Below are 56,808 nucleotides of genomic sequence, written 5' to 3'. Positions count from 1 at the left end.
CCAAGCCCACGCTGTACGTCATGGAAGAACCGCAACGTCAGATCCGCGCGGCCCACACGGACTCCACGATCACCGTCTATCAGGCGTACCGCCCGGAGATCGGCGGACCCGCCGCCCGCGACGGCCGTTTCCCCGCCGCGTGGAAGCCCGACCGCATGACGTGGATCAAACCCAGCTTCATGTGGATGATGTACCGCTCCGGCTGGGGCACGAAGGAGGGTCAGGAGACCGTCCTCGCTGTCGAGATCACGCGTGACGGCTTCGACTGGGCGCTGCGTCATGCCTGCCTGTCGCACTACGTCCGCGGACTGCACGCCGATCGCAGCGCCTGGCAGCGCGACCTCAAGCGCGCGCCCGCCCGGGTCCAGTGGGATCCCGAACGCGATCTGCATCTGCGTCCCCTGCCGTACCGCTCGCTGCAACTGGGGCTCTCGGGCGAGGCGTCGACGCGGTACGCGGACGAGTGGATCGTGTCCATCAGCGACGTGACCCCGCTCGCCCACGAGATCCACGCACTCGTCAGGGACCGCGAACTGGACTCGGCCACCCGCCTGCTCCCCCATGAGGAGGAGTACCCCGCCGGCGAAGAACTCCTGGCCCACCTGTGTCACTGACCGGTGGCCCGGGCACTACCGCAGGCATCACCCACGGGCCGCATGGCGGCAGCAAAGGTCTGTGAAGGGCGACCGCGTGGTCACTGCGGGCCGGTACGGCCTGGAGGCTTCATATGGCCGGTCCGAACGCCGTCATGCGGAAGCCACCACCTCGCCGGCCATGACCTGGGGAGGGTTGGGGAGCAGGGACGCAAGGTTGTCCCGCACGAAGTCCGCAGCCCTCGAGATCGATTCCTCGGCACCGGCCCGGTCCTGGAAGACACTGGTCGAGACCATCACTCCGTCCCCGGCATCGATCCAGTAGTAGGCCACGAAGCCGGAGACCTGGCGCATGAGTGCCACGAACCCCTCGTTCACGAGACGTGCCGCCTCGGCCGAATCGGTCACCCCTTCGTACCGCCGGACTGCTGCGTACATCGCCAAGCTCCTCACGGCGTTCCGGGTTCGTTCTCTGCTGAGACGTCGTACCCCTGCGACGGCTGCCTGGCTCATGAGGCGTCCGGCAGTCACCTGAAGAGCCGCCTCGGGTGGTCCGAACGGCGGTTGCCCGGCAGGGCCGGCCGCGACGCGTGAGGGCGGGCCGCTCGCGCCGGGCCGGACCTGGAAGGGGAACGGGAGGCTGTGGTCCGGCCCGTCAGGGTTTCAGGCCCTGGAGGCCGTCGTAGGCGGACATCAGCAGTTCCAGGCCCCGCTGGTCGTTCGCCGGTTCGCGCATCTGGTGGGTCACGTAGGCGACCGCCATGCGGTGGTCGGGGTCGACCACGACCAGGGAGCCGCCCCAGCCGCCCCAGCCGATGCCGGTGTCGAACAGGCCGTAGCCCAGGCCCCAGCGGACGGGCATGCCCAGGCGGCGGTCCTCGCCCTTGAACTGTTCCTGTCGTGCGAGCTCGCAGACCGCCGGTGACAGGAGCCGGGTGCCGCCCAGTGCTCCTCCGCGGGCCATGACCGACTGCACGAGCGCGACCGAGCGGGCGTTGCCGAATCCGCTCGCCGCGGGGATCTCCGCCCGGCGCCAGGCCGCACTGTTGCCGTCACGGACCCTGAGGCGCGCGGTGCCGGCGGCCGGTGTGGTGCCGCCGGGCGCGCTCGCGGTGTAGTCCTCGTCCTGGCCGGGCGGCGGGATCGTGAGGGCCACCCGGTGGTCCTGTGCGGCCGGCAGCCCGATGTGGAAGTCGGCGCCCAGCGGGCCCGCCACCTCCCGTGCGAAGAACGCGCCCGGGCCGGCGCCCGTGATGCGGCGGATCACCTCGCCCACCAGGAAGCCCTGGGTCAGCGAGTGGTACCCGGCCGCGGAACCCGGCTCCCACTGCGGGGTCTGCGCCTCCAGACGCGCCGTGGCGGCCGTCCAGTCGTACAGGTCCTCGACCGGTCCGTCCCAGTCGGGCAGGCCCGCGGTGTGCGCGAGCAGGTGCCGTACCAGCACCTTCTCCTTGCCCGCCCGGGCGAACTCCGGCCAGTAGTGACCGGCCGGCGTGTCCAGGTCGAGCTCGCCCCGGTCGACCAGGATCAGCGCGCACAGGTTCGTCATCGTCTTGGTCACGGACCAGACGTTGGTGATCGTGTCCCGCTGCCACGGGGTCGTGCGGTCCGCGTCGGTGAAACCGCCCCAGACGTCCACCACCGGTTCGCCGTCCACGAAGACGGCCACCGAGGCACCGGCGTCACCCTCGTCCAGCATCACGGACAGCGCCTGGGGCACAGCGATGAAGAGATCGTCGTACGAGCCCTGGATGTCGGCCATGTGTGGTTTGTAGCCCGGGAACGTCCGAGGGGCAACCGAATTCCCGGGCGCCATGATCACCCGGCCCGGGGAAGAACCCCCGCCCCGCGGCTTCCCGGCCCCGGGAAGCACCGCCCCGCCCAGACCTCGGGGCGAGCCGCCCTCGCCCCGCGCGCCGCCGTCAGTGCGACAGGGTCGCCGGGCTGCCGCCGTTGGCCTCGTACCCGGCGACCGCCAGCGCGCGGTATATCGCGTAGTCCGCGGCCGGATCCTGGCTCAGGGTCCAGGGCAGGGCGCCGACGTGGCCGTCCACGTGCACCAACTGGTTCATCGCCTCGGACCAGCGCTCGCCGCGGACCAGGAAGCAGACCAGCAGATGGCGGACGTGGGCGAGCATCGGGTCGTCGGGGCGGGCCGCGTGGACCGCGTACAGCGCGCCGTGGACGGCCTTGGTCACGACCTCGCTCCGGTAGAAGCCGCGGACCAGGTTCACCTCGGGCAGGTGCTCGAAGACCGCGAACAGCGGCATCGCCGCGAGGAGGGAGCCCTCCGGCGCCCGTGCCGCCGCGGCCTCCGCGAAGGCGTACGCCGTCTCCCGCGAGCCGTGCCACTTCTCGCACCAGTAGTGCAGGGCCGCCAGGTGCGCGCCCATGTGGGACGGCGCGCGGTCCAGGATCTTCAGCCAGAGCTTCTCGAACTCCGGCTGGGTGTAGCCGAGTCCGCGCGCCACCGACAGTTCGATGATGTACGGGATCGGGTCACCGGGGGACAGCAGCGCCGCGTCGCCGCAGGCGGACCGCGCCTCCTCCATGATGATCCGGAAGTCGTCGGTGCCCGGCGTCGACGTCCGCCAGGCCTGCTGCACCAGGAACTCGGCGTGCACCGCGGCGCCGCCCGCGTCCTTGGGGGCCTCGGCACGCCACACCCGCAGCCACTGCCCGCCGGGCGTCTCGCTGACCCCGCCGGGCCGCTGCATGAGCTCGAGCGACGCGGCGCCCGCGAAGGCCTGCACCCGCTGCCAGCGGGTCTCGCCCTCGGTCTCGGTGCCGGCCAGGAGCTGCGAGGCCGCGCGGTAGTCCTGGGTCCGCTGCACCACGTCCAGGACGTTCAGCAGATCCGCGTCCGGTCCCGGCATGCGGATGTCCAGCTCCTCCTGGCGCAGGAAGCCGTAGTTCGCGGGGTCCGCGGCGTCCGGGTCACCGGGCGTGACGAGCTGTATACCGGTGCGCCTGCGCCGGAACACCGGCAGCAGGACCACGCTGAACATGGCCAGCGCCATCAGGACCCAGAGAATCTGCATGCCTCCAGCGAACCAGACGCGTCCGACAATTGGCCAACCCGGTCCGTCACGCTGTGGGCGAAGGCCCGCTCCGGCCTCTGGCGCGCGCAGCACGCTCCGCGTCCGGGCCCGCTCCGGTCCCGGGCGCACGCGTCACGCTCTCGGCGAAGGCCCGCTCCGCTGCCGGGTGTACGCCGTCACGAACGCGTAAGGAGCACTACGCTCGGGACTCATGAGCGACAGGCACATCAGTCAGCATTTCGAGACGCTCGCGATCCACGCGGGCAACACCGCCGATCCCCTCACCGGAGCGGTCGTCCCGCCGATCTACCAGGTCTCGACCTACAAGCAGGACGGCGTCGGCGGCCTGCGCGGCGGCTACGAGTACAGCCGGAGCGCCAACCCCACCAGGACCGCCCTGGAGGAGAACCTCGCAGCACTGGAGGGCGGCCGCCGCGGCCTCGCCTTCGCGTCGGGACTGGCGGCCGAGGACTGCCTGCTGCGTACGCTGCTCAGCCCCGGTGACCACGTGGTGATCCCCAACGACGCGTACGGCGGCACCTTCCGGCTCTTCGCCAAGGTCGTCTCCCGCTGGGGCGTCGAATGGTCGGTGGCCGACACCAGCGACCCCGAGTCGGTACGGGCCGCACTGACCCCGAAGACCAAGGCGATCTGGGTCGAGACGCCCTCCAACCCCCTCCTCGGCATCACCGACATCGCCGTGATCGCGCAGATCGCGCGCGAGGCGGGCGCCCGGCTCGTCGTCGACAACACCTTCGCGACCCCCTACCTCCAGCAGCCGCTCGCGCTCGGCGCGGACGTCGTCGTGCACTCCCTGACCAAGTACATGGGCGGTCACTCGGACGTCGTGGGCGGCGCCCTGATCACCGCCGACCAGGAACTCGGCGAGGAACTGGCGTACCACCAGAACGCGATGGGCGCCGTCGCCGGGCCCTTCGACTCCTGGCTGGTGCTGCGCGGCACCAAGACCCTCTCCGTGCGCATGGACCGGCACAGCGAGAACGCCGGCCGGATCGCCGACATGCTCACCCGGCACGCGCGCGTGACGCGGGTCCTGTACCCGGGTCTCCCGGAGCACCCCGGTCACGAGATCGCCGCCAAGCAGATGAGGTCGTTCGGCGGCATGGTCTCCTTCCAGGTCGAGGGCGGCGAGGAGGCGGCCGTCGAGGTCTGCAACCGTGCCAAGGTGTTCACGCTCGGTGAGTCGCTGGGCGGGGTCGAGTCCCTGATCGAGCACCCGGGACGCATGACGCACGCCTCGGTCGCCGGTTCGGCGCTGGAGGTCCCCGCCGACCTCGTCCGCATCTCCGTGGGCATCGAGAACATCGACGAACTGCTCCAGGACCTGCAGCAGGCCCTGGGCTAGAGCCGAGGGCGGCGGCCCTCGGTGGGCCCGCTCCGGCCCGCCGTCGCCGCCCGACCGGACCTCCACCACTGCCCGCGCGCCGGACCACCGGCCCGCGGGCAGTGGCGCACGGTCACCGGCCGTCAGCCACGGTCCGCGAACACCGGCCTTCAGCACGGCCCGAGATCACCGGCCCGTCCCCGGGAAGCGTTCGGTCACCAGCCCGTCAGCGGAGGAGTCGTGTCCGACGGCGGTTCCACCCACGGACGGGCCGTCGCCGCCCAGACGGCGAAGACGACGGCCGCGGCGAGCAGTGCCAGCCACAGCAGCCGCCGCACCGCCCGCGCACGGCGCTGCACGCGCCGTCCGCGGCGCACGACCTCGCCGTACAGGTCGGCCGGCACCACGGGCGCGGGTGTCAGCTCCAGCATCCGCCGCACGGCCGCCTCGCGCTCCGACAGGTTCATGACGGCGCCACCTCCAGGGCCGGTGCCGGGTCGCGGGGCGGGTGCAGCAGCGTCGCCATGGCGCGGGCGCAGATCGCCCGTACGCGTTCCGGGGGGAGCCCGAGCAGGGCCGCCGCCTGCTCCTCGGCGACCCCCTCGTACAGCCTGAGCACGAGGATCAGCCGTTCCTGGGGCGTGAGGGAGGCCAGGACGTGGTCCGGGGAGGTACGCCGGCGCCCGAAGCTCCCGTACTGGTGCCAGGCGGTGCGCTGGAAGCGCGCGGCCAGTTGCCTGCGGGCGCTGTCGTAGGGATCCTCGCCGTGGAGCCGGTCCCAGGAGGCGTACGTGTGGGCGAGGGCCTGTGTCAGCAGTCGCCGCGCGCGCGGGTTGGCGTCCCGGGGCTCCGCGGTGAGCAGGGTGGCGGTGTGCAGCAGCCGCCCCGCCGCGCCCGCCACGAAGGCCTCGAACTCCCTGGCCCGGCGAACGCCTTGGGAGGCACGCCGTTCTCGCACCATGCCTCCCGCCTGAGGGTGACCCTGAGAAGGCCCGCGGCCGCGTGCGACCCGTCGCACCCCGTACGACGAGGACCCGGTCTCATATGAGGCCAGGGGGCGCCTTCCGGTCAAGAGTTCGGAGCACATGCACGCACGCGTGCCGCGCGACGAACGCCCGGGGACACCGGGGCCCCGGCCTGCGCCCCGCCCCGGGCGCGGCTCACCAGCCAGCCCTTGGCGCGGTCGGCGCCCGGAACCAGGGCTCGGCGCGCCGGTCTGCCCCAGGTGCGGTCACCGGCAAGCTCCGGGCGCGCGGCCCGACGGCCGGAAAGGGCCCGGCCGACCGGCCGGCACCGGCTCCGTTCAGGAAGCCGGCTCGGTCTCCGTGGTCGGCAGGCCCTGGGCCGCCTGGCGGGCCGAGAGCGCGCCGTTGAAGCGGGTGAGGAGCGCGCAGAAGACCTCACGCTCCTCCGGTGCCCAATCGTGTGTCAGCTCGGCCATCAACTGACGCCGGGACGTGCGTACTTCGTCGAGCCGGGACTGGCCGCGCGGGGAGAGCTGAAGCACCACGGCGCGCCCGTCCTCGGGGTGCGAGGTGCGCTTGACGAGCCCGGTGTCGACCAGCGGGGCGACCTGCCGGGTGACCGTCGAGGAGTCGATCCCCATGCTCGCCGCGAGCGCCTTGACGCCCATCGGGCCTTCCTTGTCGAGGCGGTTGAGCAGGAGGTAGGCGGCACGGTCCATGGAGTTGCGCACCTGCCCCACCCCGCCGAGCCGGGTCTGTTCCGCACGGCGCGCGAAGACCGCGACCTCGTGCTGAAGGGCTTCGAGAAGACCGGTGTCACCGACGGTCGTCATGTCCATCGACATCTCTGGTGTAGTGGGCATGGCCGGGGGCTCAATTCATGCGTGGGGAGCTGGGTTGGGGGACAGGTTACGCGGCCGGGGCGCGGGCCGTACCGGCGCTGCGCAAACCGAGTCTCGGAGCGTGGTCACCACGGGAGTGCGCCCGCGTGAACTGCGAGACTGACGGTCATGAGCTACAGCAGTGCTGACTCCTTTCCCAGTGTGACTCTCGACGACGTGCGCGGCGCGCAGAAGATGCTGTCGGGGGTGGCGCGGGTGACCGCGATGGAGGGCAGCAGGTATCTGTCCCAGCTCGTCGGCGCGCCGGTGCAGTTCAAGTGCGAGAACCTCCAGCGGACGGGATCGTTCAAGCTGCGCGGCGCGTACGTGCGGATCGCGGGCCTGCTCCCGGAGGAGCGCGCGGCGGGCGTCGTCGCCGCGAGCGCGGGCAACCACGCGCAGGGCGTGGCGCTCGCCTCCTCGCTGCTCGGTGTGCGGTCCACCGTGTTCATGCCGAACGGCGCGCCGCTGCCCAAGGTCGCGGCCACCCGCGACTACGGCGCCGAGGTGAGGCTGCACGGGCAGGTGGTCGACGAGACCCTGGCCGCCGCGCAGGAGTACGCGCGGCGGACGGGCGCGGTGTTCATCCACCCCTTCGACCACCCCGACGTCATCGCGGGGCAGGGCACGGTCGGCCTGGAGATCCTGGAGCAGTGCCCGGAGGTGCGCACGATCGTCCTCGGGATCGGCGGCGGCGGGCTCGCGGCGGGCGTGGCCCTCGCCGTGAAGTCGCTGCGCCCGGACGTCCGGATCATCGGCGTGCAGGCGGAGGGCGCGGCGGCGTATCCGCCCTCGCTCGCGGCGGGGCGGCCGGTGTCGGTGGAGAACCCGGCGACGATGGCCGACGGCATCAAGGTCGGCCGCCCCGGCGACGTGCCGTTCCGCCTGGTCGAGGAGCTGGTCGACGAGGTCCGCACGGTCTCCGAGAACGATCTGTCCAGCGCGCTGCTGCTGTGCCTGGAGCGCGCCAAGCTGGTCGTCGAACCGGCCGGCGCGAGCTCCGTCGCGGCGCTGCTGCGCGACCCCGGCTCCTTCGAGGGCCCGGTCGTGGCGCTGCTGTCGGGCGGGAACGTGGATCCGCTGCTGATGCAGCGCATCCTGCGGCACGGCATGGCGGCGGGCGGCCGCTATCTGGCGGTCACGCTGCGGCTCACCGACCGGCCCGGCGCCCTGGCCACGCTTCTCGGGGTGTTGTCAGTGGCGGACGCTAACGTCCTCGATGTGAGCCACGTACGGACCGATCCGCGGCTCGGGCTCACGGAGGTGGAGGTCGAGCTGCACCTGGAGACGAAGGGGCACGAGCACTGCGCCGAGGTGAACGCGGCGCTGCGCGAGGCGGGGTACACGGTCATCGAGTGAGGGCGCGGCCGCCCGAAGGGGCCCGGCCGTCCCACTCGGGGAAAATCCATTGAGAGACGCGATACATCGCGTTACGGTGGGTCCGGATCGGCGCCGACGGGGCCGGGCCGATGACTTTCTCGTCGTGCACCAGTCCCCAGTACGCGCACATTCGCAAACACGCGCACATCCGAAAATCCCCAACGACGTGGAGAACACTCATGCCAGGCGCCATCTACGCCGAAGGCCTGGTGAAGACCTTCGGTGACGTAAGGGCTCTGGACGGCGTCGACCTCGATGTCCCGGAAGGCACCGTGCTCGGCCTGCTCGGGCCGAACGGCGCGGGCAAGACGACCGCGGTCCGCTGTCTGACGACCCTGCTGCGCCCCGACAGCGGCAAGGCCGTCGTCGCGGGCGTCGACGTGCTCAAGGACCCCGACGCGGTACGACGCAGGGTCGGCCTCTCCGGACAGTTCGCGGCGGTCGACGAATACCTGACCGGCCGCGAGAACCTCCAGATGGTCGGACAGCTCTACCAGATGCGGGCGAAGGCCGCGAAGGTCCGCGCGGACGAGCTCCTGGAGCAGTTCAACCTCGCCGACGCCGCCGACCGCACCGCGAAGACGTACTCGGGCGGCATGCGACGCCGTCTCGACCTCGCGGCGGCCCTGGTCGTGTCGCCCCCGGTGATGTTCATGGACGAGCCCACGACCGGCCTCGACCCGCGCAACCGCCAGCAGCTCTGGGACGTCATCAAGCAGCTCGTCTCCGGCGGTACGACGCTGCTGCTCACCACCCAGTACCTCGAAGAGGCCGACCACCTCGCGCACGACATCTGCGTCGTCGACCACGGCCGCGTCATCGCCCGCGGCACCGCCGACGAGCTCAAGGCGCAGACCGGCGGCGAGCGCGTCGAGGTCGTCGTGCACGACCGCGAGCACATCGCGACCGCCTCCGAGGTGCTGCGCGCCTTCGGCAAGGGCGAGACGACGGTCGAGGAGCACACTCGCAAGCTCACCGTGCCCGTCACCGGCGGCGCGAAGCTCCTCGCCGAGGTGATCCGCGAGCTGGACGGCCGCGGCATCGAGATCGACGACGTCGGCCTGCGCCGCCCCACCCTGGACGACGTCTTCCTCTCGCTCACCGGCCATGTGGCCGAGGAGAAGCCCGAGGAGGGCGACGGCCCGGCGGACGACCGGGGCGGCAAGGGCAAGGACGCCCGCACCGACGAGAGCGTGAAAGAGGCCGTGAAGTGAGTGCCCTCAGCGACGCCGTGCGGGTCACGGCACCCTCGAACCCGGTCTTCCAGTCCGTCCGGGACTCCCTGGTCATCGCCAAGCGGAACCTGATCAGAATGTCCAGGATCCCGGAGATGGTCATCTTCGGACTGATCCAGCCGATCATGTTCGTGGTCCTGTTCACGTACGTCTTCGGCGGGTCCATGAAGATCGGCGGCAGCACCAGCGCCACCGACTACACGAACTTCCTGATGGCCGGCATCTTCGCCCAGACGGTCACCTTCGCGACCGCGGGCGCCGGCGCGGGCATCGCCGACGACATGCACAAGGGCCTGATCGACCGCTTCCGGTCGCTGCCCATGGCGCGGGGCGCGGTGCTGACCGGCCGCACCCTGGCCGACCTCGTGCAGACCGCGCTGACCCTGCTGGTCCTCGCGGTGGTCGCGGTCATGGTCGGCTGGCGGGTCGGCTCGAACGGCAGCACCGACGCGTTCCGCGTCATCGGGGCCTTCGGTCTGCTGCTCCTGCTCGGGTACGCGTTCACCTGGATCGGCGCGCTCATCGGCCTGTCCGTGCGGACACCCGAGGCGGCCACGTCCGGCGGGCTGATCTGGCTCTTCCCGGTCACGTTCATCTCGAACGCGTTCGTGGACACCAGCAACATGACCCCCTGGCTGCGGCACGTCGCCGACTGGAACCCGTTCAGCGCCACCGTGCAGGCATGCCGGGTGCTGTTCGCCAACCCGGGCGTGTCGACGTCCGACGCCTGGCCCATGCAGCACCCCGTCTGGGCCTCGGTGATCTACTCGGTCCTGATCGTGGTGATCTTCCGGACGCTCGCCGTCCGCAAGTACCGCTCGGCGACGGCGTGACGCCGGTGTCCTGACGGTGCCGTTCAGGCTCCGATCGACGCGGACATGACGATGCCCCCGGCGTGCTGCCGGGGGCATCGTCGTCGCCGGTTCGGGGCTCAGCCCCGGTGCGGTTCGGCCTTGAGGATCTTCACCGAGGCGAGCTTGCCGTTCGGCAGCTCGTACTGGGCGTCCTCGCCGACCTTCTTGCCGTTCACTCCGGAGCCCAGGGGCGACTGCGGAGAGTACGTCTCCATGTCCGAGCTCGCGTATTCGCGGGAGCCGAGAAGGAAGTCCAGGGTGTCGTCCTCGTCGCCGTCGAAGGCGATGGTCACGATCATGCCCGGTGCCACCACGCCGTCCGCCGCGGGAGCCTCGCCGACCTTGGCGTTCTCCAGGAGCTGGGTCAGCTGGCGCACACGGAGCTCCTGCTTGCCCTGCTCTTCCTTGGCCGCGTGGTACCCGCCGTTCTCGCGCAGGTCCCCCTCCTCGCGCGCGGCCGCGATCTTGGCGGCGATCTCCGTGCGCGCAGGACCAGACAGGTACTCCAGCTCGGCCCTGAGCTGGTTGTACGCCTCCTGGGTCAGCCAGGTGACGTTCTCACTGGTCTGGGTCACAGGTGCTCCTCGTAGGTACTGGGAATACAAAGCATCGCCCTACCCTGAAGCATGTTCTCTCACGGGTGGGCGAAACCACGAGCCTAACAATTCAGCGGCTCCGAGGGGAGGACATAAGACATCAGAATTGCATCAACGCTGGTCAGCCGCAGGTCGGCGCCGGTCACCCCGAGTGATTCCGGCCCGCGCCGCTGCCGTCGGGACCCGATCGGCGGTGCCGCTCAGCCCGCGTGGCAGCCGAGGAGTTCCGCCGTGGTGCCCCGGCCCGTCGTACGCAGGGTGACCACCCTGTCGAGGCGGGAGGAGTCCTGGTCGAAACGGAAGTCCGCGCGGCCCACCTCCAGGCCGTCGGCGTCCTGGGAACGCAGGGTGCAGTAGCCCTTCGTACCGGCGTCCTTGTGCACCTCCAGGTGCACCTCGACCGCGCGGTCCGAGACCGCCTTGAAGGTGATCACCTGCGCGCTGATCTTGGAACCGGCGATGTAGTCGTAGCCGAACCAGCCGACCACGCCGATCAGGGCGACCCCCAGCACGCCGCCGATGATCCTGAGCTTCCGGTCGGCCCGCTCGTCCGCGGAGCGGCCGTACCGGCCCTCGGGCAGCCGCGTGCTCGACGTACTCATGATCGTCCTCTCGGCTGGGGTCACCGGGACGGACCCCGGAATTAATCGCCCCCCGATTCCGTCACTATAGAAGCCGCCCACAGCGCGGAATCACGCCGGGCGCCGACAGCCGACTCAGGCGACAGCCGACTGACCGAGGATTGAGTCTTGACTGACCAGCTGCGACTGATGGCCGTGCACGCCCACCCCGACGACGAGTCGAGCAAGGGTGCGGCCACCATGGCGAAGTACGTGTCCGAGGGGGTGGACGTGCTGGTCGTGACCTGCACGGGCGGGGAGCGCGGCTCCATCCTCAACCCCAAGCTTCAGGGCGACAAGTACATCGAGGAGAACATCCACGAGGTACGCAAGAAGGAGATGGACGAGGCCCGCGAGATCCTCGGCGTCAAGCAGGAGTGGCTCGGCTTCGTCGACTCGGGCCTTCCCGAGGGCGACCCGCTGCCGCCGCTGCCCGAGGGCTGCTTCGCCCTGGAGGACGTGGACAAGGCGGCCGGCGAGCTGGTCAAGCAGATCCGCTCGTTCCGCCCGCAGGTGATCACCACGTACGACGAGAACGGGGGCTACCCGCACCCCGACCACATCATGACCCACAAGATCTCGATGGTGGCCTTCGAAGGCGCCACGGACACCGAGAAGTACCCGGAGTCCGAGTTCGGCCCGGCCTACCGGCCGCAGAAGCTCTACTACAACCAGGGCTTCAACCGCCCGCGCACCGAGGCGCTGCACCACGCGCTCCTGGACCGCGGGATGGAGTCGCCGTACGGGGACTGGCTGAAGCGCTGGAGCGAGTTCGAGCGCGCCGAGCGCACGCTGACCACGCACGTTCCCTGCGCGGACTTCTTCGAGATCCGTGACAAGGCGCTGATCGCGCACGCCACGCAGATCGACCCCGACGGCGGCTGGTTCAAGGTCCCCATGGAGATCCAGCGGGAGGTCTGGCCGACCGAGGAGTACGAGCTCGCGAAGTCCCTCGTGGACACATCCCTCCCCGAGGACGACCTCTTTGCGGGCATCCGCGACAATGCCTGACATGAGCGCAAGCCTGGCACTGACGCACCTCGTCCCCCTCGCCAAGGAGGTCGACGAGAACAAGGTCACCCCCGGCGTCCTCGGCTTCATCGTCTTCGCGGTGATGGCCCTGGCCGTCTGGGGTCTGATGAAGTCCATGAGCAAGCACATGGGCAAGGTCTCCTTCGAGCAGGACCCCGAGAACGAGGCGGTGTCCGCCGACGGCTCCGGATCCGGCGGGACCGCTCCCGCGAAGGGCTGAGCGGACGCCCGCACCCGCGGGCTCCCCGGGCCCGGGCCCGGGCCCGACGGCAGAGACCGCAAGACCACCGCGACCGCCGGACGACGGCGACCGCTGGGCGACGGCGACCGGCCGACCCGGGTCACCGGCCCGCCCGCCTGATGGCCGCGACCCGGCCGGTCCGCGTGACCGACCCGACGGCGGCCGTCGGCCGTGACGGGGCCGCCCCCTCGCCATGACCGGGGCCGCCCCTGCCATGACCGGCACCCGGTGTGATCCCAGCGGGCGCACACCGGGCTCCGCCATGCGCCCACAGGGCGCCCGGCTCACCTCGCCGTGGCCGGCAGGCGCCCGGGCTCACGGTGCCGTGGTCGGCAGGCGCCCGGTTCACGTCGCCGTGGCCGGCAGGCGCCCGGGCTCACGGTGCCGTGGTCGGTCGGCGTCTGGCTCACGGTGCCGTGGTCGGCAGGCGCCTGGCTCACGGTGCCGTGATCGGCAGGCGTGTGGCTGACCTCGCCGTGGCCGGCAGGCGCCTGGTCACGTAGCCGCGGTCGGCAGGTCCTTGGTTCACGGTGCCGCGGCCGGCAGGCCCCCGGCTCATGTCGGCACCGGCACGCCCATCACGTCGCGGGCGTGGCGGCCCGGCACCATGCCCAGGCGCCAGGCCTGCCATCCGGCGTCCAGGTCCACTCCGCGCTCCAGCAGCAGCCGGTAGGCCTCGATGAAGTCGTCCAGCCGGCCGTCCCGGGTGGCGTGGCCGGCCCGGCCGAGCTGCGACAGCTCCTCCACGGCCACCGCGGCGCCCACCTCGTGGCCGCCGGGCGCGGCGTAGGGGAGCAGCGTGCAGCGCAGGAAGCGGGCCCAGTCCTCCCCGCGCCGGTCGCCGTACGAGGCGAAGAGGCCGACCGCCTCGTCGCACAGGGTCAGCGCCTGCTGGGTCCGGGCGTTGCCCGCGTCGACGACGGCGAGCTCCAGACAGGTCCACGCCTCGCCGTGGGCGACTCCGATGCGCTGGAAGTCCGCGCGGGCGTCGACCAGAAGCTGGCGGGCGAAGCCCGAGTTCCGCAGGGAGCCCGTCTGCGCGGCGCGCTGGTCGCGGGTCACGCGGGCCGAGTGGTGGCGGGCGCAGGCCAGCCCGTAGACGTCCCGCATGCGTGAGAACATCGTCCGGGAGCGCTCCAGCTCCCGCACCGCCTGGTCCAGGCTGCCGGTCTCCTCCAGGGACTGGCCCAGGTAGTAGACCGTCCAGGCCTCGCCGCGCGCGTCCTCGTTCTCGCGGTGCCGGGAGGCCGCCTGGCGCAGCCCGTCGACGGCGGCGGACGGGTCGCCCTCGACGAGCCGCGCCCGGGCGAGCTGGGTGAGCGCCCAGGCCTCGCCGCGGGCGTCGCGCGTACGGCCGTACAGATCGAGCGCCTCGCGCAGTTCACGCTCCGCGCGCGGGACGTCGCCCATCCGCAGGCCGAGCTGTCCGAGCTGGAAGTGGGCCCAGGCCTCGCCGTGCACCGAGCCGCTCTCGCGGTGCAGGACCAGTGCCTCGGTGAGCAGCCCGAGGGCCTGGCCGAGCCGGGACCTGTCGCGCTCGACCGCCGCGAGCGCGTGCATCGTCCAGGCGCGGTCGGCGGCCAGCTCGGGCGCGGCCTGGAGGTCCATGGCCTCCTGGAGCTTGGCCGCCGCCTCGACGAGGCCGCCCTGGTGGTGCAGCGTGATGCCGAGCGAGCACAGGGCTCTCGCGGCCCCCGCGTCGTGGTGGGCCTCGAAGTACAGGTCCACCACCGCGGCCAGGGTCGTCCGCGCCTTGTCCAGCTCGCCGAGCTGGCGGGCCGCGATACCGGTGCGCCACTGCACCGAGCGGACCAGGAGCCCCTGGTCGACGGCCTGGGTCAGCTCGCTGATCTCGCCCAGCCGGTACAGGTCGCCGCGCAGCAGGCAGTAGTCGCACAGGGCGCCCAGCAGATGGAGCACCGCCGCCTGGTCCACCCCTTCGGCGTGCCGGAGGGCCGCGGTGATGAAGCTCGACTCGTCGTCCAGCCAGCGCAGCGCGGCGTCCAGGGAGGTGAAGCCGTGCGGTCCGAACTGGTCGGCGCGTGTCGACGTCTTGCCGTCCACCAGCCGGATCACCGAGTCGGCGAGCTCCGCGTAGTTCACGATGAGACGCTCCTGGGCCGCCGTCCGCTCGGAGGCCTCCTCCTCGTCGAGGAGACGCGCCGCGGCGAAGGTCCGTACGAGATCGTGCAGGCGGTAGCGGCTGCCGCGCACATGGTCGATCAGGCCCGCCCGGGACAGCGCGGTCAGATGACGGAGCGCCTCGGGTTCGTCCGTCGCGAGCAGGGACGCGGCCGCCGCGGCGCCCAGCGAGGCCCGGCCGGCCAGGGCCAGCCGGCGCAGCAGCCGGCGCGCCGGTTCCGACTGGTCCGTGTACCGCAGCCACAGCACCCGTTCGACGGGCTCCACCGGGCCGTAGGCCGCGAGGTCGCCGGCGAGGGCGCGCGGGGTGCGCGGGCCGAGCGAGGAGCCCGCGATCCGCAGGGCCAGCGGCAGGCCGCCGCACAACTCCCTTATCCGGTCGGCTGATTCGGCGTCGTACGGACCGGAGGTGTCCTGGGCCGCGGCGGTCAGCAGTTCCTCGGATCCGGCCGCGTCCAGGGCGTCCACGGGGAGCTGGTGCACCCAGGCGGCGAGGCCGGCGGACAGGTCGAGGGGCTTGCGGGCGGTCACGAGCACCAGGCTGTCGGAGCGCTCGGGGACCAGGGTGCGCACCTGCTCGGCGTCGCTCGCGTCGTCCAGCACGATCGTGACGGGCAGGCCCGTCAGATGCTGGTGGTACAGCTCGCTCAGTCGTTTGACCTGCTGGTCCTGCGAGGAGCGCTCGCGGAAGAGGAGCTGTTCGCGCGGGGCGCCCAGCCGGTTCAGCAGGTGGAGCAGCGCGTCGCGGGTGGTGAGCGGCGGATCGTCCGGGCTGCCGCCCCGCAGGTCGACCACGCAGGCGCCGCGGAACTGGTCCTTGAGGGCGTGCGCGGCCCGGACCGCGAGGGTGCTGCGGCCGGAGCCGGGGGCGCCGTGCAGCACGACGACCGTCGGTCTCGTCTCCGTGCTCGCCCTGGCCGCGTGAACCCACTGCGCGATCCGTGACAGTTCGGCGCGGCGCCCGGTGAACGGGCCTTCCTGTTCGGGGAGCTGACCGAACGACTGCTCCAGCACGTTGCGGCGGCGGGCGGCCGCGCTCTTGTCGGTGCGGCGCAGTTGGGGCGCGCCCTTCTTGGCGCCGGTGGTGGCGCTGAGCACCCGCTGCTGGTCGAGGAAGGGGCGGACGCCCCGTACCTCCAGGGCCGTCAGCCACTGGAGGCGCAGTTGCTCGGGTCCGCCGGGCTGTCCGAGGGCTCCGGCGCGGCGGCTCGCGGCGGGCACGTGCGTGGCCGTCACCTTGAGGACGGTGGCGGTCGCGCCCGCGACGGCCACGGTCGCCCCGGTGCCCACCGCCGTGCCGGCGCCGGTGCCGAGGGCCAGGTCGGCGACGACGGCGGCGAGCGCGCCGACCGCGGCCACCAGCAGGGGAGTTCCGGACCCCTCGCGGGCGAACCGCTGCCCGAAGGTCTCCCGTCCGGCCTCGGACTCCTCCAGCGCCCGTTCGTACGCCGTGTACTCCTCGGCGGCCGTCTCCGTCATCGCGTCGAGCGAGGCCCGCGCCCGCGACAGCAGGGCGCTCCCGTCCGCGCGCCCCCCTGAGCGCCGCACCTCCTCCTCGACAGCCCGGACCAGCAGCCGCTCGGCCTCCGCCCGATGGCCGTCCCGCATGTCACGTCCCCCTCCGGCAGCAACTCCCTGGCCTATGAGTGTCCTTCGGCCGCGACGCGAGCGCGAGGGGGCGTCGATCATTCACCGCGATCGTGTGTGCCGGCTGTCGGAATCCGTTCCCCTGGACGCGGGCGACCCGGCTGTTCCTCGCGTGGGCCACGGTTTTTGGAGAGGGCGAGGAACACACAGGCGCAGGCGAGCCCCGCCTCCGCCACCGCGCAGGCCAGGGCCTGGAGCAGGGGGGCGCCCGGCTGCGCGGTGGTTATGTCGAACCAGGCGTCGAGCACCGCGACCGCCGCCGTCGCCGAGGCGGTCAGCCGGGCCCGCGGATCGCGGCGCAGCCCCAGCGCGGCGGTGGCCGCGCAGCCCGCGGCCATCAGCACGTCGAGCCCCGCCCAGGCCACCTGCCAGTTCCGCACCTCCGTGCTGGCCGGGAGCGTCCGCACGAGGAGCACCATCCAGGGCACGAGCGCCACGGCGGTGACGCCGAGCAGCACGAGGGCCCAGTCGCTTCGCATCATGGTGCGCTTCATCTGCATGCCTCAACGATAGGATCACAGAGGAAATTCTGCAAAGAAAATTCTGCAGAACAAGTTCTGTGGACGTGACGGGCCGGGGATACCGTGTCCGTATGCCCGACCCCGAGCTGACCAGCCTCGAACGCACCGCCCTGTACAAGTCCCTGGGCAACCCGCTGCGCCGCCGCATCCTCGACTACCTCGGCCGGCACGGCGAGGCGAACTCGACCGTCCTCGCCAGAGAACTCGGCGAGAGCTCGGGCACGACCAGCTACCACCTGCGCAAGCTGGCGGACCAGCGTCTGATCGAGGAGATCGCCGAGAAGTCGGGCGGCCGTGAACGCTGGTGGCGGGCACTGCCGTTCAGCCACACCACACCCGATCCGTCCACCATGGCCCCCGAGGAGCTCGCGGCCGCCGAGGGCGTGGCACGCCTGAAGATCGAGATGGACACCGGGCTGTACCTCCGGGCGCACCGGGAGTACGCGGGCCCCGAGGGCTGGGCCCAGGTCCAGCGCTCCGGCACCTGGATGACCCAGGGAGAACTCCTGGACTTCGTACGGGAATACAGGGCGCTCCTGGACCGGTACGGCCACGCTCGTGAAGATGCGCCCGACGGGGCGCGCCCGGTGCATCTGCGCTTCTACGCCGTCCCGGACGCCGTGGGAGAGTGGGAGGGTGAACCGACTGGCCCATGAGACGTCCCCGTATCTGCTCCAGCACGCCGACAACCCCGTCGACTGGTGGCCGTGGTCGGCCGAGGCCTTCGACGAGGCCCGCAGAAGCAACCGGCCCGTTCTGCTGAGCGTCGGGTACAGCGCCTGTCACTGGTGCCATGTCATGGCCCACGAGTCCTTCGAGGACGAGGTGACGGCCGCCTACCTGAACGAGCACTTCGTCAGCGTCAAGGTCGACCGCGAGGAGAGGCCCGACGTCGACGCCGTCTACATGGAGGCGGTGCAGGCGGCGACCGGGCAGGGCGGCTGGCCGATGACCGTGTTCCTGACCCCGGACGCCGAGCCGTTCTACTTCGGCACGTACTTCCCGCCCGAGCCCCGTCACGGCATGGCCTCCTTCCGGCAGGTGCTGGAGGGCGTGTCGAGCGCCTGGAGCGAGCGGCGGGACGAGGTCGCCGAGGTCGCCGGGAAGATCACGCGGGACCTCGCCGAGCGGGAGATGTCCTTCGGGGACAGCCGGGTACCGGGCGAGGAGGAGCTGGCCGGGGCGCTGCTCGGACTCACCCGGGACTACGACGCGGCGCGCGGCGGATTCGGCGGCGCGCCCAAGTTCCCGCCGTCCATGGTCATCGAGTTCCTGCTGCGCCACCACGCGCGGACCGGCTCCGAGGGCGCCCTGCAGATGGCCGTGGACACCTGTGAGCGGATGGCGCGCGGCGGCATCTACGACCAGCTCGGCGGCGGCTTCGCCCGTTACTCCGTCGACCGGGACTGGGTGGTTCCGCACTTCGAGAAGATGCTGTACGACAACGCTCTTCTCTGCCGTGTCTACGCGCACCTGTGGCGGTCCACCGGGTCCGAGCTGGCGCGGCGGGTCGCGTTGGAGACCGCGGACTTCCTGGTGCGTGAACTGCGCACCGCCGAGGGCGGGTTCGCCTCGGCGCTCGACGCGGACAGCGACGACGGCACCGGCAGGCACGTCGAGGGCGCCTACTACGTGTGGACGCCGGCGCAGCTGCGTGAGGTGCTCGGGGAGGCGGACGCCGGGTTCGCGGCGCGGTACTTCGGGGTCACCGAGGAGGGCACCTTCGAGGAGGGCGCCTCCGTGCTGCAGTTGCCGCAGCAGGAGGAGGTCTTCGACGCGGACACGCTGGCCTCGGTGCGGGAGCGGCTGCTCGCGGCGCGGGACGGGCGGCCCGCCCCCGGGCGCGACGACAAGGTGGTCGCCGCCTGGAACGGGCTCGCGGTGGCCGCCCTCGCGGAGACCGGCGCCTACTTCGACCGCCCCGACCTGGTGGAGGCCGCGATCGGCGCCGCCGACCTGCTCGTACGGCTGCACATGGACGACCGGGCGCGGCTGGTGCGCACCAGCAAGGACGGCCGGGCCGGCGCCCACGCCGGGGTGCTGGAGGACTACGCGAACGTTGCCGAGGGCTTCCTCGCGCTGGCGTCCGTGACCGGGGAGGGGGTCTGGCTGGAGTTCGCCGGGTTCCTGCTCGACCACGTCCTCGCGCAGTTCACGGACGCGGAGTCGGGTGCGCTGTACGACACGGCGGCCGACGCGGAGCGGCTGATCCGCCGCCCGCAGGACCCCACCGACAACGCCACGCCCTCGGGGTGGAGCGCGGCGGCCGGGGCGCTGCTGTCGTACGGCGCGCAGACCGGCGCGGAGCCCCACCGCACCGCGGCCGAGCGGGCGCTCGGTGTCGTGAAGGCGCTCGGGCCGCGGGCGCCCCGTTTCATCGGGTGGGGGCTCGCGGTGGCCGAGGCGCTGCTCGACGGCCCCCGGGAGGTCGCGGTGGTGGGCGAGGCCGGTGATCCGGCCACGACGGCGTTGCGGCGTGCGGCACTTCTGGGCACCGCGCCGGGGGCCGTCGTGGCGGTGGGCGTGCCGGAGAGTGACGAACTGCCGCTGCTGTCCGGGCGACCGCTGGTGGACGGGAAGCCGGCCGCGTACGTCTGCCGAAACTTCGTCTGCGACGTCCCGACGACCGATCCCGACCGGCTCGGCGCGGTTCTGAACGGCCGAAACGCGTAACCCCCAACCGGTCCAAACGCCCCCAGAGAGCGGTTTGTTCGGCTATTTGACCTACCGTGACGAAACACGCTCTTCATCAGAGCAACCCGTGTCCTTCACAGATCACCCATAGCGTCTGCCTGGGGTCGCGACAGCCATCACGCGCTGTCGCGACGGGGGTCAGGGGATCTGGGGGGATCTGTGCTCACTTCTGTCTTCATCGCTGCCGTTTCACTGGCGCTCTTCTGGATGGCGGCCTTCACCCTGTGGTGGCAGATGCACGCGTGGCGTACGCCCGAAGTGCTGGCATCCACCCGGTTCGGCCGTCCGGACGGGGGTGAGAGCCTGTCCTTCTCGCTGCTGCTGCCCGCGCGGCACGAGCAGGCGGTGCTCGACCACACCATCCGGCGGCTGCTGGAATCCGGCCACACGGACTTCGAGATCATCGTCATCGTGGGGCACGACGACCCGGAGACCACCGAGGTGGCCCGGAGCGCGGAGGCGCGCGACCCGCGGGTGCGGGTCGTCGTCGACCACCACGAGCGGAAGAACAAGCCGAAGGCCATGAACACGGCCCTGCCGCACTGCCGCGGCGAGGTGGTCGGGGTCTTCGACGCCGAGGACCAGGTGCATCCCGAGCTGCTCGCCCACGTCGACCACGCGTTCCGCACGACGGAGGCGGACGTCGTCCAGGGCGGGGTGCAGCTCATCAACTTCCATTCGAGCTGGTACAGCCTGCGCAACTGCCTGGAGTACTTCTTCTGGTTCCGCTCGCGCCTCCACCTGCACGCGCAGAAGGGGTTCATCCCGCTCGGCGGCAACACCGTCTTCGTACGGACGCGGGTCCTGCGGGAGGCCGGCGGCTGGGACCCGGACTGCCTCGCGGAGGACTGCGACCTGGGCGTCCGGCTGTCCAGCGTCGGCAAGAAGGTCGTCGTCGCCTACGACTCCGGCATGGTGACCAAGGAGGAGACCCCCGGCTCGCTGATGTCGCTGCTCAGACAGCGCACCCGCTGGAACCAGGGCTTCCTGCAGGTCTACCGCAAGCGCGACTGGAAGCAACTGCCCACCTTCGGGCAGCGGTTGCTCGCCCGCTACACGCTCATGACGCCGTACCTCCAGGCGGTCTCCGGGGTGATCATCCCGCTCAACGTGGCGGTCGCGCTCTTCCTCGACGTGCCCGTCGGGATCGCCTTCGTCACCTTCCTTCCGGCCGTGACCGCCCTGGTCACCTTCGTCTTCGAGCTCGTCGGGCTGCACGACTTCGGCAAGCAGTACGGGCTGCGCGTCCGCACCGTGCACTACCTGAAGCTGGTCGCCGGCGGGCCCTTCTACCAGGTCCTGCTCGCGGGGGCCGCCGTGCGCGCCGTCTGGCGTGAGCAACAAGGGCGCAACGACTGGGAGTTGACCAGTCACGCCGGCGCGCATCTCACCGAAGCGATCCGAGAGGACGTTCCCGCGTGACCTCCACCCTTCCCGCGGCGGCCACACCCACGGCCCCCGCGCAGCGGCCGAACGCGCCCGAAAACCTCCCGGCACGGCTCACCGGCCCGTTCCTGCGGGGCTCGCGCCCCGATCTGATCCTGTGCGTGGCGCTGCTCACGGCGATCCTCGTCGTCCAGGGCTGGAACATCGCCGCCTACCCGGCGCTCAGCGACGACGAGGGCACCTACCTCGCCCAGGCCTGGGCCGTCCAGCAGGGCAAGGGCCTGGCCCACTACACGTACTGGTACGACCATCCACCGCTCGGCTGGATCCAGATAGCCCTGCTGACCTGGGTCCCCGCGCACCTCAGCCCGTCCCTGATGACCGTCGGCTCGATGCGCGTCGCGATGCTCGTGGTCAGCGCGGCGAGCGCGGTCCTGCTGTACGTCCTGGCGCGCCGCCTGTCGCTCCCGCGCTGGGCGGCCGGACTCGCCATGGTCCTGTTCGGGCTGTCCCCGCTCTCGGTCGTGCTCCAGCGGGAGATCTTCCTCGACAACATCGCGGTGACCTGGACGCTGCTCGCGTTCTGCCTGGCCGCGTCGCCGAGCCGGCACCTGTGGCACCACTTCGGCGCGGGCCTCGCGGCCGCCGCCGCCGTGCTCACCAAGGAGACGATGCTCGTCGTCCTGCCCGCCCTGTTCGTCACGATGTGGCGGCACAGCCACCGCGACACCAGAAAGTTCGCGCTCACCGGCGCCGTCACGGCCTGCGTGCTGATCGGCACCGCGTATCCGCTCTTCGCCCTCCTCAAGGGCGAGTTGCTGCCCGGCGGCGGACACGTCTCGCTCTGGGAGGGCATCACCTACCAGATGAGCCGCCCCGGTTCCGGATTCCTCCTGGAACGCGGCACCGGCTCGTACGGTGTCCTCCACTCCTGGCTCTACTACGACCGGGTGCTGCCGCTCGGCGGCCTCGCCGGCGCGCTGCTGCTCCTGGTCACCTTCCGCTGGTCGGTGACGGCCCGCGCGCTGGCCGGTCCCGCGCTCGCCGTGGCGATCCTCGCCCTGGTGGCGCTGCGCCCCAACGGCTACCTGCCCGCGATGTACGTCGTCCAGGCCCTGCCCTTCCTCGCCCTCGTCCTCGCCGGGGGCGCCGCGAGCGTCGCCCACGCCGTGCTGCGCAGACGGCGGACGGCCCAGGAGAGCGCCCCGGTCACCTGGGGGCGCCGGGGGCTGGCGGCGGTGCTCCTGGTGGCCGCGGGTTCCTATGTCGTGCCCCGCTGGTACGACGGCGACCGCACCGCGGTGACGGCCGACGCCAACGCCCCCTACCGGGCGGCCTCGTCCTGGCTGAGGACCGAGGTGAGGAACCCCGAGGACACCCGGGTCCTGGTGGACGACGGACTCTGGCTCGACCTCGTGCACGACGGCTACCGGCCGGGCCTCGGCGCCATCTGGTTCTACAAGGCCGACCTCGACCCCGCCGTCACCAAGACGATGCCGCGCGGCTGGAAGGACCTCGACTACGTGGTCGCCTCCCCGACGGTACGGCGTGACGCGGCCGACCTGCCGAACGTGCGGGCCGCGATGGAGCACTCCAGGCCCGTCGCCACCTTCGGCACGGGCGAGGACCGCATCGAGATCCGGCGGATCGACGCCACCGGAGACGCGGTCGACGACAACGACACCACCACCACGGTCCGTTCCGGAGGCGGTCGATGAGCAGCTTCGAGAGCACTGTCCCCGGCGAGCTGGGCGAACCGGCGGTACGCGCCGCCGGGATCCCGGAGCCCGGGGCCGTCACCATCGTCGTGCCGACCTTCAACGAGTCGGCGAACATACGGCAGTTGCTGCGCCAGATCACCGAATCGGTGCCGGCGCGGCTGCCCTGCGAGGTCGTGTTCGTGGACGACTCCACGGACGACACTCCCGAGGTGATCGCCGAGGCCGCGCGGGACTGCCCGTTCCCGGTGAGCGTGCTGCACCGCGAGGAGCCGGTGGGCGGGCTCGGCGGCGCGGTGGTCGAGGGGCTGAAGGCGGCGAGTTCCCAGTGGATCGTCGTGATGGACGGTGACTGCCAGCATCCGCCGTCCCTCGTACCGGAGTTGATCGCCTCGGGGGAACGCGCGCACGCAGGCCTCGTGGTCGCCAGCCGGTACATCAAGGGCGGCAGCAGGGAAGGGCTCGCGGGCGGATACCGGATCGCGGTGTCACGCGGCGCGACCTGGCTGACCAAGGCGCTCTTCCCGCGTCGGCTGCGCGGCATCAGCGACCCCATGAGCGGATTCTTCGCGATCCGGCGCAGCGCGGTCACCGCCGAGGTCCTGCGCCCGCTCGGCTACAAGATCCTGCTGGAGCTGGCCGTGCGCAGCCGCCCCCGGCGGGTCACCGAGGTGCCCTTCGTCTTCCAGGACCGCTTCGCGGGCGAGTCCAAGTCCTCGGCGGCGGAGGGCCTGCGGTTCCTGCGCCATCTCGTCGGGCTGCGCACCGCCTCGCCGGTGGCCCGCATGACGGTCTTCGGGCTGATCGGCGCCACCGGCTTCGTGCCGAACCTCCTCGGCCTCTACGCGCTCACCGCCGCCGGACTGCACTACGTACCGGCGGAGATCCTCGCCAACCAGCTCGGCGTGGCCTGGAACTTCCTGCTCATCGAGCATCTGCTGTTCCGGGAACGCCGACGGCACCGCAGGGGCTGGGACCGGGCGGCCCGGTTCGCGCTGCTCGCCAACGCCGATCTGGTGCTGCGCATCCCGCTGATCGCGCTCTTCGTCCGCCACCTCGGGATGGGCGCGCTGTCCGCCACGGCCCTGGCCCTGGTGACGACCTTCGTCCTGCGCTTCGCCGGGACCGAGGCGCTGGTGTACCTGCCGCGCCGCGCCGGCGCCGGGCGGGGGAGCCGCGCCGAGAGGGGGACGGCGTGAGATTTCGGACGAGACCACGACGGAGGACCGCCCTGCTGGCCGTGACGGGTCTGGCCGCCGGACTGCTGCTGGTGTCCCCGCAGCCCGCGTCCGCGGCCAACCTCGTCACCAACCCGGGCTTCGAGACCGGCGGCACCGACGGCATGCCGTCCTGCTGGGAGAAGTCCGGCTGGGGGGACAACGACTTCACCTTCGCGACCGTGTCCGACGCCCACTCGGGCACCAAGGCCATGAAGGTCACGCTGACCCGGCGGGTGGACGGCGACCGCAAGGCGCTGATCACCGAGTCCACCGCGTGCGCGCCGGTCGTCACGGCGGGCCGGCAGTACGACCTCGGGCTCTTCTACAAGACGACGACCCCCGACGCGGCGATCACGCTGTTCCGGCACGACACCACGGCGGGCTGGCAGTACTGGACCGACCTCAAGACCCTGGACATGGCGGCGGCCTGGACGCCGGCGACGGTGCGCACGCCGGCCGTCCCGGCGGGCACCGACCGGATCACCTGGGGCGTCTCCGTGTACGGCACGGGTTCGGCGACCACCGACGACTACACGATGGAACAGGTCTCCGAACCGATCCCGCCGGCCACCTGCACCGGCACGGCCGACGAGTGCGCGAACGGGAGGTGGACGGTCCTGCCGACGCAGAACCCGGTCCGCTCCATGCACTCCGTCGTCCTCAACAACGGCAAGGTGCTGCTGATCGCCGGTTCCGGGAACAGCGAGGAGAACTTCGACGCGGGCACGTTCACCTCGGCGGTCTACAACCCGGCGACCGGCTCGTACAAGGTGATCCCCACACCGAAGGACATGTTCTGCTCCGGGCACGTCCAGCTCGCGGACGGCCGGGTGCTGGTGCTCAGCGGCAACAAGGCCTTCCCGGTCGCGGGCGGCCACGGGTACGAGGGGTACAGGGAGTCGTACGTCTTCGACCCGGTCACCGAGACGTACAGCAGGACGAACGACCTCAACGACGGCCACTGGTACCCGTCGGCCACCGAGCTGGGCAACGGCGACATCATCTCGTTCGGCGGGCTGCGCGAGGACTCGTCCGGTTCGGTGACCGCCGAACGCTGGTCGAACGCGCAGCAGCAGTGGCTGCCGCTGTGGCAGGTCAACCAGACCTGGTCGTTCTGGGGTCTGTACCCGTCGATGATCCTGATGCAGGACGGGCGGCTCTTCTACTCGGGCAGCCATGTCTTCGGCAACGGCACCCCGGGCACGGGTTCCGCGATCTACGACTACGACGCCAACACCACGACCGCGATCCCCGGTCTGCAGAACAAGGACGAACGCGACCAGTCCGCGAGCGTGCTGCTGCCCCCGGCCCAGGACCAGAAGGTCCTGACCCTCGGCGGCGGCAACATCGACTCCAACCCCGCCGCCAACCGGCTCACCGACATCATCGACCTCAAGGCGGCGAACCCGGCGTACACGATGGGCCCGAAGATCCCGCAGGGCACGGTCGACGTCGGCAACGGCAAGGTCGCCCAGACCGGCGAGCAGGGCAAGATGTACGTGTCCGCCGTGCTGCTGCCCGACGGCAAGGTCCTGGAGACGGGCGGAGCGCTGCACAACCGCGCCGATCCCGTGTACGAGGCGTCGATCTTCGACCCGGCGACCTCGGCGTTCGACCCGGTGGCCGCCGACCCGGAGGCCCGCGGCTATCACTCCTCGGCGTTCCTGCTGCCCGACGGCCGCGTGATGGCCACCGGCGACAACCCGGGCAACGGCACCTGGAACCACGACGTGTCGATCTACACCCCGCCGTACCTCCTCAAGGGCAGCCGCCCGACGATCACTTCGGTGATCGACAAGGAATGGGTGTACGGGGACACGCAGCGCATCACCGTCGACCGGCCGGTCGTGAAGGCCGAGTTGATCAGGCCTGCCGCGGTCACCCACTCCTCCGACCCCAATCAGCGGTTCGTGGACCTGCCGCTGAGCGTGGACGGGAACAACGTCGACCTCAACGTGACGAGCAACCCGAACCTGGCGCCGCCCGGCTGGTACATGCTCTTCGCGGTGGACGCCAACGGCGTTCCCTCGGTGGCGCAGTGGGTGCATCTCCAGGGCCCCTCAGCGCTCGCCGCGGACACCGCCTCGGCGCACGTCCACTCCTTCGCCGACTCCCTGACGGGGGCCGTCACCGGGGCGGACCGGAAGCGGACCTCGCAGAAGGTGTCCACGACGATCTCCGGCTGCGACCGGCACTACGGGTCGATCAACGTCTGTGTGCCGACGGTCTTCCCGGAGGGGGTGAGGAAGACGACGGCCTCCCGCTGTGCCTGGCTGAAGAAGAACGACTACGGACGGCTCAGGATCAACGGCAAGGACGATCCCCTGGGCCTCGACCCCAGCAGGGACGGACTGGCCTGCGGCGCGAAGGATCTGATCAGGCGCTAGGGCGTGTCCGCAGGGCGCGTCCGCCCCAGGGCCGGCGCCGGGGCCGTGCGTCCCGGCGCCGGACGGGTCCCGCGGACGTCCGCGGGACCGCGTCAGGTCCCGAACTCCGCGAGGGCGCGCTCCACGACGGTCTCCAGCCGGTCGTGGTGCGCGCCCTTCCAGTAGGCGCGCCCGCACTCGGCGCACTGGGCGAAGACGTCGTACGACCGCTCGGTGCCGCTCTCGAGCTGGTCGGCGACCTGCTCCTTGGTGGCCCGGGCGAGCAGGCCGTTGCACGCGGTGCAGCGCGTCCAGGGCCGAAGCTCGGGCGCGAACCGGCCCAGCACGTCGCGGAGCTGGTCGTCGGGACGGGTGCTGTAGACGAAGCCGCCCGCCCACAGTTCGCGGCGCCGCAGCAGACCGCGGTCGCGGCTGAGCAGGACGCGCCGCTCGGCCGCCGAACGGGCGGCGAGCGCCGGGTCGCCGATGTCGGTGGACTCGTAGGCCGTGTCGACGCCGAGCAGCCGCATCCGGCGGGCGAGGGTGCCGAGATGGACGTCCAGGAGGAAGCGCAGCGGCGCGCCGGGGACCTGCTGGGGGCGTTCGACGGCGCCGACCCGTACGGATTCGCCCGCGGCCGGGATGTGGGAGAAGGGCACCTCGCGCCCGTCCACGACCAGGGCGCCGACCTCCGTCAGCGGGACGCCCAGCGACTCGACGACATGGCCGAGGGTGGAGGAGCCGTCGGTGCCGACCGGGGTGACCCCGGAGCGGCGGGCGTGCGGGACGAACAGCCCCAGTTCGGGGGCGAATTCGATGTGGATCTCCGGTCCGTTCACACGGTCAGGATGTCACGCGGGGGCTGTCCGCGGCCTCCGGGTTTCGCGGGGGAAGTCCGTGCTCCAGGACGTCCACGGCGCGCTCGACGAGTTCGGCGAAGTCGTCCCGGTGGCCGTTGTCGGCCCAGTAGAGGGAGGTCTCCATGAGCCCGCCGATCAGGGACATCGCGAAGACCCGGACCTCCAGGCTGTCCGGGTTGCGGCCGGTGCGCTCGCCGATGGCCCGGCTCAGCAGCCGCCCGGTGACCGACGCGCTCTCCATCATCCGGGACCGCACCGCGGGGACCTCGACCATCAGCCGGGTCCGCAGCCGGCTGACCTGGGGGTCCTCGGATTCCCCGAGGCCGATGGCCTTGCCGAGCACATGCCGCAGGGAGTCGAACCACGGCTCGTCCGCGGGGCGTTCGCGCAGCTCCTGTTCGAGGAGCGGGTCGTACTCGTCCGTGAGGACGATGTCCTCCTTGGTGGGGAAGTAGCGGAACACCGTGGAGGGGGAGACCTCGGCCGCCTCCGCGATCTGCTCGATCGTGGTGGCGTCGTACCCCTGCCGCTCGATCAGCCGGTACGTGGCCTCGCGGATCGCGATGCGGGTCTTGATCTTCTTCCGCTCGCGGAGCCCGGGCTGGGGCTCCGCGGCGGGAGTGGAACTCTGTGCGGTGGCGGCCATGGGTCTCATTGTCCGGCATCGGCCGTGGCCGGTGCCATGTCGGTGCCCTCCTCGGACGCGGGGGAGGACCGGGGCGGGTTCGGCAGCAGGGCCGCCGCCAGCAGCGCGGTGACCAGCGCCGCGATCCCGCTGACCAGCAGGACCAGGTCCATGCCGTGGATGTAGGCGGCGTTCGCGGAGGCTTCGAGAGCCCGGTCGCCGAGCCGGCCGGCGACGACATGGGCGCCGACCACCGAGTCGTCGGCCGCCTGCGCGGCGGCGCGCGGCAGCGCGGAGGTGTCGAGCCGGTCGGCGTAGGTGCTCGCGAGCAGGGAGCCGAGCAGGGCGATGCCGATCGCGCCGCCCACCTGGCGGACCGTCATCAGCAGTCCGGAGCCGCTGCCGGCCCGGTCGCGGGGGAGCGCGCCCAGCGCGGTGGACATCGCGGGCACCACGGCGAAGCCGAAGCCGAGTCCGGCGACGGTCAGCCACAGGGCGGTGGCCCCGTACCCGTCGTCGACGGTCGTACGGCTGCCGAGGAACGCGGCGAAGGCGAGGACGACGAGACCCGCGCTGATCACCGCGCGGGGCCCGAAGCGGGTCACCAGCGGCTGTGCGCCCCGGGAGGCGATCAGCAGGCCGCCCATCATCGGCAGCAGACGGACGCCGGTGCCGAGGGCGTCGTGGCCGAGGACCGCCTGGAGGTACTGCGGCAGCACGAACATCAGGCCGGACAGGACGAACATGACGAGCGTCGCGGCGAGGGTGTTGAGCAGGAAGCCGCGCTGCGCGAGCAGGGCCAGATCCAGCATCGGGCGGGGGCTGCGGCGTTCGCGGACGACGAGCAGGGCGATCAGGACGACGGCGGCGGCGAGGCAGCCGAGGACGAGCGGGTCGCCCCAGCCGCGGGACGGGGCTTCGATGATCCCGTAGACGAGGACGCTCAGACCCACCGCGGTGAGCGCGGTGGACAGGGCGTCCACCCGGGGCGAGGCGGGGTCGCGGGTCTCGGGGAGCAGGAAGACGCAGGCGGTGACGCCGATGGCGGCCATCGGGACGTTGACCAGGAAGACGGATCCCCACCAGAAGTGGTTCAGCAGCCAGCCGCCGATGATCGGGCCGAGCGGCAGTCCCAGCGCCGAGGCCGCGGAGACCGCTCCGACCGCCTTCGTGCGCTCGTCGGGTCCGAACAGCGAGGGCAGCACGGCGAGCGCGAGCGGCATCACGAGCGCGCCGCCGACGCCCATCAGGGCCCGGGCGGCGATCACCCAGGTGACGTCGTCGACGAGGGCGCCGGCCAGGGAGCCGCCCAGGAACACCACGAGGCCGGTGATGAGCATCCGGCGCCGCCCGAAGCGGTCGCCGAGCAGACCGGCGGGGAGCATCAGCGAGGCGAAGACGACGACGTAGGCGTCCGCCATCCACTGCTGCTCACCGGTGGACGCGCCCAGGTCCCGGGCCATCGTCGGCAGTGCCACGTTGAGGATCGTCATGTCGAAGCCGAGCACGAGCATGCTCGCGACCAGGGCCCCGAGGGCCCACCAGCGTCGGGGGTCGCGCCGAACGGCGCCGTCCTGCGTGAGAGTCACCATGAAATGAGAGTAACTCTCAAAAGCCAGGTGGTGTCAATCGAGTACGACTTTCAGCGGGTGGCGGGTGGCGGGTGGCGAGTGTTTGTCGCGGCGCGGGCGGGGAGGCCGGACGGTGGCCGGAAAACGCGCAGTGGCCGCGGCTGGGGAGCCGCGGCCACTGGAAGGGCGGGAGTGTGGGTGGGGGTGGGGGTCAGCCGTGCTGGTAGGCCACCAGGGAGATGCCGACGTAGTGCACGATGAACGCCGCGAGGGTCAGGGAGTGGAAGACCTCGTGGAATCCGAACCAACGCGGTGACGGGTTGGGCTTCTTGATCCCGTAGATCACTCCGCCCGCGCTGTAGAGCAGTCCGCCGACGATCACCAGGACGAGGACGGCGATGCCGCCCGTGCGCATGAAGTCGGGCAGGAAGAAGACGGCCGCCCAGCCCATCGCGATGTAGCAGGGCGTGTAGAGCCAGCGCGGGGCGCCGACCCAGAACACCCGGAAGGCGATGCCCGCCGCCGCGGCGGCCCAGATGCTCCACAGGAGCCACTGCCCCTTGGCCTCCGGCAGCAGGAGCATGGTCAGCGGGGTGTAGGTGCCCGCGATGATCAGGAAGATGTTCGCGTGGTCGAGTCTGCGCAGGACACCGTCCATCCGCGGGCTCCAGTCGCCGCGGTGGTACAGGGCGCTCACGCCGAACAGGAGGCAGGCGGTCAGGGCGAAGATCCCGCAGGCGATGCGGCCCCGGGTCGAGTCCGCCAGTGCGGTGAGGACCAGTCCGGAGACGAGGGCGGCCGGAAACATGCCGAGGTGCAGCCAGCCGCGAAGCTTGGGCTTGATCTCTTCCGACAGGGAGTGCGCGACAGACGTCTGGCCGGCTGCCGGCGAGTCCGTGGGCGCGTCGGGGGCGGACGCAGTCATGCGCCGAATCGTACCTACGGAACCGTAAGTTACGCGTCAGTCCCGCATAAGCGGGCCCCGATAGTGGCCATGATCTCACGCCATTGGCGGGCGCCGCCGGGGTACTCGCGGTGAACCCGGGGTGAGCGGGCGGAAACCTCCCTGGAAGTGGCGATGCTCACTCCGCTCAGGTGTGAGGCCCTCTGGACATATGCGCGCCCCGGTCGGATCATCAAATGAGTGCGGTCGGCACCGGATGAGCGCCAGGGGTTCAATCACCGTGAAGCATCCGGGTCGCAGCCCCCACGGGGCACAACAACAAAACCCCTCATTTAGGAGCAATCGTGGCGCGCGACATCGCGGCTCCCGTCCCGACCAACCACAAAGAACTGATCTCGTGGGTCAACGAGATCGCCGAACTGACCGAGCCGGACAGTGTGGTCTGGTGCGACGGATCCGAGGCCGAGTACGAGCGACTGAGTGAGGAGCTCGTCCGCAAGGGCACCTTCAAGAAGCTCGACCCGATCAAGCGCCCCAACTCCTACTACGCCGCGTCCGACCCGACCGATGTCGCGCGGGTCGAGGACCGGACGTTCATCTGCTCCGAGAAGGAGGAGGACGCGGGCCCGACGAACCACTGGAAGGCCCCCGCCGAGATGCGGGAGATCTTCTCCGGCGAGCAGGGCGTCTTCCGCGGCTCGATGCGCGGCCGCACGATGTACGTCGTCCCGTTCTGCATGGGCCCCCTCGGCTCCGACCTCTCCGCGATCGGCGTCGAGATCACCGACTCCGCCTACGTCGCCGTGTCCATGCGCACCATGACCCGCATGGGACAGCCGGTCCTGGACGAACTCGGCACCGACGGGTTCTTCGTGCGTGCCGTGCACACGCTCGGAGCCCCGCTGGCCGAGGGCGAGGCGGACGTGCCGTGGCCGTGCAACTCCACGAAGTACATCTCCCACTTCCCCGAGACCCGCGAGATCTGGTCGTACGGCTCCGGCTACGGCGGCAACGCGCTCCTCGGCAAGAAGTGCTACGCCCTGCGCATAGCCTCCGTGATGGCGCGCGACGAGGGCTGGCTCGCCGAGCACATGCTGATCCTCAAGCTGACGCCGCCGCAGGGCGAGTCGAAGTACGTCGCCGCCGCCTTCCCGAGCGCCTGCGGCAAGACCAACCTCGCCATGCTGGAGCCCACGATCTCCGGCTGGACGGTCGAGACCATCGGTGACGACATCGCCTGGATGCGGTTCGGCGAGGACGGCCGCCTCTACGCGATCAACCCCGAGGCCGGCTTCTTCGGTGTCGCGCCCGGCACCGGTGAGCACACCAACGCCAACGCGATGAAGACGCTGTGGGGCAACTCCGTCTTCACGAACGTCGCGCTCACCGACGACAACGACATCTGGTGGGAGGGCATGACGGAGGAGACTCCGGCCCACCTGACCGACTGGAAGGGCAACGACTGGACCCCCGAGTCCGGCACGCCCGCCGCGCACCCCAACGCCCGCTTCACGGTGCCCGCCTCGCAGTGCCCGATCATCGCGCCCGAGTGGGAGGACCCCAAGGGCGTGCCGATCTCGGCGATCCTCTTCGGCGGCCGCCGCGCCACCGCGGTCCCGCTCGTGACCGAGTCCTTCGACTGGAACCACGGCGTCTTCCTCGGCGCGAACGTCGCCTCCGAGAAGACCGCCGCCGCCGAGGGCAAGGTCGGCGAGCTGCGCCGCGACCCCTTCGCCATGCTGCCGTTCTGCGGCTACAACATGGGCGACTACATGGGGCACTGGGTCGACGTCGCCAAGGACAAGGACCAGGCGAAGCTCCCGAAGATCTACTACGTGAACTGGTTCCGCAAGAACGACGCGGGCAAGTTCGTCTGGCCCGGCTTCGGCGAGAACAGCCGCGTCCTGAAGTGGATCGTCGAGCGCCTCGACGGCAAGGCCGAGGGCGTCGAGACCCCGATCGGCGTCCTGCCGACCCGGGAGTCCCTCGACACCGACGGTCTCGAACTCGCCGAGTCCGACCTCGACTTCCTGCTCACGGTCGACAAGGAGGTCTGGCGCGAGGAGGCCGGACTGGTCCCCGAGCACCTCAACACCTTCGGCGAGCACACGCCCAAGGAGCTGTGGGACGAGTACCGCGCACTGGTGCAGCGCCTGGGCTGACGCCCCCAACCACTCCGCGGCCGACCCGAGTTGCCCTGACCTGCGACCGTTGCGGCGGTCGGCCGCGGTGACCGCACCCGCCGGGGTCTCGCGCACATCAGCGCGGGACCCCGGCTTTTTCGTCCCCGGCGTCCCGCCCGTGCCGGAACGGCTGAAAAAGCGCGGATTTCGAGGGACACTCCTGACATCCTGCACTGGACCCCGAAATGAGGTGGGCGGGGTGCGTACGCCTGTCAGTGACCCCATGAAGATCGGTCCGTACCGCATCGTGGGTCGGCTCGGCTCCGGTGGCATGGGATGGGTGTATCTCGGCCGCTCGCCCGCCGGGCGCGAGGTCGCGGTCAAGGTGGTGCGGCCCGAACTGGCCGCGGAGCGCGAGTTCCGGGAGCGCTTCGCGCGCGAGGTCGCCGCGGCGCGCGTGGTCAGCGGCGCCTACACGGCGGCCGTGGTCGACGCCGACACCGAGGCCGAACTGCCGTGGCTGGCCACCCTGTACGTGGCCGGTCCCTCGCTCGCCGAGGCGGTCCGCACCGACGGACCCCTGCCCGAGCCACAGGTACGGCGGCTCGGCGCGGGCCTGGTCGAGGCGTTGCAGGCCATCCACGCCGCACGCGTCGTGCACCGGGACCTCAAGCCGGCCAACGTGCTCCTCGCCTCCGACGGCCCGCGCGTCATCGACTTCGGGATCTCCCGTGTGGACGGCGCCCCCGGCCTCACCCAGGTCGGCGTCGTCGTCGGCACCCCGCCGTTCATGTCCCCCGAGCAGATCAGGGGCGCCAAGGTGGGCCCGGAGAGCGACGTCTTCTCCCTCGGCGGGGTCCTGGTGTACGCGCTCACCGGACGCCCGCCGCACGGCAGCGGGGAGTCCGTGCGCCACCGCGTGGCCTTCGAGGCCCCCGAACTCGACGGCATCGCGGGCCCGATGCGGGAACTGGTCGCGCGCTGTCTGGCGAAGCGTCCCGAGGACCGGCCCCGGCCGGCTCAGCTCCTGGACGGGCTGCTGGAGCAGGAGCCCCGCCGGGCCGACTGGCCGCCGCCCACCGTCGCCCACACCATCAGGGTGCGCACCCAGGACCTGATGAAGCGCCGCAAGGAGAGCACCAGCGTGTCCGTACCCTCCTGTCTGCTGTCGCACGCCCAGGCGCTGCTCGACGCCGGACTGACCGACGCGATGGTCGCCGAGGCGGTGGGCCGTGGCGACGCCTGACTCCTTTTCCGGCCGGGGCCGGGAGATTCTCGAAATCGGAACGCACTGGCGGCAGTTGGTGCAGACCTGGGTGGCGAGACGGAATTTCCACACGGAGACCGACACCGTTTCCGTCTCCATGCGATTCGACCTCGAGGAAACGGGCCGGATGATTACCGTCCGGTTCATGACGACCAAGAGACTTCTGGTCGCATTCGCCACCGACGGCCATTCCCTGCGCAAGGACCAACTCGCTCTCGCCGCCGCCGCGTCGAACGCGTGGAACACCGAACAGCTCCATCCCATGCTGTCCGTGTGGGACGTACGGGGGCCGCGCCCCTGTCTCGCGGGCGTGTGCGACCTTCCCCTGACCTGTCGTATGACGCAAACAGATTTCGATGCTTTGGCCAGTGATTGGGTGGAGCGGGCGAGACAGATGTTCACCCGATGCCATCAGGTGTTCGAGTTGTAGAAGTGATGCCCCCCGCGTTTCTCAAACCCTTCCGGACACCCGCCACTTTCCGCCAGTATGGGCGAGTGCCTTTCAGGGCCACGGGGGTGTTGTGTCAGGGCCACGGGGGGTCTTTTTCATGCGGCGTCGCCTTTCCCTCATCATGCTTTTCGGACTCCTGGCCGCGTCGGCTCCGGCGGTGGCCGCCACAGCGGCCCAGCCGTGCGGCGGCACCTTCGAGCAGCGTCTGGGCTGCTGGGCCCGCGCGACCGACGAGGGCGCGGTCCGCGTCACCGTCGACCGGACCCTGCCGTTCGACGGCAGGGCCGCGAACCGCAAGGGCTTCGAGCAGACCCTGGTGGACCGCAGCGCCCGACTCCTGGTCGAGGTGCCCTCGGGCGTCCACACCGGCGAGGGCGGCACGGCACTCGTCGTGCTCGCGGACCACGACCACAGGTTCCTCGCGGACGACGCCGTCATCGACGCGCTGAAGCCCGGCACCGTCAAGGAACTGGCCGACCGCCGGGCCTGCGACCCCCGTAAGGCGGGGGACCTGTGCGCCCGGCTCGCCAAGGGGCGGCTGACCGGGGCCGACCTGGTCCGTCTCGGCCTGGCCACCGACCTCTCCCGCACGGACATCGTCGGCGGCTCCGCGGCCGGCACGTCCGCGAACCCCGGCGGTGACGAGACCGCCACCGGGCAGCAGGGACAGGGCCAAGGACAGGGGCAGAGCCCGGCCCAGGGCCAGGGCCAAGGCCAGGAGACCGGGAAGGCCGGCGACACCGGCCGGGACCCCGGAACCTCCACCGACCCCGGCGACGGCGGCGGCTGGGACACCGCCACCGCGGTGCTCACCGTCCTGTGCGCCGTGCTCGTCCTGCTGCTCGGCGTCCTGCTCTTCCTGATCCGCCGCTCCGCGCGTTCCGTCGCCGTCGGCACCCTGTCCAGGCGCTCGCTCGCCGCGCCCGCCGTCGGCGCCGTACCGGCCGCCTCGACGCCCCGGCCCCGCGGCCGTCCCCGTACCCACGCGTCCGACCAGGCCACCACCCGTACCCGCGTGTCCGACGAGGCCGCCGCCCCTCCCCGCACCCGGATGCCCGACGAGGCCACCACCCGCCTCCGGGCCACGCCCGCGCCCCGCAGCCACGGCCGGCGCGTCGGCAACGTACCGGGCCCCGCCCGGCCCGCCGTCGTACGCACCGAACTGCACCCGCAGGGCTATGTCGAGGTGGACCACGTGCTGTACCGGGCGGTGTGGGCCGAGCCGGGCCGCCCGCCGCCCGCGCCCGGCGGACTCGTCGACGTCACCGAGGCCGGGGAGCGCGACTCCGACGTCCTCTACGCGTTCCCGCCGACACCCGGACGGCACGCCAAGGCCGCCCGGCCCTGAGACCAGGAGAGACCCACATGCACAGCGACTACCCGCCCACCCTGCCGGCGGAGTACGCCGACATCGAGTTCGAGAACAACGCGCAGCGGATGCCGCTCGTCCTCTGCCTCGACATCTCCAGCTCGATGGCGGGTCAGCCCATCCAGACCCTCAACAACGCGCTCGCGGAGTGGACGCGGGAACTGCACGACGACGTCAGCCTCAGCTACAGCGTCGAGGTCGCCGTGGTCACCTTCGGCGGCCAGGGCGTCGCCGCCTGGCGCGGACCCCAGCTCCTGCCCGCGCACGCGCCGGTGAGCCCCTTCGTGCCGGCGCACATGTTCCACCCGCCGCAGCTCGCCGCCGCCGGCGTCACCCTGATGACCGAGGCGCTCGAACTGTCGATGAACATCGTCGCCGCCCGCAAGGCCGAACTGCGCGCCTCCGGACTCCAGTACTACCGGCCGCAGATCTGCCTGGTCACCGACGGACTGCCCACCGACGCGACGGGCCATCTCACCGACTCCTGGCAACGGCTGATCCCGGTCCTCGCCGACGAGCAGCAGGCCCGCCGCTTCCGGCTGTACGCGATCGGCGTCGGCGGCATCACGGACCGCGGCGAGCAGGTGCTCCGGTCCTTCGCGCCGAAGTTCAACGCCCGGCTCCAGGGATTCCCGTTCCGCGAACTGCTCCAGATGATGTCCGCGAGCGCCAACGCCGAGCAGAAGGGCGCGGGCGACGAGGTCTTCGAGAAGATCTTCAGCCAGTTCAAGACGCAGCGCCCGGCCTGGGAATCGTGACCGATGACCCGATGGGACTCCTGAGTGATGACCACAGCCGACGAGCGGGAGACGCCGTGGCGGATCCACGGAATGAGCGTCGAGGGATACCGGCACCGCCGTCAGGGCCGGCCCTGCCAGGACGCCTGCGGGCACACGGTGACGTCCTCCGTCGCGGTCCTCGCCGTCGCCGACGGCGCGGGCAGCCGGCCGCGCTCCGAGGAGGGCGCCCGGCTCGCGGTGGAGCTGGCCACCGAGCACTTCGCGCGGCGGGCCGCCACCCTGGCGGACCGGCGCCCCGGCACGGCGGTGCGTGAGCTGCTGCGGGACGCCTTCCACGACGTGTGCAAGGTGTTCCTGGACCGCACGGGCCCCGACGCGGCGGACTTCGCGACCACGCTCACCGTGGTCGTGCTCACGCGGGGCTGGCTCGGCCATCTGTCCCTGGGCGACGGCTTCGTCGTCCTGCGAGCCGGTACGGAGGACGGTGAGCGGCAGTTCCATCTGCTGCCCCAGCCGGCCGCCGTCAGCGAGTACAGCAACGAGACGGTCTTCCTCACCTCGCCGGACGCGGCCCGCCGGGTGCACACCGACTGCGTGTCCGACGACGGGATCGACGGGGTGCTGCTGTCCACCGACGGACTGGCGCAGGCCGCGCTCAACCGGTCCCCGGGCGGCGCGCTGTCCCCGAACACGTCCTTCGCCGAAGCCGTGTTCCGCTCCCTCGACGTCCCCGGACCGGTGACCGCGAGCGCCCACGAGGGCCTGGGGACCCTGCTCCGGTCCGACCGGCTCACCGCGCTCAACGCCGACGACAAGACCCTGCTGCGGGCCGTCCTCAAGGCGCGGCCATGAGCGGGCGCACGGTGTTCCTGGACGGCAAGCCGGTGACCCTCGCCGAACTGCCCCTCAAGGGCGGCGGCCAGGCGGCCGTCTTCCCGGTCGTCGGCGACGACGGCATCGTCGTCAAGCTGTACCGCGAGACGCCCGGACCCAAGGAGGAGCAGCGGTTGAAGCGGATGCTGACGATGTCGCCGCTCGTGACCCGTCCCACCGACGCCTCCCAGCCGCCCGAACTGGCCTGGCCGACCGCGCTCGCCCGCGGCCCGCAGGGCGAGTTCCTCGGCTACGCCATGCGCCGCTTCGGCGAGCCCCAGCACGTCCAGCTCATCGGCCTGTTCACGCGCGCCCAGCGCCTCAAACTGTTCGCCGACCGGGCCGACTGGCGCTTCCTGCTCGGCGTGGCCTGGAACCTCGCCTTCATGACGGCGCGCATGCACTACGACAACCTCGTCATCGGCGACTTCTCCAGCAGCAACGTCGTCGTCGACGCCAACGGGTTCGTCACGTTCCTCGACTGCGACTCCATCGCCTTCAACGACCCGGAGACCGGGGAGCTGTTCCCCTGTCTGATGCACACCACCGACTACTCGTCCCCCGAGCGGCAGGCCGGCGGACCCGCCACCCGCGCCACGGACGAGTTCGCCCTCGCCGTCCTCGTCTACCAGCTCCTGACGGCCGGGAACCACCCCTTCGGCGGCGTCCCGCACGACAGCGCGTCCGAGTCGACCGTCAAGGACAACATCGCCGCCAGCATCTCCTACGTCGTGCGCCCGGAGCGGGTCGTCATCCCGCGCGGCACCATCGACCCCTCCGTGCTCCCGCCCGAACTCCTCGCGCTGGCCCGCACCGCCTTCGGCCCCGGGGTGCAGGACCCCGCCACCCGGCCCTCCGCCGAGGCGTGGCTGCGCGCCCTGGACAAGGAGCGCGCGCTGGTACGGGTCTGCCCGACCCGTCCGCTGCACGCGTTCGGTTCGCATCTGTCCTCGTGCCCCTGGTGCGGCCGGGCGGCGCTCACGGGGCACGACGTGTTCAACGGCCCGGCCTCGGTCCCGGCGCCGGGCGTGATGCAGCCCGGGCCGCGGCCGCCGGTGCCGGCACCGGGCGAGCCGTGGCCGACGGGGCTGAAGGTGGCGCTGCTGATCCTGGCGGTCGTGATCCTGGCGGTGATCGTCGCGAACGCCTGAGCGGCCCGGGGCCGGCCCGGGCCGCTTGAGCCGCCCGAGCCGCCGGTGCCCCGGAGCCGCCGGGGACCGTGCGTGGCCGTCGTGGTGACCTGGGCGGCGCGCCGGGGGCCGCCTCCGTCACTGCGAGCGGCCGCGGTCCTCCAGGTAGCGGGTGTGGGACTCCTGGCGCCGCGCCTCCGTCTCGCGCAGGGCCGCGGCGAGCCGGTCCGACTCCTCTTGGAGCACGGTGAGCTGACGCTCCAGATGGCGCTCCGGCGGCTCGGTGCCGGGGGCCAGCCGGGTCCACCACCGGGTACGGACGAAGGTGTCGACCGCTTCCGGGATGTCCTGGCGTACGGCACGCGACAGGGCGTGCACGCCCTCGGGGTCCTGGGCGAGGATCTCGGCGACCCAGCCCGGGTCGAGCAGGGCGGTGAGGACCTCGGTCAGCTCGGTGAGCCGGCCGGCCGCCGCCGGAGGCAGCTCGACGCCGTCCAGGTACTCCCGCAGCTTGCCGAAGTCGACGCGCAGCTCGGCCAGTTGGGCGGAGGGGTCGGGGAAGTCGGGCGGCGCCGGGCGCTCCGGCGGCGCGATCAGCGCGCCCGCGCCGTACAGACCCGCCACGACGACCGGCCAGTACGGGCCCGCGAGACCGGTGAAGGTCAGCGCGAGTCCGGCGATCCCGCACGCGCTGCCGGTGAGGTTCTTGCGCGATTCGAGGAAGCCGAGGAGCTTATTGGTAGCCACGGATCTCCTCGAAGGCGCCGTCGAGCGAGCCCTTTCGGGCGTCGAAGAGACGGCCGCCGGTCAGGTCGGCGATGTGCTGGAGCTCCCCGCGGTCGGAGTCGCCGAACAGGATCGGGAAGACCGGGATCTCCCGCCGGTCGCCGGGCAGCCGGCCGTAGAAGTCGTCGAAGTCGGAGGGGCTCGCCCCCTTGGTGTTCTCGCCGTCCGTCATCAGCACGATCGAGGTGAACGTGTCGTCGTCGGCGCCCAGATGCTCGTACGCCTTCTCCAGCGAGGTGTAGATCGCGGTGTCGCCGTCGGCGCTCAGCGCGCGGGTGTCCTCGCGGATGGCGTCGATCCCGGCCTTCGGGTTCTCGGGGCGGACCACATGCGTGCTGACGCTCTTGACCTGGGAGCCGAACGGCATGAGCGTCACCTCCTCGCGGTCGCGGAAGTCGCCCGTCAGATCGCCCAGGGACTTCTTGAGCCGGTCGAGGCGGTCGCCTTCCATCGAGCCCGAGGTGTCGAGGACGTACACCGTCCGGGACGGCCGGCGCAGCTTGTTCTCGTAGGAGTCGAGGAGGTGGTCGGCCACCGACCGGCTGCCGGGGAAGGGGAGTTCACGCCGTCGTCCGGTGTCGAGTCCGGCCGCCGGGGCGACGGAGGCGACGACCGGGCGGCGGTGCGTCCGCTCGGTGATCAGCTTCTGGGCGGCCGGCGCGCGCAGCGCCTCGGCGAGGCGCTTGACGTCGTCGCGGGTGTCCGTGGAGGACGCGGCGAGGGAGGAGAGCGGATAGTCGGCCGTCACGACGCCGTCGCGCGGGCGGATGACGGTCAGACCCTTCACGCCCTTGAGGACGGACTCGTAGTTGAGCAGGGCGTCGACGGTGCCGCGGTGTTCGTAGGCGGTGGCCAGCCAGCCCGACGAACCCGACGTGAGTTTCTGTCCCTTGAAGAACTCGCGCAGCCGGGGAGTCGCCTCGGCCACGTCGGCGTCCGTGAGCGCCGACTGGGCGCCGGACAGCGCGGAGGCCACCGAGATCAGGGTGGAGAAGCCGGAGTTGGAGCGCGCCGGATCGGTCATGCCGTACGTGAGGTCGCCGTCCGCCACGGCCTTCTCCACCTGCGACCAGGTGACGTCCTCCGGCTTCCAGCCGAGGGCCCGTACCGTGGCCGGCTTCACGCCGATGGCCACCGGGCTCGACATGACGGGGGTCTCCGAGACGACCTTCCTCGCGGCCTCGGGACGCAGATGCAGATAGGCGTTGGAGGACAGCCACAGGGCGTCGTAGCGGTCGTCCGAAGCGCCCCGCGCGATCAGGTCCACGGCGGCGAGGGTGCCCATGTAGGTGGGTCTGACCTTGATGCCGGTGTCCCGCTCGATCCGGTCGAGCACCGGCTTCATGTCGCCGAGTTCGCTGGAGGCGAGGACCCGCAGGGTGCCGCTCCGCGGCTTCCCGTCGTCCCCGGACGGCGCGTCCCCCTGGGCCGTGCAGGCCGTCAGGGCGAGCAGGGCGACGGCGCCGGCCGCCGCCTGTCGGAGCGCTCTCATCCCTGCCCGCCTTCCAGGGCGCCCCGCGTGCGGCTGCGCTCCAGGTAGGCTCCGGCGTTCTGGAGTTCGGAGGTCAGGGACTCAACGGTCGCGGCCATCGTCTCGGTCGCCCTGACCTTGTACGTGTCGATCGCGTCGAGGGTGCGGTAGATCTCCTGGAAGGCGGTCCGCAGCGTCTCGGCGCCGACGGCCGGGTCGGCGGCGATGCGCTGGATCTCCCCGCTCTGGGTGGACAGCATCTCGGCGTTGCCGCGGATCAGGTCCTCCGTCGTGCCGCGCAGGGCGTTGACCTGCTCGACGACCTTGCGCTGGTTGTCGAGGGCGGAGGCGAGCATGACGGAGATGCGCAGCGCGGAGACGGTGGTGGTGGCCGCGCGGTCGACGCCCTTGATGAGTTCGTCGTTGTTGCGCCGGACCACGTCCATCGCCAGATAGCCCTGGGCGCACACCGCGAGCTGGGTGAGCAGGTCCTGGTGCTTCTGCCGGACGGGGAAGAGCACGTCGGAGCGGAGCGTGTCGGCCTGCGCGGGGTCGGCGGCGTCGACTCCCGCGATGTGCGCCTCCACCGCGCCGTCCAGGGCCTGGGTGAGCACGACGTACTCCTGGAGCTTGCCCATCGTCTCCCAGAGCCGGACGCGTTCGGTCTGAAGCGCCGCGTTGTCCCGGCGCAGTTCGTCCTGGCCGCCGCGCAGCGAGCCGACGATCTTGTTCAACGTGCCTTGCGCGGAGGCGTACTTGGCGACGTGGTCGCGCAGCTTGTTGCCGCCCGGCAGCCGGGACAGGAACTTCCTGCCCTTGCTCGCGGACAGGTCGCGCGGGTCCAGGTCCTCGACCACGCGCCGGAGTTCGACGAGTGAGCCGGCGACGTGCGACTGCGCGTCCTCGCCCTTGGAGGGCAGGCTGCGGATCGTGCGCTCCAGCATGCGGTTCGACTGGGCGGCGGCGCCGCGCATCTCGGTGGCCCCGAGGCCGGCGATCTCCCCGACCTTGCCGGCGAACTCGGGGGAGCGGGCGTCCAGGACGGCGAGTCCCTCGATGTACTCCGCGGCCCGGCGCGCCATCTCGTCCTGCACCCCCGGGTCGACGGGGACGAGCCCGCCCGCCTTCTCGCGGGGCACGGGGGCCACGGCCTCGGGCGGTGTGAGGGTGAACGTGTCTTCGGTGCTGCTCATGTTCTCTTCCCCCTAGTTCCCGGCCCGGCGCGCCATCTCGTGCAGCACCTTGTAGGCGGGCACGGGCGCCTGCCGGACGCCGGTCAGCTTCTGATTGAGATAGGTGGCACGGCCTGCGGTGGCCGCCGTGAACTCGGCTCCGGCGCCCTGCGGACGGAAGCCGTGCCGGACGGCCAGGCGGCGCAACGCCGGGTCGGTGCTGAGGAGTTCACCCAGCGCGCGGCCCTCGGGCGTGAGCGGTACGACCGTGTGGTCGCTGTTGGCGGTGGTGTCCGGGTAGAGGACCGTGAGGTCTCCGGTGTCCTTGCCCTGGGTGAGCAGCGCGGCGACCTGTGACTCGTAGACGAAGACGAGCGGGTTGCCCGCGCCGCTGACGAAGTCGCCGAACGCGGCGTCGGTGCTGGGCTGCTGGGCGCCCTGGACACTGATGAGCCGGTGCATCAGGGACGCGGTGCGGCCGACGGCGGCGTCGTCCGTGGCCACCCGCCCGCCGTCGGCGACGTAGGACGCCGCGGCGAGGTAGAGGGCGCCGGAGTTGGAGGTCTCCGGGTCGGTGGTGGCGACGTACAGCGTGCCGGTCAGCTCACCGTGGGCCGAGGCGCCCTTGAGCTGCTGCCAGGTCCGGCCGTGCTCGGCCGCGTCGAGGTAGGCGGCCATCCTCAGCGTGCCGGTGTTCTTGTCGAGGGTGGCCAGTCCGTTGGCGGCGAGGACCTCGGCCGCGCTGCGGTGGGCCACCACGACCAGGGGCGAGTAGAAGGGCCGGGGCAGCGGCTGACGGACGTGGTACTTGTCCGCGAGCTCGTCGGCCGGGGCCTGGCTGGAAGGGAAGGCGAAGTCGTACCCCTTGAGTTCCAGGCCGTCCATGGCCCAGGACCCGGAGGTCTCCGTCTTCACGGTGTAGCCCTTGGCGGCGAGGGCCTTCACCACATCCGGATCGGAGAAGAACTCCGCCTTCTCCGAACCGATCACTCCTCGCACGGTCTTCGTTGCCGTGCCCTTGTCCTGACCAGTGCGGCCTGCGACGACGGCTGCTGCCACTCCGCCGATCAGCAGGACCGCCAGGACGATTCCCGCGATGCGTCTCACGCCTGGAGCGTGCACCTCGGAATCCAACGTTCCCCGTCCCCGGGGGTGAACACGGGGTGACCACCGGGTCCCGGTACGCAACCGGAGGAGAGGCCGCCGCTACCCGGCCGGCGCGGGGCCTGTCACGGATGGACGGGTGGGCGTGGCGCCCGGTCCGCGCGTCACTTCGAAGACGCGCGGACCGGGGCCGTACGGGGCCTCGGGCCAGCGGCCCGAGGGGGTGGCCCGGAGGCCGGAGGTCCGGCCCGGAGGCCGGGCGGACGGCGAGGGCCGGGGGTGTCAGTGGGTGGCCAGCTCGCGGGGTTCTGCGGTGGCGGAGGGGGCGGCGGAGGCGGAGGCGTGGGCGTCCATCCGCTCGGCGGAGAGGATCGCCGCGGCCGTGTCGGCGCGGGAGGCCGCGACGACCAGGGCACGGCCCGCCAGGGCGTGGGCCCGCCGGTGGAGGGCCGACAGGTGGGACTCGCCGGCCTCCGGGGCGGCCGGGGCGGCCTGCGAGCGGAGCGGGGCGCCGCCGCGCAGCCGGCTCACCTGCTGGGTCAGCCGCTCGGCGCCCGCGTCCAGGTCGGCGGACGGGGCGAGCGCGCGGATCTCGTCCGTGACGGCGAGCAGTGCCGCGAGGTGGCCGGCGAGCTGGATGTCCAGCTCCTCCTCGCGCGACCGGTGGGGGAAGTCGGAGGAGGGGGCGCCGACCGTCGTGTGGACCGACTTCGACCGGATCGGTTCGTACATGGAATGGCCTCCTGTGCCTGACAGGAAGCCATCCTAGCTTGGATTTCGTCTAAAGTTGAGCTGGTTCGCATACTGGGACGCCACGCACACACAGGGTGAGCGCGGGCCGCGTCCCGGCGGGTGTCACGGCTGGCCGTAGCCGTCCAGGAACGAGCCGATCCGGGTCACCGCGTCCGTCAGATCCGCGACCGTCGGCAGGGTGACGACCCGGAAGTGGTCCGGCTCGGGCCAGTTGAAGCCCGTCCCCTGGACGACCATGATCTTCTCGGCCCGCAGCAGATCGAGCACCATCTGCCGGTCGTCCTTGACCTTGAAGACCTTCGGGTCGAGGCGCGGGAAGAGGTACAGCGCCCCCTTCGGCTTCACGCAGGTCACACCCGGGATCTGCGTCAGCAGTTCGTGGGCGACGTCCCGCTGCTCCTTCAGACGCCCGCCCGGCAGGACCAGGTCGTTGATCGTCTGGCGCCCGCTGAGCGCGGCCACCACGCCGTGCTGCCCCGGCATGTTCGCGCACAGTCGCATGTTCGCGAGGATCGTCAGTCCCTCGATGTAGGACGCGGCGTGCGCGCGCGGCCCCGAGACGGACATCCAGCCGACGCGGTAGCCCGCCACCCGGTACGCCTTCGACATGCCGTTGAAGGTGAGGGTGAGCAGATCGGGGGCGATCTTGGCGGTCGCGGTGTGCGTGACACCGTCGTACAGGATCTTGTCGTAGATCTCGTCGGAGCAGACCAGCAGGTTGTGCCGCCGGGCGATGTCCGTCAGCCCCCGGAGCATCGCGTCGTCGTAGACCGCGCCCGTCGGGTTGTTCGGGTTGATGATGACGATCGCCTTGGTGCGGTCGGTGATCTTCCGCTCCACGTCCGCGAGATCGGGCATCCAGTCGGACTGCTCGTCGCAGCGGTAGTGCACGGCCGTGCCGCCGGACAGGGAGACAGCCGCGGTCCACAGCGGGTAGTCGGGCGCCGGTACGAGCACCTCGTCGCCGTCGTCCAGCAGCGCCTGCATCGCCATCACGATGAGCTCGGAGACGCCGTTGCCGATGAAGACGTGGTCGACGTCCGTCTCGATGCCCAGGGTCTGGTTGTGCATGACGACCGCGCGACGGGCGGCGAGCAGGCCCTTGGCGTCGCCGTAGCCGTGCGCCGAGGAGACGTTGCGGAGGATGTCCTCGAGGATCTCCGGCGGGCACTCGAACCCGAACGCGGCCGGGTTGCCCGTGTTGAGCTTGAGGATGCGGTGACCGGCTGCTTCGAGCCGCATCGCCTCCTCAAGAACCGGACCCCGGATCTCGTAGCAGACGTTGGCGAGCTTCGTGGACTGGATCACCTGCATGCCCGTGAGCTTACGACCGCCCGCCGTACGCCGGGGCGTGTTTTTCACCACGTGCGACGTGTCGGTTCCGGCATCTTTGTCCTTCGGCTGCGCCGAACCCCCAGGTGATCCCTAGAATGCGCGATCATGTCCTGGCAGTCCGGAGATCCCGAAGCCCGGCCGACGGTGTACCTCCCGCAGAGCGACGAGGACACGCCTTTGGCCTACGAGGCGTACGCCGATCCCGCCGAGGCGCACGGCTGGCGGAAGGCGTACACGGACGGCGACGAGACGACCGCCCTGCCCGTCGTCGGCGGCGCCGGGCGGCAGCAGCAGCGGACCCGGCACCGCAGGCGTGCCCGGAACAAGCGGCGCATCGTCGTGGCCGGGGGCGCGGCCGTCGCCGTCGTCCTCGGTGTCGTCACCCTGGCCGCCCTCGACTCCGGCGCGGCCGACGGGTCCGGCGACGGCGCGCCCTCGCGGACGTCCGAGCCCGTGCGCCTGGCGACCGGCCCCGCGGAACCGGACGCCTCCTCGGCGCGGCCGTCGGCCACCGACGTGCCCGTGGTGCCGGCCGCCCCGTCGGTGTCCGCCTCGACCCTCGCGTCCGCGAGCACGGGCACCGCCTCCCGGAGCGCGTCCGCGTCCCCGAGTGCCTCCGCGAGCCCGAGCGCGAGCAGGTCCACGGCGCCCACGACCTCCGCCCCCGCCCCGACCCCGTCGACGACGAGCCCCACCGGACGCCACGGCCACGGCCACGGGCACGGCGGCTGGGGGTAGGGCCAGGGTCAGGGCACCAAGGGCTGTCCGGCGATTCCCGGCTGCCCGGTGAGAGCCGGGGCCGGGGCTCCGGACGGGAACCCTCGACCGGTTCCCGGCCTGTCGGGCCGCCACGCGTGGGGCGCTCCTCCTCCGCCGTGGGGCGCTCCTCCTCCGCCGTGCCGATGCGGCGCACATCGCCTGCGCGGCGTACGGCGCCGAGGCGACATACGCCGTTTCCGGCACTCCAGGCCGGAAACCGCTCCTTGTTCACTTTTCCCTCTCCCCTCACAATGCGCATGACAACAACTGGCCGGAAGACCTCCGGTCAGCGGAAGGCGGACGGACGACCTCCGGCCGCCCCAAGTCGCAAGAGGGGACCCCCACATGAGAAAGCCTCTCGTCGCCGCAGTCTTCGCCCTGGTGCTGTCCGGGGCGGGCGCGGCACCCGCGGTCGCGGCACCCGCTCCCCACGCCGTACCCGCGTCCCACGCGGCTCCCGCGCACGTCCGGGCCTCCGTCGACGCCGCCGGCACCCAGGCGGCGCCCACCTTGAAGGCCGTCAGCCTCGCCGGGACCGTCTCGCTCAGCAACTGCTCCGGTTCGGTCATCCGCTTCCCCAACTCGGCGGACACCGACCCGGCGCTCGTGCTCTCCAACGGCCACTGCCTGGAGACCGGTTTCCCGGACCCCGGTGAGGTGATCGTCGGCCAGTCGTCCAGCCGGACCTTCGGCCTGCTCAACTCTGCGGGCACCAGGGTCGCGACCCTGCGCGCGAGCAAGGTCGCGTACTCGACCATGACCGACACGGACATCACGATCTACCAGCTCACCAGCACCTACGCGACCATCAAGAACTCGTACGGCATCAGCGCGCTGACCGTGCAGGACACGCACCCGGTCGCCGGCACCGCCATCACGGTGGCCTCCGGCTACTGGAAGCGCCTCTACAGCTGCAACGTCGACGGGTTCGTGTACCGCCTGAAGGAGGGGGGCTGGACCTGGAAGGACTCGGTCCGCTACACCTCCGCCTGCCAGACCATCGGCGGCACCTCGGGCTCGCCGGTCGTCGACCAGTCCACCGGCAAGGTCGTCGCCGTCAACAACACCGGCAACGAGGACGGCGAACGCTGCACGGTGAACAACCCCTGCGAGGTCGACGCGAACGGCACCGTCACCGTCCGCCAGGGCATCAACTACGCCGAGGAGACCTACCAGATCCCGGCCTGCTTCACGACGGGCAACAAGCTCGACCTGACCCGGAGCGGGTGCGTCCTGCCCAAGCCGTAACACCGCGGGAGGGCGGGCGGTCACGTCGTCCGGCGGACCGCCCGTCCCGCCAGCACGTCCGTCCGGCGCCCGTCCTCGACGACGAACCGCCCGTCGATCAGGACGTGCGGGATGCCGGTGGGCAGGGTGCGCGGCTCCGCGAACGTCGAGCCCGCCGCGACCGTCGCCGGGTCGAAGAGGACCAGGTCGGCGCGGTACCCCTCGCGGACGAGACCGCGGTCGGGCAGCCGCAGCCGGGCGGCGGGCCTGCCGGTGAGATGGGCGACGCACTCCTCCAGCGTCAGGACGCCCAACTCCCGTACGTAGCGGCCCAGGTAGTGCGGGAAGGTGCCGTAGGCGCGCGGATGCGGTTTGGTGCCGTGCAGGATGCCGTCCGAGCCGCCGGTGTGCACCGGGTGACGCATGATCGCCCGGACGTTCTCCTCGTGACCGACGTGTTGCAGGATCGTGGGACCGAGCCGGTCCTCGACCAGCAGCCGCCGGGCGGTGGTCCAGGGTTCCTCGCCGCGCAGGTCGGCCGACTCCCGGACGGTCCGGCCGACGTACGTACCGAGCCCGGGGTCGTTCACCCCCGAGATCTCGATCGTGTCCCACGCGATGGGCACGCCGTGGCAGCCGTCGGCGCCCACGACCTCCATGTGATGCCGGACCCGTTCGGCGGTGTCGTCGTCCCGCAGCCGGGCGAGCACCGCCTCCGGGCCGCCCTCGCCCGCCCAGCTCGGCAGCATCGCCGCGAGGGTGGTGCACCCCGGGGTGTACGGATAGGTGTCGAGGGTGATGTCGGCACCCCGCTCCAGCGCCTTGTCCAGCAGGGCGAGGAGTTCCGGCGCCCTGCCCTCGTTCACCCCGAAGTTCATGGTGGCGTGGGCGAGATGGAGCGGACAGCCGGCCTCGCGGGTGAGTGCCACCATCTCCTCGTACGCCTCCAGCGCGCCCGCCCCGTACGAGCGGTGGTGCGGGCAGTAGTAGCCGCCGTGCTCCGCCACCACCCGGCACAGCGCGGTGAGTTCGGAGTCCCGGGCATACATCCCCGGCGTGTACGTCAGTCCCGAGGACATGCCGACCGCGCCCTCCCGCAGCCCGTCCGCCACCAACCGCCGCATCCGGTCCAGCTCCCGGGGGGTCGCCTCGCGGTCCTCCCAGCCGACGGCGAGCATGCGGACGGTGCCCTGGGGGACGAGGTAGGCGGCGTTGACCGCGATGCCCTCGCCGTCGAAGCCGTGGTCGAGCCGGTCCAGGTACTCGCCCACGGAACGCCAGTCGAAGTCGATGTCGTCGCCGTGGCCGTTCCAGCCGGTGATCGTCCGGCGGACCTCGGCGAGCGTACGGTCGTCGACCGGCGCGTACGACAGGCCGTCCTGGCCGATGACTTCGAGCGTCACGCCCTGGGCGGCCTTCGCGCTGTGGTCCGGGTCCCGCAGCAGCGCGAGATCGCTGTGCGCGTGCATGTCGATGAAGCCGGGGGCCAGTACCAGGCCCTCCGCGTCCAGTTCCCTCGTGCCGCGCGGCCGTTGGCAGCCGGCCGCCGCGGCCTCCTTGACGATCGCGACGATCCGGCCGCCCTTGACGGCCACGTCCGCGCGATACGTCGGCGCGCCGCTGCCGTCGGCGACGTCCACGTCCTGGAGGACCAGGTCGGCGTGGTCCATGGGGCGACTCCCGTCTCGGTGGGGCTGGAGATCTTCGGAGGGAACAGGGGGGTACGGACTCCTCGGAATGAGGAAGGGCGTACGGATTCCTCGGAGGGAAGGGGGCGCGGGGACGTCTAGAAGAACGTACGGACGTAGTCGACGACCGTGCCGTCCGCCTCGACCAGTGGGATGAGCTGCCACTTGTCGAAGGACGTGCACGGATGGGACAGGCCCATGCCGACCCAGTCGCCGACCTCCAGGTCCGCCCCGGGCTCCGTGCGCAGCCAGGCGTGCTGGTCGGAGAGCTTGCTCACCTCGATGCCGTCCGCCGGACGCTCGGCCCCGCCCCGGCGCACGACCTGGGCGACGGGCAGATCGAGGTCGTGGGCCGCGTCCCGCTTGCCGGCGTTGGTGAAGGCCTGTTCGGGGGAGGGCCGCGAGACGACCTGGGACCAGAGGCGGAAGGCCGGGTGCAGGGAGCCCTCCCGCGGGACCCGGGCGAACGGCGTGAGCCTGCGGTAGTGGCCGTCGTCGTGCGAGACGTAGGCGCCGGAGCGCAGCAGTTTCAGGACGGGCAGCGAGAGTTCGGGGATCTCGGCGAAGACGTCGGCGACCGCGTCGAACCAGGCGCTGCCGCCCGCGCTGACGACGATCGTGTCGACGTCCTTGAACCGCCCGGCGCCGTCGAAGGCCGCCGCCAGCGCGGTCAGCCGCCGCAGCCAGGCGTGCACCCGCTCGGGGTTCGCGTCCGGCACCTCCCCCTCGTACCCGGCGACCCCGGCCAGCCGCAGCGTCCCGGTCGCCGCCACGGCGTCGGCGACGGCCGCGCAGTCCTCCTCCGTCCGCGCGCCGGTACGGGCGCCCTCTCCCGCGGCGAGTTCGACGACGACGTCCACCGGGCGGGCGCTCCCGCGCAGCGCGGCGTCCATCAGTTCCACCCCGCGCACCGAGTCGACGTAACAGACGAAACGGAAGTCCGGGTCCGCGGCGAGTTCGGCGGCAATCCAGCGCAGGGCCGCGGGGTCGACGAGTTCGTTCGCGAGGAAGATCCGGTCGATGCCGAACTCCCGGGCCACCCGCACCTGGTGGGGGACCGCCAGGGTGATGCCCCAGGCGCCGTGCTCGATCTGCCGCCAGAAGAGCTGGGGCGCCATGGACGTCTTGCCGTGCGGGGCGAAGGAGAGGCCGTGCCGGTCGGCGTACGTCTCCATGAGTTCGAGGTTGTGGGTCAGGCGCTCGGCGGAGAGGGCGAGGACGGGGGTGGTGAAGCCGTCCGTGAAGAGGTTGCGGCGCTGGGCGGCCAACTCGCCGACGCTCAGGCCGTCGGCGTCCGGCGGCAGGCCCTTGAAACGGTGGTCGACGCGCTCCGCCGCGAGAGCGGCCAGGGGTGCGGCGGCGGTGTCGGCGCTCATGGGGCCTCCTCGGCCTGTTCGGTCGTGTTGCATCATGTGCAACGCTCATTGCGTATGTCGTTCGCTGCTGTCTAACATCCCAGCCGACGCAGGGTCAACGGTGCCGTTCGCCGCCGTGGGCCGCCAGAGCGAGGAGCCCCGACCACCGTGAGCAGCAACGGACCCACGGGTGCCGTGTCCCCGGACGCCGGCACCGAGACCGCCGCCGGCACCGGCACGGTCGTCGGCACCGACACCGTCACCGGCACCGGCACCGACGCCGTCGACGTGGTGGCGCTCGGCGAGTCCATGGTCACCTTCCTGCCCACGCGCCCCGGACGCCTCGCCGACGTGCCGTCCTTCGAGCGGGGGATCGGCGGCGCCGAGTCGAACGTCGCCTGCGTGCTCGCCCGCTCCGGTCACTCCGCCCGCTGGGTCGGCCGGGTCGGCGCCGACGGCTTCGGCGACCACCTCGTGGAGGCGATCGGCGCGTACGGCGTCGACACCTCCGCCGTGCGCCGGGACCCCGGCCGGCCCACCGGCGTCTACTTCCGCACCGCGGGCGACCGGGCGACCGACGCCCACGAAGTCGCCTACTACCGGGCCGGGTCCGCCGCCTCGGCCATGACGGCGGGGAACACGGACCTGGCCGCCGCCCGCTCCGGCCGCGTGCTCCACCTCTCCGGCATCACCGCCGCGCTCTCCGAGGGCTGTCTCGACCTGATGCGCGAACTGACCGCCCCCCGGACCGGCCGTCCCCTGGTCTCCTTCGACGTCAACCACCGCCCGGGGCTGTGGCGCGGCCACCCCGAGGGGCCGCACGTCCTGCTCGACCTCGCGCGCCGCGCCGACATCGTCTTCGTCGGCGACGACGAGGCCCGCGACGCCTGGGGACTGCGCGGAGCGCGCGCGATCCGCGCGGCACTGCCCGAACCGGACGTCCTGGTCGTCAAGTACGGCGGGGACGGAGCCGTCGTGTTCGACGGGTCCGGCACGGAGGCGCCCGAGGGGACCGAGGACCCGACCGGCACCGCCACCTTCGTCCGGGCCCTCGGGGTGGACGTCGTCGCGGCCGTCGGCGCCGGCGACGCCTTCGCCGCCGGGTTCCTCTCCGCCACCCTGCGCGGCCTGCCCGCCCGCGACCGCCTGCGGCACGGCCACCTGACGGCCGCCGCCGCCCTCACCGTCCCGGGCGACCTCGCCGAGCCGCCCGCCCGGGGGCTCGCCGACCGGCTGGCGGCTCTCGACGACCGTGCCTGGGAGACACTTCGTCTCGGCCCCGGCTGGACCGAAGCCGACCCACGGGCCGTCGAGGAGGTACGTACGCCATGAGCCAGACCGTCGACCGAGCGCTGAGCATCCTGCCGCTGCTCGCCGAGGGCCCCGCCGACCTCGGCCAGGTCGCCGACCGCCTCGGCGTCCACAAGTCCACGGCCCTGCGCCTGCTGCGCACCCTGAACGAACACGGCCTGGTGTACCGCCAGTCCGACCAGCGCTACCGGCTCGGCGCCCGCCTCTTCGCCCTCGCCCAGGAGGCCGTCGAGAACCTCGACGTCCGCGAGATCGCCCACCCCCATCTCGTCCGCCTCAACGAGAGCTGCGGACACACCGTCCACCTCGCCGTGTACGAGGAGAACGAGGTCCTGTACATCGACAAGGTGGAGAGCCGCTACCCGGTGCGCATGTACTCGCGCATAGGGAAACCGGTCGCCATCACCGTCGCCGCGGTCGCCAAACTCCTCCTCGCCGACCTGCCCGAGGCCGAACGCCGCGCCGTCGCCGACAGGCTCGACTACCCGATGTACACGGCCCGTTCGACCCCGAACGCCCCCGCCTTCCTCAAGGAACTGGCGACGGTGCGCGAACAGGGCTGGGCCACCGACCTCGGCGGCCACGAGGAATCCATCAACTGCGTCGCCGCACCCGTCCGCGGCGCCGACGGACGCGTCGCCGCCGCCATGTCGGTCTCCGCGCCCAACGTCGTCGTCACCGCCGAGGAACTCCTCACCCTGCTCCCGCTGGTACGCCGCACGGCCGACGCCATCAGCCGCGACTACTCAGGCAAAGCCCCCACGAAGGAAGACCCGAAGGAATGATCACCGCATGACCGACAAGACCGCCCTCACCCCCTCGACCCACACCACCCCGCCCGCCAAGTTCTCGCACGGCGTGCGGAAGGGGAACATCCTCCAGGTCGCCGGCCAGGTCGGCTTCCTGCCCGCCGAGGAGGGCAGGCCCCCGACGCCCGCCGGTCCCACCCTGCGCGAGCAGACCCTCCAGACGCTCGCCAACGTCAAGGCCATCCTCGAAGAGGGCGGCGCCGGCTGGGACGACGCGATGATGATCCGGGTCTACCTCACGGACACCGGCCACTTCGCCGAGATGAACGAGATCTACAACCAGTACTTCGAGGAGCAGGGCCTCACCGCGCCCCCCGCCGCCCGCACGACGGTATACGTCGGCCTGCCGGCCGGACTCCTCGTCGAGATCGACGTCCTCGCCGTTCTCGGCTGACGTCCCCTCCGGGCCCGCGTCCGCGCCACTCCCGCGCGACCGCGAGACCCGCACATCCGGCGCGACCCGCGCAACTCCCGCACCACGTACGACGTCACGGTGCGGCACCCCACCACCCACGGGGAGCCGCACCGCGATCCGCCCTGCCCGAAAGCCCCCACGGACTGACGAAAAAGAGGCTCCCCCGACATGTCGTCGTACCCGCTCGCAGCGACAGCCCCGGCCCCACCGGCCCCACCGCACACCGGCGGTCTCCTGCTCCTCCTCGACGGCACGGCCGGTCTGCTCACGGTCGCCGCCCTCGGTATCGCGCTCCTCCTCTTCCTGATCATCAAGGTCCGGCTCCAGCCGTTCGTCGCCCTGCTCACCGTCTCCATAGCCGTCGGCCTCGCCGCCGGACTCTCGGTCACGGAACTGTTCGGCACGGTCCAGAGGTCCGACGCGGTCTCGGTCGTCGAGTCGGGCATGGGCGGCATCCTCGGCCATGTCGCGATCATCATCGGCCTCGGCACGATGCTCGGCGCGATCCTCGAAGTCAGCGGCGGCGCCGAGGTGTTGGCGTCCCGGCTGCTCGGACTCTTCGGGGAGAAGCGGGCCCCTCTCGCCATGGGCCTGACCGGCCTGATCTTCGGCATCCCGGTCTTCTTCGACGTCGGCATCTTCGTCCTCGCGCCGCTCGTCTACGCCGCCGCCAAGCGGTCGGGCAAGTCCATCCTGCTCTACTGCCTGCCGCTGCTCGCCGGTCTGTCGATGACCCACGCCTTCCTGCCGCCGCACCCCGGCCCGGTCGCCGCCGCGGGGCTGCTGCACGTCCAGCTCGGCTGGGTCGTCCTCATGGGCATCGTCTGCGGCATCCCCGCCGTGCTGGCCGCCTGGGTCTACGCGGCCTGGATCGGCAGGCGCCTCTTCGTCCCCGTACCGCAGGACATGGTCGAGGCGGCCGCCGAGGCCAAGCGGGCCGTCGTCGAGGAACAGCGGGCGTCGGGGGTGGAGCCCCAGGAGAAGCCGGTGCCGCTCGGCACGGTCCTCGGCATCATCGGTACGCCGCTGGTGCTGATCCTCGCGGCCACCTTCTCCTCGATCGCCCTCGACCCCTCCACCCTCCGCTCGGTCATCGAGTTCTTCGGCCACCCGTTCGTGGCCCTGACCATCGCCCTGGTCCTCGCCTACTACCTGCTCGGCATCCGACGCGGCTGGTCCCGCAAGTCTCTTGAGAAGGTGTCGACCTCGTCCCTCAAGCCGGTCGGCAACATCCTGCTGGTGGTCGGCGCGGGCGGCGTCTTCGGCGCCGTGCTGAAGGCCAGCGGGGTCGCCCAGGCGCTCTCCGACACCTTCAACGACGTCGGCCTCCCGGTGATCGTCCTGGCCTATCTGATCTCGCTGGTCCTGCGCGTGGCCCAGGGCTCGGCCACCGTCGCGATCGTCACCACGGCCGGCATCGTCGCGCCGCTGCTCACCGAGGGCGACCACTCCCAGGCCTTCGTCGCGCTGGTCATCATGGCCATCTCGGCGGGTTCGATCTTCGCCTCGCACGTCAACGACGGCGGCTTCTGGATGGTGGCCAAGTACTTCGGCATCAGCGAGCGCGACACGCTGAGGACCTGGACCGTCCTGGAATCGGTGCTGTCCGTCGCCGGGTTCGCCGTGGCCGCCGTCGTGAGTCTCTTCGTGTAACAGTGGCATCGCCAATTCGGGCCTGGCTGTGTCCCGCACAGGATCTTCGACCATACTTCCCGCTGTGGAGCAGCGCATAGGTTCGAAGAGCCAGCCCCTGGACGCCGCCGCGGTGAACCCGGCGTACATCCCCGGGCTTACGTCACCCGTCCCGGCGGAGCCGAAGGACGCGGTCGCGGAGACCGAGGAGGCCACCGCGGAGGAGACCGTCTCCGACGGGACGGTCTCCGACGACGTGGTCTCCGACGAGGCGGCGTCCGACGAGGCGCCCGCCGCCGAGATCGCGGAGGAGACCGAGATCGCGGAGGAGGCCGAGCCCGTGGAGGAGGCCGTGTCCGACGGGGAGGCCGGGTCCGCGGAGGAGAGCGGACCCGCCCCCGACGGTCCCGTCTTCGAGGCCTCCGACCGGCGTGCCTCGATCCGGGCCGACCACAGCGGTGTCCGGCTGCGCCTGGACGACCAGGAGGCGGAGTTCCGCTGGGACGAGATCGGCGCCGTCGAGACGGAGTCGCCGCGCTTCGGCAAGCGGTTCACCATCACGGTGCACACGCCGGAGCGCCGCTGGTATCCGATAGAGATCGAGGCGAACGCCCGGGCACGCTTCAAGGAGTGGGAGGAGCAGCTCGACGCCGTCCTGGACGCCTACTTCGAGGACGGCGAGGACCAGGCCACCGAGACGGAGGCCGAGGTCGACACCGAGGCGGACGTCGAGGCCAAGGCGGACGTCGAAGCCAAGGCGGATGCCGAGGCCGAGGCCGAGAAGCCGTAAGCGGTACGGGGATCCGCGCGCCCGGTCAGGTGGGGCGCGCGGATCCCCGGCCCCCGGCCGGTCCGGCGGGGGTGTTCTCCCCTATGAGCAGTACTGGGCGGCCTTGCCGATGGACCGGTACATGCAGTCGGCGTTCTCCAGGAGCTGGAGCACCGCGTCCCGGTTGCGGGAGGTCTCCCGCTCGATGACCTCGTCGGGCGGGTAGAAGCCGCCGCCGGAGCTGGACGTCGGGTACATCTCGAAGGTGTAGTCGAAGATCTTCTGGGTGCCCCAGAGGTAGTCGTCGATCGAGCCGTCGGTGATGTACAGATCGCTGGACTGCTCGGGCGTGTACCCGTTGCTGGCGGCCATCTTCTGGCCGATGGCCTTGAACGCGGCGGCGTCGTCCGCCGTCATCCCGGTCGCGGTGTCGGCCGTGGTCCACCCGAACGGCCAGAGCACCAGCTCGCTGTAGGTGTGGAAGTCGATTCCCGCGGTGATCTGCTGCTTGCCGCCGACGACCCGGCCGCGTACGAAGTCCGCGACCACCTTCACCTCGGGCGCGGACTCGGCCGACGCGCCGCGGTAGGTCTCGGAGGACTTGGAGGACGAGGAGCCGCCGCAGCAGCCCCACTTGTAGTTCCAGTTTCGGTTCAGGTCCGTACCGACGTACGAGGAGCCGGAGTTGGGCTGGCGGTTCTTGCGCCACGAACGGTACGAGCCGCTCGCGATGTCGTACTCGCCGCCGTCCGGGTTGAGGTCGGGGACGATCCAGATCTCGCGGTTGTTCACCATGTTCGTGACCCGGGAGTCGCTGCCGTAGCCGGCCCCGAGCTCGCGCAGCAGATACAGCGCCATCTCCACCGTGAGGTGTTCGCGGGCGTGCTGGTGGAAGGTCAGCAGGACCTCGGGCTCGTTCTCGTCGGTCGCCACGTTGTCGCTGACCTTGATGGCGACGATGTCCCGGCCCTGGTAGGACTTGCCGATCACCCGCTTGCTCATGATGCCCGGATAGGCCGCGAGCCGCTGGTCGATCTCCGTGTTCATCTCGGCGTAGTTGTGGTACTTCGAGTCCGCCGTCGGGAAGTCGAAGAGCCGTACGCCGCCGGACGAGCGGTCGGGCGCCGAGCCCAGCGGAGTGACGTCGTAGCCCTGCCGGCGCAGTGTGGCGATCTGGTCGGCGCGGCCCGAGACGACGACGGTCTCCGCGTCGGCCTCGTCCACGGTGACGCCCGACCGCTGGATCTGCGTCCGGGAGGCGGAGGTCGAGCCCTGGTGGATCTCGTACTGCCTGACGTCGTCGGACGAGGGCGCGAGGGCCCTGGCCCCGTTCGCCGTGGCGTCGGTGGCGGTGGCGGTCAGGGGAGCCGCGAGAGCGAGGGCCGCGAGAACGGCGAGGGCGGCGCCGCGACGGCCGCCTCTGCTCCCGCCGCCACTGCCACGTGGGCGAAATCGCATGAAGTCTCCTTGTTTCTCCGGAAAATTCCGGGATCTCCGGAATTGTGGGGGAACGGAGCTGGGGGGTGGCGCAAGGTGACGTGCCTGGTGCGGGTGTGGCGCTCATGGTGAGGCCCTGGCATGAGCAGGTCAAGAGATGCCCAAGAGGTGTCGGCGGGAATCAGCCGCGCCGAACGGCACCGAACCCGCTCCCCGTCGGGCGGCACGGACCGCGTCCGCCGTACGCCGTACGCCGTGCGCGACGGCACCGGCCCCGGGGGGCCCGGGGGGGGGGGGGGGGGGGCGGGGGGGGGGCGGCGGGGGGGGGGGGGGGCGGGGGGGGGGGGGCGCGGGGGGGGCGGGGGGGGGCCCCCCCGGGGGCCCCGCCGGGGCGG

50 protein-coding genes are annotated in these 56,808 nt (G+C 71.7%); 27 read left to right on the top strand and 23 right to left on the bottom strand.

Annotated elements, in window-relative coordinates:
* Positions 1-20: 20 nt before the first annotated feature.
* Positions 21-614: a DUF4291 domain-containing protein gene (locus ACFRIC_RS21595; RefSeq protein WP_382788004.1), complete on the top strand. Its 594-nt coding sequence runs from the start codon at positions 21-23 to the stop codon at positions 612-614.
* A 132-nt stretch (positions 615-746) separates the two neighbouring features.
* On the opposite strand, the gene ACFRIC_RS21590 is transcribed toward ACFRIC_RS21595, so the two are convergent.
* From ACFRIC_RS21590 to ACFRIC_RS21580, 3 genes are all read right to left on the bottom strand, one after another.
* Positions 747-1,031, bottom strand: a complete 285-nt coding sequence (locus ACFRIC_RS21590) for a hypothetical protein (protein ID WP_382788002.1) — start codon at positions 1,029-1,031, stop codon at positions 747-749.
* 217 nt (positions 1,032-1,248) lie between these two features.
* Positions 1,249-2,355: a serine hydrolase domain-containing protein gene (locus tag ACFRIC_RS21585; RefSeq protein WP_382788000.1), complete on the bottom strand. Its 1,107-nt coding sequence runs from the start codon at positions 2,353-2,355 to the stop codon at positions 1,249-1,251.
* A gap of 160 nt (positions 2,356-2,515) precedes the next feature.
* Complete coding sequence (locus tag ACFRIC_RS21580) at positions 2,516-3,634, bottom strand: hypothetical protein (RefSeq protein WP_382787998.1); 1,119 nt, start codon at positions 3,632-3,634, stop codon at positions 2,516-2,518.
* A gap of 211 nt (positions 3,635-3,845) precedes the next feature.
* Here ACFRIC_RS21580 and ACFRIC_RS21575 point away from each other — a divergent pair, with 211 nt between their 5' ends.
* Entirely contained in the window at positions 3,846-5,000 is a 1,155-nt protein-coding gene (locus ACFRIC_RS21575; RefSeq protein ID WP_382787996.1) for a cystathionine gamma-synthase, read from the top strand.
* A 194-nt stretch (positions 5,001-5,194) separates the two neighbouring features.
* Here ACFRIC_RS21575 and ACFRIC_RS21570 read toward each other — a convergent pair whose 3' ends face one another.
* The 3 genes from ACFRIC_RS21570 to ACFRIC_RS21560 form a co-directional block, all read right to left on the bottom strand.
* Positions 5,195-5,446, bottom strand: a complete 252-nt coding sequence (locus ACFRIC_RS21570; RefSeq protein WP_382787994.1) for a hypothetical protein — start codon at positions 5,444-5,446, stop codon at positions 5,195-5,197.
* Positions 5,443-5,937: a sigma factor-like helix-turn-helix DNA-binding protein gene (locus ACFRIC_RS21565; RefSeq protein ID WP_382788066.1), complete on the bottom strand. Its 495-nt coding sequence runs from the start codon at positions 5,935-5,937 to the stop codon at positions 5,443-5,445. The genes ACFRIC_RS21570 and ACFRIC_RS21565 overlap by 4 nt, the downstream gene beginning before the upstream one ends.
* Positions 5,938-6,282: 345 nt before the next feature.
* Positions 6,283-6,789, bottom strand: a complete 507-nt coding sequence (locus ACFRIC_RS21560; RefSeq protein ID WP_382788064.1) for a MarR family winged helix-turn-helix transcriptional regulator — start codon at positions 6,787-6,789, stop codon at positions 6,283-6,285.
* Between the two features lie 165 nt (positions 6,790-6,954).
* Here ACFRIC_RS21560 and ilvA point away from each other — a divergent pair, with 165 nt between their 5' ends.
* From ilvA to ACFRIC_RS21545, 3 genes are all read left to right on the top strand, one after another.
* Positions 6,955-8,184 carry a threonine ammonia-lyase gene (ilvA, locus tag ACFRIC_RS21555; RefSeq protein ID WP_382787992.1) on the top strand — a complete coding sequence of 410 codons (1,230 nt, stop codon included), beginning with the start codon at positions 6,955-6,957 and terminating at the stop codon, positions 8,182-8,184.
* 200 nt (positions 8,185-8,384) lie between these two features.
* Positions 8,385-9,419, top strand: coding sequence for an ATP-binding cassette domain-containing protein (locus ACFRIC_RS21550; RefSeq protein ID WP_382787990.1), 1,035 nt, complete (start codon positions 8,385-8,387; stop codon positions 9,417-9,419).
* On the top strand, positions 9,416-10,273 hold the full coding sequence (locus tag ACFRIC_RS21545; protein ID WP_382787988.1) for an ABC transporter permease: 858 nt from the start codon (positions 9,416-9,418) through the stop codon (positions 10,271-10,273). The genes ACFRIC_RS21550 and ACFRIC_RS21545 overlap by 4 nt, the downstream gene beginning before the upstream one ends.
* 98 nt (positions 10,274-10,371) lie before the next feature.
* On the opposite strand, the gene greA is transcribed toward ACFRIC_RS21545, so the two are convergent.
* Positions 10,372-10,869 carry a transcription elongation factor GreA gene (greA, locus tag ACFRIC_RS21540; RefSeq protein ID WP_382787986.1) on the bottom strand — a complete coding sequence of 166 codons (498 nt, stop codon included), beginning with the start codon at positions 10,867-10,869 and terminating at the stop codon, positions 10,372-10,374.
* A gap of 221 nt (positions 10,870-11,090) precedes the next feature.
* Positions 11,091-11,492 (bottom strand): DUF4307 domain-containing protein, encoded by a 402-nt coding sequence (locus tag ACFRIC_RS21535; RefSeq protein WP_382787984.1) that lies wholly within the window; start codon positions 11,490-11,492, stop codon positions 11,091-11,093.
* Between the two features lie 168 nt (positions 11,493-11,660).
* Between ACFRIC_RS21535 and mca the strand changes: the two genes are divergently transcribed.
* Together mca and ACFRIC_RS21525 are read left to right on the top strand one after the other, a co-directional pair.
* Positions 11,661-12,521, top strand: coding sequence for a mycothiol conjugate amidase Mca (mca, locus tag ACFRIC_RS21530; protein WP_382788062.1), 861 nt, complete (start codon positions 11,661-11,663; stop codon positions 12,519-12,521).
* Positions 12,514-12,762, top strand: a complete 249-nt coding sequence (locus tag ACFRIC_RS21525; protein WP_382787982.1) for a hypothetical protein — start codon at positions 12,514-12,516, stop codon at positions 12,760-12,762. The genes mca and ACFRIC_RS21525 overlap by 8 nt, the downstream gene beginning before the upstream one ends.
* Positions 12,763-13,338: 576 nt before the next feature.
* On the opposite strand, the gene ACFRIC_RS21520 is transcribed toward ACFRIC_RS21525, so the two are convergent.
* Positions 13,339-16,533, bottom strand: a complete 3,195-nt coding sequence (locus ACFRIC_RS21520; protein ID WP_382787980.1) for a tetratricopeptide repeat protein — start codon at positions 16,531-16,533, stop codon at positions 13,339-13,341.
* Positions 16,534-16,610: 77 nt separating this feature from the next.
* The gene (locus ACFRIC_RS21515; protein ID WP_382787978.1) at positions 16,611-17,072 is read right to left on the bottom strand and encodes a hypothetical protein; all 462 of its coding nucleotides are present in this window, start codon (positions 17,070-17,072) and stop codon (positions 16,611-16,613) included.
* Between the two features lie 92 nt (positions 17,073-17,164).
* Here ACFRIC_RS21515 and ACFRIC_RS21510 point away from each other — a divergent pair, with 92 nt between their 5' ends.
* From ACFRIC_RS21510 to ACFRIC_RS21485, 6 genes are all read left to right on the top strand, one after another.
* Positions 17,165-17,749: an ArsR/SmtB family transcription factor gene (locus ACFRIC_RS21510; RefSeq protein ID WP_382787976.1), complete on the top strand. Its 585-nt coding sequence runs from the start codon at positions 17,165-17,167 to the stop codon at positions 17,747-17,749.
* Positions 17,730-19,766 (top strand): thioredoxin domain-containing protein, encoded by a 2,037-nt coding sequence (locus tag ACFRIC_RS21505; protein ID WP_382787974.1) that lies wholly within the window; start codon positions 17,730-17,732, stop codon positions 19,764-19,766. The genes ACFRIC_RS21510 and ACFRIC_RS21505 overlap by 20 nt, the downstream gene beginning before the upstream one ends.
* A 180-nt stretch (positions 19,767-19,946) precedes the next feature.
* Complete coding sequence (locus ACFRIC_RS21500) at positions 19,947-21,209, top strand: glycosyltransferase (RefSeq protein WP_382787972.1); 1,263 nt, start codon at positions 19,947-19,949, stop codon at positions 21,207-21,209.
* On the top strand, positions 21,206-22,891 hold the full coding sequence (locus tag ACFRIC_RS21495) for an ArnT family glycosyltransferase (RefSeq protein ID WP_382787970.1): 1,686 nt from the start codon (positions 21,206-21,208) through the stop codon (positions 22,889-22,891). Before ACFRIC_RS21500 ends, ACFRIC_RS21495 begins: the two co-directional genes overlap by 4 nt.
* Positions 22,888-24,090 carry a glycosyltransferase gene (locus ACFRIC_RS21490; RefSeq protein WP_382787968.1) on the top strand — a complete coding sequence of 401 codons (1,203 nt, stop codon included), beginning with the start codon at positions 22,888-22,890 and terminating at the stop codon, positions 24,088-24,090. Before ACFRIC_RS21495 ends, ACFRIC_RS21490 begins: the two co-directional genes overlap by 4 nt.
* Before the next feature lie 143 nt (positions 24,091-24,233).
* On the top strand, positions 24,234-26,498 hold the full coding sequence (locus ACFRIC_RS21485) for a galactose oxidase-like domain-containing protein (protein WP_382788060.1): 2,265 nt from the start codon (positions 24,234-24,236) through the stop codon (positions 26,496-26,498).
* A 92-nt stretch (positions 26,499-26,590) separates the two neighbouring features.
* Here ACFRIC_RS21485 and ACFRIC_RS21480 read toward each other — a convergent pair whose 3' ends face one another.
* The 4 genes from ACFRIC_RS21480 to ACFRIC_RS21465 all read right to left on the bottom strand — a co-directional run bounded on the left by ACFRIC_RS21480 (position 26,591) and on the right by ACFRIC_RS21465 (position 30,458).
* On the bottom strand, positions 26,591-27,316 hold the full coding sequence (locus tag ACFRIC_RS21480) for a Mut7-C RNAse domain-containing protein (protein ID WP_382787965.1): 726 nt from the start codon (positions 27,314-27,316) through the stop codon (positions 26,591-26,593).
* Between the two features lie 4 nt (positions 27,317-27,320).
* Entirely contained in the window at positions 27,321-27,992 is a 672-nt protein-coding gene (locus ACFRIC_RS21475) for a TetR/AcrR family transcriptional regulator (protein WP_382787963.1), read from the bottom strand.
* Positions 27,989-29,554, bottom strand: a complete 1,566-nt coding sequence (locus ACFRIC_RS21470) for an MFS transporter (protein WP_382787961.1) — start codon at positions 29,552-29,554, stop codon at positions 27,989-27,991. The genes ACFRIC_RS21475 and ACFRIC_RS21470 overlap by 4 nt, the downstream gene beginning before the upstream one ends.
* Positions 29,555-29,744: 190 nt before the next feature.
* The gene (locus tag ACFRIC_RS21465) at positions 29,745-30,458 is read right to left on the bottom strand and encodes a hemolysin III family protein (protein WP_382787959.1); all 714 of its coding nucleotides are present in this window, start codon (positions 30,456-30,458) and stop codon (positions 29,745-29,747) included.
* A 323-nt stretch (positions 30,459-30,781) separates the two neighbouring features.
* Between ACFRIC_RS21465 and ACFRIC_RS21460 the strand changes: the two genes are divergently transcribed.
* The 7 genes from ACFRIC_RS21460 (at position 30,782) to ACFRIC_RS21430 (ending at position 38,411) form a co-directional block, all read left to right on the top strand.
* On the top strand, positions 30,782-32,599 hold the full coding sequence (locus tag ACFRIC_RS21460; protein ID WP_382787957.1) for a phosphoenolpyruvate carboxykinase (GTP): 1,818 nt from the start codon (positions 30,782-30,784) through the stop codon (positions 32,597-32,599).
* A 244-nt stretch (positions 32,600-32,843) separates the two neighbouring features.
* Entirely contained in the window at positions 32,844-33,806 is a 963-nt protein-coding gene (locus ACFRIC_RS21455; RefSeq protein WP_382787955.1) for a serine/threonine-protein kinase, read from the top strand.
* Complete coding sequence (locus ACFRIC_RS21450) at positions 33,793-34,257, top strand: hypothetical protein (protein ID WP_382787953.1); 465 nt, start codon at positions 33,793-33,795, stop codon at positions 34,255-34,257. Before ACFRIC_RS21455 ends, ACFRIC_RS21450 begins: the two co-directional genes overlap by 14 nt.
* Positions 34,258-34,399: 142 nt before the next feature.
* A complete protein-coding gene (locus tag ACFRIC_RS21445; RefSeq protein ID WP_382787951.1) occupies positions 34,400-35,626 on the top strand; it encodes a hypothetical protein in 1,227 nt (408 codons plus the stop codon).
* A 17-nt stretch (positions 35,627-35,643) separates the two neighbouring features.
* Positions 35,644-36,405: a hypothetical protein gene (locus tag ACFRIC_RS21440; protein ID WP_382787949.1), complete on the top strand. Its 762-nt coding sequence runs from the start codon at positions 35,644-35,646 to the stop codon at positions 36,403-36,405.
* A gap of 27 nt (positions 36,406-36,432) precedes the next feature.
* Positions 36,433-37,239: a PP2C family serine/threonine-protein phosphatase gene (locus ACFRIC_RS21435; RefSeq protein WP_382787947.1), complete on the top strand. Its 807-nt coding sequence runs from the start codon at positions 36,433-36,435 to the stop codon at positions 37,237-37,239.
* Positions 37,236-38,411: a hypothetical protein gene (locus ACFRIC_RS21430; protein ID WP_382787945.1), complete on the top strand. Its 1,176-nt coding sequence runs from the start codon at positions 37,236-37,238 to the stop codon at positions 38,409-38,411. The genes ACFRIC_RS21435 and ACFRIC_RS21430 overlap by 4 nt, the downstream gene beginning before the upstream one ends.
* A gap of 117 nt (positions 38,412-38,528) precedes the next feature.
* Here ACFRIC_RS21430 and ACFRIC_RS21425 read toward each other — a convergent pair whose 3' ends face one another.
* The 6 genes from ACFRIC_RS21425 to ACFRIC_RS21400 all read right to left on the bottom strand — a co-directional run bounded on the left by ACFRIC_RS21425 (position 38,529) and on the right by ACFRIC_RS21400 (position 44,990).
* On the bottom strand, positions 38,529-39,137 hold the full coding sequence (locus tag ACFRIC_RS21425; RefSeq protein ID WP_382787943.1) for a hypothetical protein: 609 nt from the start codon (positions 39,135-39,137) through the stop codon (positions 38,529-38,531).
* On the bottom strand, positions 39,124-40,668 hold the full coding sequence (locus tag ACFRIC_RS21420; RefSeq protein WP_382787941.1) for a substrate-binding domain-containing protein: 1,545 nt from the start codon (positions 40,666-40,668) through the stop codon (positions 39,124-39,126). The genes ACFRIC_RS21425 and ACFRIC_RS21420 overlap by 14 nt, the downstream gene beginning before the upstream one ends.
* The gene (locus ACFRIC_RS21415; protein ID WP_382787939.1) at positions 40,665-41,840 is read right to left on the bottom strand and encodes a toxic anion resistance protein; all 1,176 of its coding nucleotides are present in this window, start codon (positions 41,838-41,840) and stop codon (positions 40,665-40,667) included. The genes ACFRIC_RS21420 and ACFRIC_RS21415 overlap by 4 nt, the downstream gene beginning before the upstream one ends.
* A gap of 12 nt (positions 41,841-41,852) precedes the next feature.
* Positions 41,853-42,926, bottom strand: coding sequence for a hypothetical protein (locus tag ACFRIC_RS21410; protein ID WP_382787937.1), 1,074 nt, complete (start codon positions 42,924-42,926; stop codon positions 41,853-41,855).
* Positions 42,927-43,205: 279 nt separating this feature from the next.
* Positions 43,206-43,655: a hypothetical protein gene (locus ACFRIC_RS21405; RefSeq protein ID WP_382787935.1), complete on the bottom strand. Its 450-nt coding sequence runs from the start codon at positions 43,653-43,655 to the stop codon at positions 43,206-43,208.
* Between the two features lie 123 nt (positions 43,656-43,778).
* Positions 43,779-44,990, bottom strand: coding sequence for a pyridoxal phosphate-dependent aminotransferase (locus tag ACFRIC_RS21400; RefSeq protein ID WP_382787933.1), 1,212 nt, complete (start codon positions 44,988-44,990; stop codon positions 43,779-43,781).
* A 126-nt stretch (positions 44,991-45,116) separates the two neighbouring features.
* Between ACFRIC_RS21400 and ACFRIC_RS21395 the strand changes: the two genes are divergently transcribed.
* The gene (locus tag ACFRIC_RS21395; RefSeq protein WP_382787931.1) at positions 45,117-45,749 is read left to right on the top strand and encodes a hypothetical protein; all 633 of its coding nucleotides are present in this window, start codon (positions 45,117-45,119) and stop codon (positions 45,747-45,749) included.
* A 366-nt stretch (positions 45,750-46,115) separates the two neighbouring features.
* Positions 46,116-47,018, top strand: a complete 903-nt coding sequence (locus tag ACFRIC_RS21390) for a serine protease (protein WP_382787929.1) — start codon at positions 46,116-46,118, stop codon at positions 47,016-47,018.
* Positions 47,019-47,038: 20 nt separating this feature from the next.
* Here ACFRIC_RS21390 and ACFRIC_RS21385 read toward each other — a convergent pair whose 3' ends face one another.
* Positions 47,039-48,667, bottom strand: coding sequence for an amidohydrolase family protein (locus tag ACFRIC_RS21385; RefSeq protein WP_382787927.1), 1,629 nt, complete (start codon positions 48,665-48,667; stop codon positions 47,039-47,041).
* Positions 48,668-48,783: 116 nt separating this feature from the next.
* On the bottom strand, positions 48,784-50,061 hold the full coding sequence (locus tag ACFRIC_RS21380; protein WP_382787925.1) for an amino acid deaminase: 1,278 nt from the start codon (positions 50,059-50,061) through the stop codon (positions 48,784-48,786).
* A 267-nt stretch (positions 50,062-50,328) separates the two neighbouring features.
* On the opposite strand from ACFRIC_RS21380, the gene ACFRIC_RS21375 reads away from it, so the two are divergent.
* The 5 genes from ACFRIC_RS21375 (at position 50,329) to ACFRIC_RS21355 (ending at position 54,997) form a co-directional block, all read left to right on the top strand.
* Positions 50,329-51,372, top strand: a complete 1,044-nt coding sequence (locus ACFRIC_RS21375; protein ID WP_382788058.1) for a sugar kinase — start codon at positions 50,329-50,331, stop codon at positions 51,370-51,372.
* Positions 51,369-52,136: an IclR family transcriptional regulator gene (locus tag ACFRIC_RS21370; protein ID WP_382787923.1), complete on the top strand. Its 768-nt coding sequence runs from the start codon at positions 51,369-51,371 to the stop codon at positions 52,134-52,136. Before ACFRIC_RS21375 ends, ACFRIC_RS21370 begins: the two co-directional genes overlap by 4 nt.
* A 7-nt stretch (positions 52,137-52,143) precedes the next feature.
* Positions 52,144-52,554 (top strand): RidA family protein, encoded by a 411-nt coding sequence (locus ACFRIC_RS21365; RefSeq protein ID WP_382787921.1) that lies wholly within the window; start codon positions 52,144-52,146, stop codon positions 52,552-52,554.
* A gap of 189 nt (positions 52,555-52,743) precedes the next feature.
* Positions 52,744-54,228, top strand: a complete 1,485-nt coding sequence (locus ACFRIC_RS21360; protein WP_382787919.1) for a GntP family permease — start codon at positions 52,744-52,746, stop codon at positions 54,226-54,228.
* 64 nt (positions 54,229-54,292) lie between these two features.
* Positions 54,293-54,997 carry a hypothetical protein gene (locus ACFRIC_RS21355; protein ID WP_382787917.1) on the top strand — a complete coding sequence of 235 codons (705 nt, stop codon included), beginning with the start codon at positions 54,293-54,295 and terminating at the stop codon, positions 54,995-54,997.
* 81 nt (positions 54,998-55,078) lie between these two features.
* Here the strand turns inward: ACFRIC_RS21355 and ACFRIC_RS21350 are convergent, their stop codons facing one another.
* Entirely contained in the window at positions 55,079-56,434 is a 1,356-nt protein-coding gene (locus ACFRIC_RS21350) for a M14 family metallopeptidase (protein WP_382787915.1), read from the bottom strand.
* Between the last annotated feature and the right edge of the window lie 374 nt (positions 56,435-56,808).

The sequence above is a fragment of the Streptomyces sp. NPDC056738 genome, from assembly GCF_042790435.1.
GTDB lineage: Bacteria > Actinomycetota > Actinomycetes > Streptomycetales > Streptomycetaceae > Streptomyces.
This window is presented reverse-complemented; position numbering and strand designations above follow the sequence as displayed.

Coding starts and splice junctions, on each gene's coding strand:
- mca (WP_382788062.1), top strand. CDS start 11,661: ATGGCCGTGCACGCCCACCCCGACGACGAGTCGAGCAAGGGTGCGGCC.
- ACFRIC_RS21535 (WP_382787984.1), bottom strand. CDS start 11,492: ATGAGTACGTCGAGCACGCGGCTGCCCGAGGGCCGGTACGGCCGCTCC.
- ACFRIC_RS21455 (WP_382787955.1), top strand. CDS start 32,844: ATGAAGATCGGTCCGTACCGCATCGTGGGTCGGCTCGGCTCCGGTGGC.
- ACFRIC_RS21525 (WP_382787982.1), top strand. CDS start 12,514: ATGCCTGACATGAGCGCAAGCCTGGCACTGACGCACCTCGTCCCCCTC.
- ACFRIC_RS21370 (WP_382787923.1), top strand. CDS start 51,369: ATGAGCCAGACCGTCGACCGAGCGCTGAGCATCCTGCCGCTGCTCGCC.
- ACFRIC_RS21470 (WP_382787961.1), bottom strand. CDS start 29,554: ATGGTGACTCTCACGCAGGACGGCGCCGTTCGGCGCGACCCCCGACGC.
- ACFRIC_RS21360 (WP_382787919.1), top strand. CDS start 52,744: ATGTCGTCGTACCCGCTCGCAGCGACAGCCCCGGCCCCACCGGCCCCA.
- ACFRIC_RS21440 (WP_382787949.1), top strand. CDS start 35,644: ATGCACAGCGACTACCCGCCCACCCTGCCGGCGGAGTACGCCGACATC.
- ACFRIC_RS21520 (WP_382787980.1), bottom strand. CDS start 16,533: ATGCGGGACGGCCATCGGGCGGAGGCCGAGCGGCTGCTGGTCCGGGCT.
- ACFRIC_RS21380 (WP_382787925.1), bottom strand. CDS start 50,061: ATGAGCGCCGACACCGCCGCCGCACCCCTGGCCGCTCTCGCGGCGGAG.
- ACFRIC_RS21400 (WP_382787933.1), bottom strand. CDS start 44,990: ATGCAGGTGATCCAGTCCACGAAGCTCGCCAACGTCTGCTACGAGATC.
- ACFRIC_RS21390 (WP_382787929.1), top strand. CDS start 46,116: ATGAGAAAGCCTCTCGTCGCCGCAGTCTTCGCCCTGGTGCTGTCCGGG.
- ACFRIC_RS21490 (WP_382787968.1), top strand. CDS start 22,888: ATGAGCAGCTTCGAGAGCACTGTCCCCGGCGAGCTGGGCGAACCGGCG.
- ACFRIC_RS21445 (WP_382787951.1), top strand. CDS start 34,400: ATGCTTTTCGGACTCCTGGCCGCGTCGGCTCCGGCGGTGGCCGCCACA.
- ACFRIC_RS21435 (WP_382787947.1), top strand. CDS start 36,433: ATGACCACAGCCGACGAGCGGGAGACGCCGTGGCGGATCCACGGAATG.
- ACFRIC_RS21395 (WP_382787931.1), top strand. CDS start 45,117: ATGTCCTGGCAGTCCGGAGATCCCGAAGCCCGGCCGACGGTGTACCTC.
- ACFRIC_RS21580 (WP_382787998.1), bottom strand. CDS start 3,634: ATGCAGATTCTCTGGGTCCTGATGGCGCTGGCCATGTTCAGCGTGGTC.
- ACFRIC_RS21405 (WP_382787935.1), bottom strand. CDS start 43,655: ATGTACGAACCGATCCGGTCGAAGTCGGTCCACACGACGGTCGGCGCC.
- ilvA (WP_382787992.1), top strand. CDS start 6,955: ATGAGCTACAGCAGTGCTGACTCCTTTCCCAGTGTGACTCTCGACGAC.
- ACFRIC_RS21550 (WP_382787990.1), top strand. CDS start 8,385: ATGCCAGGCGCCATCTACGCCGAAGGCCTGGTGAAGACCTTCGGTGAC.
- ACFRIC_RS21510 (WP_382787976.1), top strand. CDS start 17,165: ATGCCCGACCCCGAGCTGACCAGCCTCGAACGCACCGCCCTGTACAAG.
- ACFRIC_RS21365 (WP_382787921.1), top strand. CDS start 52,144: ATGACCGACAAGACCGCCCTCACCCCCTCGACCCACACCACCCCGCCC.
- ACFRIC_RS21475 (WP_382787963.1), bottom strand. CDS start 27,992: ATGAGACCCATGGCCGCCACCGCACAGAGTTCCACTCCCGCCGCGGAG.
- ACFRIC_RS21575 (WP_382787996.1), top strand. CDS start 3,846: ATGAGCGACAGGCACATCAGTCAGCATTTCGAGACGCTCGCGATCCAC.
- ACFRIC_RS21465 (WP_382787959.1), bottom strand. CDS start 30,458: ATGACTGCGTCCGCCCCCGACGCGCCCACGGACTCGCCGGCAGCCGGC.
- ACFRIC_RS21515 (WP_382787978.1), bottom strand. CDS start 17,072: ATGCAGATGAAGCGCACCATGATGCGAAGCGACTGGGCCCTCGTGCTG.
- ACFRIC_RS21385 (WP_382787927.1), bottom strand. CDS start 48,667: ATGGACCACGCCGACCTGGTCCTCCAGGACGTGGACGTCGCCGACGGC.
- ACFRIC_RS21350 (WP_382787915.1), bottom strand. CDS start 56,434: ATGCGATTTCGCCCACGTGGCAGTGGCGGCGGGAGCAGAGGCGGCCGT.
- ACFRIC_RS21415 (WP_382787939.1), bottom strand. CDS start 41,840: ATGAGCAGCACCGAAGACACGTTCACCCTCACACCGCCCGAGGCCGTG.
- ACFRIC_RS21590 (WP_382788002.1), bottom strand. CDS start 1,031: ATGTACGCAGCAGTCCGGCGGTACGAAGGGGTGACCGATTCGGCCGAG.
- ACFRIC_RS21560 (WP_382788064.1), bottom strand. CDS start 6,789: ATGTCGATGGACATGACGACCGTCGGTGACACCGGTCTTCTCGAAGCC.
- ACFRIC_RS21420 (WP_382787941.1), bottom strand. CDS start 40,668: ATGAGAGCGCTCCGACAGGCGGCGGCCGGCGCCGTCGCCCTGCTCGCC.
- ACFRIC_RS21595 (WP_382788004.1), top strand. CDS start 21: ATGGAAGAACCGCAACGTCAGATCCGCGCGGCCCACACGGACTCCACG.
- ACFRIC_RS21570 (WP_382787994.1), bottom strand. CDS start 5,446: ATGAACCTGTCGGAGCGCGAGGCGGCCGTGCGGCGGATGCTGGAGCTG.
- ACFRIC_RS21585 (WP_382788000.1), bottom strand. CDS start 2,355: ATGGCCGACATCCAGGGCTCGTACGACGATCTCTTCATCGCTGTGCCC.
- ACFRIC_RS21485 (WP_382788060.1), top strand. CDS start 24,234: ATGCCGTCCTGCTGGGAGAAGTCCGGCTGGGGGGACAACGACTTCACC.
- ACFRIC_RS21430 (WP_382787945.1), top strand. CDS start 37,236: ATGAGCGGGCGCACGGTGTTCCTGGACGGCAAGCCGGTGACCCTCGCC.